The 57,671-nt window shown below is 56.3% G+C and carries 55 protein-coding genes (1 of these 55 running past the window's edge); 26 read left to right on the top strand and 29 right to left on the bottom strand.

Translation table 11 applies throughout. The features are described 5' to 3' along the window. From A1355_RS07015 to A1355_RS07000, 4 genes are all read left to right on the top strand, one after another. Positions 1-599 carry the 3' portion of a DUF1624 domain-containing protein gene (locus tag A1355_RS07015; RefSeq protein ID WP_064026386.1) on the top strand. Its footprint begins 553 nt before the window's first position, so only the last 599 of its 1,152 coding nucleotides appear in the window; its start codon lies off the left edge, out of view; the stop codon is at positions 597-599. Positions 600-766: 167 nt separating this feature from the next. Next, complete coding sequence (locus A1355_RS07010; RefSeq protein WP_231883589.1) at positions 767-1,576, top strand: sulfite exporter TauE/SafE family protein; 810 nt, start codon at positions 767-769, stop codon at positions 1,574-1,576. Positions 1,577-1,703: 127 nt separating this feature from the next. Then, positions 1,704-3,005, top strand: a complete 1,302-nt coding sequence (locus A1355_RS07005; protein ID WP_064026384.1) for an NAD(P)/FAD-dependent oxidoreductase — start codon at positions 1,704-1,706, stop codon at positions 3,003-3,005. 21 nt (positions 3,006-3,026) lie between these two features. Continuing rightward, the gene (locus tag A1355_RS07000; protein WP_064026382.1) at positions 3,027-3,548 is read left to right on the top strand and encodes a YcxB family protein; all 522 of its coding nucleotides are present in this window, start codon (positions 3,027-3,029) and stop codon (positions 3,546-3,548) included. A 55-nt stretch (positions 3,549-3,603) separates the two neighbouring features. Here A1355_RS07000 and A1355_RS06995 read toward each other — a convergent pair whose 3' ends face one another. From A1355_RS06995 to A1355_RS06985, 3 genes are read right to left on the bottom strand one after another with little or no spacing between them, the layout of a single operon-like run. Next, complete coding sequence (locus A1355_RS06995) at positions 3,604-5,238, bottom strand: sensor domain-containing diguanylate cyclase (protein ID WP_064026380.1); 1,635 nt, start codon at positions 5,236-5,238, stop codon at positions 3,604-3,606. Positions 5,239-5,257: 19 nt separating this feature from the next. Further along, complete coding sequence (locus tag A1355_RS25645; RefSeq protein WP_197471738.1) at positions 5,258-5,776, bottom strand: hypothetical protein; 519 nt, start codon at positions 5,774-5,776, stop codon at positions 5,258-5,260. A gap of 20 nt (positions 5,777-5,796) precedes the next feature. Then, the gene (locus A1355_RS06985) at positions 5,797-7,071 is read right to left on the bottom strand and encodes a hypothetical protein (protein ID WP_157197780.1); all 1,275 of its coding nucleotides are present in this window, start codon (positions 7,069-7,071) and stop codon (positions 5,797-5,799) included. A 606-nt stretch (positions 7,072-7,677) separates the two neighbouring features. On the opposite strand from A1355_RS06985, the gene scpA reads away from it, so the two are divergent. Then, the gene (scpA, locus tag A1355_RS06980; protein WP_064026376.1) at positions 7,678-9,843 is read left to right on the top strand and encodes a methylmalonyl-CoA mutase; all 2,166 of its coding nucleotides are present in this window, start codon (positions 7,678-7,680) and stop codon (positions 9,841-9,843) included. Positions 9,844-9,858: 15 nt separating this feature from the next. Next, on the top strand, positions 9,859-10,869 hold the full coding sequence (gene meaB, locus A1355_RS06975; protein WP_064026374.1) for a methylmalonyl Co-A mutase-associated GTPase MeaB: 1,011 nt from the start codon (positions 9,859-9,861) through the stop codon (positions 10,867-10,869). A 246-nt stretch (positions 10,870-11,115) separates the two neighbouring features. Here meaB and A1355_RS06970 read toward each other — a convergent pair whose 3' ends face one another. Continuing rightward, on the bottom strand, positions 11,116-12,177 hold the full coding sequence (locus tag A1355_RS06970) for a helix-turn-helix domain-containing protein (RefSeq protein WP_064026372.1): 1,062 nt from the start codon (positions 12,175-12,177) through the stop codon (positions 11,116-11,118). Between the two features lie 134 nt (positions 12,178-12,311). Then, complete coding sequence (locus A1355_RS25080) at positions 12,312-12,479, bottom strand: hypothetical protein (RefSeq protein ID WP_157197779.1); 168 nt, start codon at positions 12,477-12,479, stop codon at positions 12,312-12,314. A gap of 447 nt (positions 12,480-12,926) precedes the next feature. Here A1355_RS25080 and A1355_RS06965 point away from each other — a divergent pair, with 447 nt between their 5' ends. Further along, positions 12,927-13,586, top strand: coding sequence for a hypothetical protein (locus A1355_RS06965; RefSeq protein WP_064026370.1), 660 nt, complete (start codon positions 12,927-12,929; stop codon positions 13,584-13,586). Between the two features lie 58 nt (positions 13,587-13,644). Here the strand turns inward: A1355_RS06965 and A1355_RS06960 are convergent, their stop codons facing one another. From A1355_RS06960 to A1355_RS06935, 6 genes are all read right to left on the bottom strand, one after another. Continuing rightward, complete coding sequence (locus A1355_RS06960; protein WP_064026368.1) at positions 13,645-14,091, bottom strand: hypothetical protein; 447 nt, start codon at positions 14,089-14,091, stop codon at positions 13,645-13,647. Positions 14,092-14,320: 229 nt separating this feature from the next. Beyond that, entirely contained in the window at positions 14,321-14,668 is a 348-nt protein-coding gene (locus tag A1355_RS06955) for an antibiotic biosynthesis monooxygenase family protein (protein WP_064026367.1), read from the bottom strand. Between the two features lie 57 nt (positions 14,669-14,725). Continuing rightward, positions 14,726-16,690 (bottom strand): serine/threonine protein kinase, encoded by a 1,965-nt coding sequence (locus A1355_RS06950; protein ID WP_064026365.1) that lies wholly within the window; start codon positions 16,688-16,690, stop codon positions 14,726-14,728. Between the two features lie 72 nt (positions 16,691-16,762). Continuing rightward, the gene (locus A1355_RS06945; RefSeq protein WP_064026363.1) at positions 16,763-17,050 is read right to left on the bottom strand and encodes a SelT/SelW/SelH family protein; all 288 of its coding nucleotides are present in this window, start codon (positions 17,048-17,050) and stop codon (positions 16,763-16,765) included. Positions 17,051-17,056: 6 nt separating this feature from the next. Beyond that, entirely contained in the window at positions 17,057-18,406 is a 1,350-nt protein-coding gene (gene mpl, locus A1355_RS06940) for a UDP-N-acetylmuramate:L-alanyl-gamma-D-glutamyl-meso-diaminopimelate ligase (protein WP_064026507.1), read from the bottom strand. 27 nt (positions 18,407-18,433) lie between these two features. Next, positions 18,434-18,940, bottom strand: coding sequence for an ankyrin repeat domain-containing protein (locus A1355_RS06935; RefSeq protein WP_064026505.1), 507 nt, complete (start codon positions 18,938-18,940; stop codon positions 18,434-18,436). 72 nt (positions 18,941-19,012) lie between these two features. Between A1355_RS06935 and apaG the strand changes: the two genes are divergently transcribed. The 5 genes from apaG (at position 19,013) to trpD (ending at position 23,129) form a co-directional block, all read left to right on the top strand. After that, positions 19,013-19,390, top strand: coding sequence for a Co2+/Mg2+ efflux protein ApaG (apaG, locus tag A1355_RS06930; RefSeq protein WP_064026361.1), 378 nt, complete (start codon positions 19,013-19,015; stop codon positions 19,388-19,390). Continuing rightward, positions 19,390-20,217 (top strand): symmetrical bis(5'-nucleosyl)-tetraphosphatase, encoded by an 828-nt coding sequence (locus A1355_RS06925; protein WP_064026358.1) that lies wholly within the window; start codon positions 19,390-19,392, stop codon positions 20,215-20,217. Before apaG ends, A1355_RS06925 begins: the two co-directional genes overlap by 1 nt. 86 nt (positions 20,218-20,303) lie before the next feature. Further along, positions 20,304-20,630, top strand: coding sequence for a periplasmic heavy metal sensor (locus A1355_RS06920; protein WP_064026356.1), 327 nt, complete (start codon positions 20,304-20,306; stop codon positions 20,628-20,630). An 81-nt stretch (positions 20,631-20,711) separates the two neighbouring features. Next, entirely contained in the window at positions 20,712-22,016 is a 1,305-nt protein-coding gene (locus tag A1355_RS06915; protein ID WP_269454747.1) for an NAD(P)/FAD-dependent oxidoreductase, read from the top strand. A gap of 96 nt (positions 22,017-22,112) precedes the next feature. Further along, positions 22,113-23,129: an anthranilate phosphoribosyltransferase gene (gene trpD / locus A1355_RS06910; protein ID WP_064026354.1), complete on the top strand. Its 1,017-nt coding sequence runs from the start codon at positions 22,113-22,115 to the stop codon at positions 23,127-23,129. 110 nt (positions 23,130-23,239) lie between these two features. On the opposite strand, the gene A1355_RS06905 is transcribed toward trpD, so the two are convergent. Then, on the bottom strand, positions 23,240-24,319 hold the full coding sequence (locus A1355_RS06905; RefSeq protein WP_064026352.1) for a choice-of-anchor L domain-containing protein: 1,080 nt from the start codon (positions 24,317-24,319) through the stop codon (positions 23,240-23,242). Between the two features lie 524 nt (positions 24,320-24,843). Here A1355_RS06905 and A1355_RS06900 point away from each other — a divergent pair. The 4 genes from A1355_RS06900 to A1355_RS06885 all read left to right on the top strand — a co-directional run bounded on the left by A1355_RS06900 (position 24,844) and on the right by A1355_RS06885 (position 29,909). Beyond that, the gene (locus A1355_RS06900) at positions 24,844-26,955 is read left to right on the top strand and encodes an acyltransferase family protein (RefSeq protein ID WP_064026350.1); all 2,112 of its coding nucleotides are present in this window, start codon (positions 24,844-24,846) and stop codon (positions 26,953-26,955) included. Between the two features lie 278 nt (positions 26,956-27,233). Continuing rightward, on the top strand, positions 27,234-27,860 hold the full coding sequence (locus tag A1355_RS06895) for an LON peptidase substrate-binding domain-containing protein (RefSeq protein ID WP_064026348.1): 627 nt from the start codon (positions 27,234-27,236) through the stop codon (positions 27,858-27,860). A 289-nt stretch (positions 27,861-28,149) separates the two neighbouring features. Beyond that, positions 28,150-28,554, top strand: coding sequence for a FixH family protein (locus A1355_RS06890; protein WP_064026345.1), 405 nt, complete (start codon positions 28,150-28,152; stop codon positions 28,552-28,554). After that, complete coding sequence (locus A1355_RS06885; RefSeq protein ID WP_082885406.1) at positions 28,551-29,909, top strand: cytochrome-c peroxidase; 1,359 nt, start codon at positions 28,551-28,553, stop codon at positions 29,907-29,909. The genes A1355_RS06890 and A1355_RS06885 overlap by 4 nt, the downstream gene beginning before the upstream one ends. 246 nt (positions 29,910-30,155) lie before the next feature. Here the strand turns inward: A1355_RS06885 and A1355_RS06880 are convergent, their stop codons facing one another. The 9 genes from A1355_RS06880 to A1355_RS06845 all read right to left on the bottom strand — a co-directional run bounded on the left by A1355_RS06880 (position 30,156) and on the right by A1355_RS06845 (position 39,196). Then, positions 30,156-30,428, bottom strand: a complete 273-nt coding sequence (locus A1355_RS06880; protein WP_064026342.1) for a hypothetical protein — start codon at positions 30,426-30,428, stop codon at positions 30,156-30,158. 120 nt (positions 30,429-30,548) lie between these two features. Further along, positions 30,549-31,058 (bottom strand): formaldehyde-activating enzyme, encoded by a 510-nt coding sequence (fae, locus tag A1355_RS06875; protein WP_064026339.1) that lies wholly within the window; start codon positions 31,056-31,058, stop codon positions 30,549-30,551. Between the two features lie 28 nt (positions 31,059-31,086). Next, positions 31,087-32,388 carry a c-type cytochrome gene (locus A1355_RS06870; protein WP_064026337.1) on the bottom strand — a complete coding sequence of 434 codons (1,302 nt, stop codon included), beginning with the start codon at positions 32,386-32,388 and terminating at the stop codon, positions 31,087-31,089. 14 nt (positions 32,389-32,402) lie between these two features. Next, on the bottom strand, positions 32,403-33,839 hold the full coding sequence (locus A1355_RS06865; protein ID WP_064026335.1) for a cytochrome c: 1,437 nt from the start codon (positions 33,837-33,839) through the stop codon (positions 32,403-32,405). 386 nt (positions 33,840-34,225) lie between these two features. Beyond that, positions 34,226-34,300 (bottom strand): pyrroloquinoline quinone precursor peptide PqqA, encoded by a 75-nt coding sequence (pqqA, locus tag A1355_RS24420; protein WP_082885416.1) that lies wholly within the window; start codon positions 34,298-34,300, stop codon positions 34,226-34,228. A gap of 81 nt (positions 34,301-34,381) precedes the next feature. Next, positions 34,382-34,861, bottom strand: a complete 480-nt coding sequence (locus A1355_RS06860) for a c-type cytochrome (RefSeq protein WP_082885405.1) — start codon at positions 34,859-34,861, stop codon at positions 34,382-34,384. Positions 34,862-34,880: 19 nt separating this feature from the next. Next, complete coding sequence (locus A1355_RS06855) at positions 34,881-35,741, bottom strand: substrate-binding domain-containing protein (protein WP_064026498.1); 861 nt, start codon at positions 35,739-35,741, stop codon at positions 34,881-34,883. Between the two features lie 29 nt (positions 35,742-35,770). Further along, the gene (locus tag A1355_RS06850) at positions 35,771-37,567 is read right to left on the bottom strand and encodes a PQQ-dependent dehydrogenase, methanol/ethanol family (protein ID WP_064026331.1); all 1,797 of its coding nucleotides are present in this window, start codon (positions 37,565-37,567) and stop codon (positions 35,771-35,773) included. An 837-nt stretch (positions 37,568-38,404) separates the two neighbouring features. Further along, positions 38,405-39,196: an RMD1 family protein gene (locus A1355_RS06845; RefSeq protein WP_064026495.1), complete on the bottom strand. Its 792-nt coding sequence runs from the start codon at positions 39,194-39,196 to the stop codon at positions 38,405-38,407. A 105-nt stretch (positions 39,197-39,301) separates the two neighbouring features. Between A1355_RS06845 and aroG the strand changes: the two genes are divergently transcribed. The 6 genes from aroG to A1355_RS06815 all read left to right on the top strand — a co-directional run bounded on the left by aroG (position 39,302) and on the right by A1355_RS06815 (position 44,874). Beyond that, positions 39,302-40,381 carry a 3-deoxy-7-phosphoheptulonate synthase AroG gene (gene aroG / locus A1355_RS06840; RefSeq protein WP_064026329.1) on the top strand — a complete coding sequence of 360 codons (1,080 nt, stop codon included), beginning with the start codon at positions 39,302-39,304 and terminating at the stop codon, positions 40,379-40,381. 3 nt (positions 40,382-40,384) lie between these two features. Then, a complete protein-coding gene (thiS, locus tag A1355_RS06835; protein WP_064026327.1) occupies positions 40,385-41,362 on the top strand; it encodes a sulfur carrier protein ThiS in 978 nt (325 codons plus the stop codon). Between the two features lie 1,056 nt (positions 41,363-42,418). Further along, entirely contained in the window at positions 42,419-42,757 is a 339-nt protein-coding gene (locus A1355_RS06830; RefSeq protein WP_064026325.1) for an elongation factor Tu, read from the top strand. Between the two features lie 53 nt (positions 42,758-42,810). Beyond that, entirely contained in the window at positions 42,811-43,338 is a 528-nt protein-coding gene (locus tag A1355_RS06825; RefSeq protein ID WP_064026323.1) for a hypothetical protein, read from the top strand. Between the two features lie 72 nt (positions 43,339-43,410). Beyond that, a complete protein-coding gene (locus A1355_RS06820) occupies positions 43,411-44,112 on the top strand; it encodes an RES family NAD+ phosphorylase (protein ID WP_064026321.1) in 702 nt (233 codons plus the stop codon). Positions 44,113-44,673: 561 nt separating this feature from the next. Then, on the top strand, positions 44,674-44,874 hold the full coding sequence (locus tag A1355_RS06815; RefSeq protein ID WP_064026320.1) for a (2Fe-2S)-binding protein: 201 nt from the start codon (positions 44,674-44,676) through the stop codon (positions 44,872-44,874). A gap of 18 nt (positions 44,875-44,892) precedes the next feature. Here the strand turns inward: A1355_RS06815 and A1355_RS06810 are convergent, their stop codons facing one another. From A1355_RS06810 to metH, 3 genes are all read right to left on the bottom strand, one after another. Further along, the gene (locus tag A1355_RS06810) at positions 44,893-45,123 is read right to left on the bottom strand and encodes a glutaredoxin family protein (protein WP_064026318.1); all 231 of its coding nucleotides are present in this window, start codon (positions 45,121-45,123) and stop codon (positions 44,893-44,895) included. Further along, positions 45,123-45,611 (bottom strand): TIGR00645 family protein, encoded by a 489-nt coding sequence (locus A1355_RS06805; protein WP_064026493.1) that lies wholly within the window; start codon positions 45,609-45,611, stop codon positions 45,123-45,125. The genes A1355_RS06810 and A1355_RS06805 overlap by 1 nt, the downstream gene beginning before the upstream one ends. 80 nt (positions 45,612-45,691) lie before the next feature. Then, positions 45,692-49,366 carry a methionine synthase gene (gene metH / locus A1355_RS06800; RefSeq protein WP_064026316.1) on the bottom strand — a complete coding sequence of 1,225 codons (3,675 nt, stop codon included), beginning with the start codon at positions 49,364-49,366 and terminating at the stop codon, positions 45,692-45,694. Between the two features lie 80 nt (positions 49,367-49,446). Here metH and A1355_RS06795 point away from each other — a divergent pair, with 80 nt between their 5' ends. Beyond that, complete coding sequence (locus A1355_RS06795) at positions 49,447-49,635, top strand: DUF2970 domain-containing protein (protein ID WP_064026314.1); 189 nt, start codon at positions 49,447-49,449, stop codon at positions 49,633-49,635. A gap of 60 nt (positions 49,636-49,695) precedes the next feature. Here A1355_RS06795 and A1355_RS06790 read toward each other — a convergent pair whose 3' ends face one another. Next, positions 49,696-50,115 (bottom strand): hypothetical protein, encoded by a 420-nt coding sequence (locus A1355_RS06790; RefSeq protein WP_064026312.1) that lies wholly within the window; start codon positions 50,113-50,115, stop codon positions 49,696-49,698. Between the two features lie 209 nt (positions 50,116-50,324). Here A1355_RS06790 and A1355_RS26395 point away from each other — a divergent pair, with 209 nt between their 5' ends. The 3 genes from A1355_RS26395 (at position 50,325) to A1355_RS25640 (ending at position 52,743) form a co-directional block, all read left to right on the top strand. Continuing rightward, on the top strand, positions 50,325-50,453 hold the full coding sequence (locus A1355_RS26395; protein ID WP_255189959.1) for a hypothetical protein: 129 nt from the start codon (positions 50,325-50,327) through the stop codon (positions 50,451-50,453). 142 nt (positions 50,454-50,595) lie between these two features. After that, positions 50,596-52,500 (top strand): DCC1-like thiol-disulfide oxidoreductase family protein, encoded by a 1,905-nt coding sequence (locus A1355_RS06785; protein WP_064026309.1) that lies wholly within the window; start codon positions 50,596-50,598, stop codon positions 52,498-52,500. A gap of 105 nt (positions 52,501-52,605) precedes the next feature. Continuing rightward, entirely contained in the window at positions 52,606-52,743 is a 138-nt protein-coding gene (locus A1355_RS25640) for a hypothetical protein (RefSeq protein WP_168030184.1), read from the top strand. A 378-nt stretch (positions 52,744-53,121) separates the two neighbouring features. Here A1355_RS25640 and A1355_RS06775 read toward each other — a convergent pair whose 3' ends face one another. Genes A1355_RS06775 through glyQ form a run of 4 tightly spaced genes read right to left on the bottom strand, consistent with a single transcriptional unit; the run spans position 53,122 to position 57,365 of the window. Beyond that, positions 53,122-53,832: a lysophospholipid acyltransferase family protein gene (locus A1355_RS06775; RefSeq protein ID WP_313729304.1), complete on the bottom strand. Its 711-nt coding sequence runs from the start codon at positions 53,830-53,832 to the stop codon at positions 53,122-53,124. 13 nt (positions 53,833-53,845) lie between these two features. Continuing rightward, positions 53,846-54,388 (bottom strand): D-glycero-beta-D-manno-heptose 1,7-bisphosphate 7-phosphatase, encoded by a 543-nt coding sequence (gene gmhB, locus A1355_RS06770; protein WP_064026303.1) that lies wholly within the window; start codon positions 54,386-54,388, stop codon positions 53,846-53,848. Then, positions 54,385-56,451, bottom strand: a complete 2,067-nt coding sequence (glyS, locus tag A1355_RS06765) for a glycine--tRNA ligase subunit beta (protein WP_157197776.1) — start codon at positions 56,449-56,451, stop codon at positions 54,385-54,387. Before glyS ends, gmhB begins: the two co-directional genes overlap by 4 nt. Then, complete coding sequence (gene glyQ / locus A1355_RS06760) at positions 56,451-57,365, bottom strand: glycine--tRNA ligase subunit alpha (protein ID WP_064026492.1); 915 nt, start codon at positions 57,363-57,365, stop codon at positions 56,451-56,453. The genes glyS and glyQ overlap by 1 nt, the downstream gene beginning before the upstream one ends. Positions 57,366-57,671 lie beyond the last annotated feature (306 nt).

Here is a 57,671-nt window from a genome sequence, read left to right as displayed (position 1 = left end):
ATCCCTATTATCCGCTGATACCGTGGATCGGCGTGATGGCGCTGGGTTACGGTTTCGGCCGGCTGATCGGTCGGCCGGGCTGGCAAAGCGGTCGGCGGCTGGCCGGATTGGGCACCGCGCTGATTCTGGGATTTGTCGCGCTGCGCTACAGCAATCTTTATGGCGATCCCAAACCCTGGCAAAGCTACCCGGACCCGGCATTCACGCTGCTGTCGTTTATCAATTGCCATAAATACCCGCCGTCCTTGCTGTACTTGCTGATGACCTTGGGTCCGGCCTTGCTGTTCCTGGCAGCCAGCAGCGGTCGGCTGTTGCCGATTTTGCCGGTGTTCGGTAAGACCCCGCTGTTTTACTATTTGATCCATCTTTACCTGATACACGGTTTGGCGGTGCTAATCGCCTATTGGACCGACGGTCCGGTCGCTGCCATCGCCGGCGGCGGCATTTGGCGGAAAGACTTGCCGGTGGACTACGGCTACGGGTTGCCCGGCGTTTACGCGATTTGGCTGCTGGTGTTGCTGATGCTGTATCCGGTCTGCCGCTGGTTCGAAGCCTTCAAGGCGGCGCGTCCGGATTGGCGGTGGCTGCGCTATTTGTAGCGCGCTGCGAAGGCTAAGTCGCCTCGACGACCACCGCCGTCAAGTCATGCACTTCAAAGCGTTTGGTGGCCGCGCGCGACACAGCGGTCACCCGTGGCGCCAAACGAAAGATCGGCCAAGGCTACCTAATTTTTACAACAACCGGCTCTACCGAAAGAGGAACATTCGTGCTGGAACTAGACTGGATTGCTGCCTACCTGGGTCTGGGCGTTGCGGTCGGCTTCTTTGCCGGCTTGCTGGGTATCGGCGGCGGCGGCATTATGGTGCCGGTGTTGACCACTTTGTTCGCAATGCAAAACTTCGGCGCGGCTCACTTGGTACACATGGCGCTGGCAACTTCGATGGCGGCCATCATCGTGACGTCGATCGCCAGCCTGCGCGCCCATCATCGGCATGGGGCGGTGATCTGGCCGGTGGTATGGACGCTCTCGCCCGGCATTATCGCCGGCACCTTCGCGGCGGCGTTCGTTGCCGCGTTGATTCCAAACCGACCGTTAGCCCTGTTTTTCGTGGTGTTCATGGCTTATGTGTCGCTGCAAATGGTGCTCAACGTCCGCCCCAAGCCCAGTCGACAGCTACCCGGTGCCATGGGTTTGAGCCTGGTTGGCCTGTTGATCGGCGCGGTGTCGGCGCTGGTGGCGATCGGCGGCGGCTCTTTGACCGTGCCGTTTCTAAGCTGGTGCAACGTGCGCATCCAGAATGCGATCGGCACCTCGGCGGCGGTCGGCCTGCCGCTGTCGCTGGCCGGCACTTTGGGCTACATGGCCAGCGGTTGGCGGGTCGAAGGCCTGCCGGCCCATAGTTTCGGCTACATCTATTTGCCGGCGGTGGCGGCGATTGCGCTAGTCAGCGTGGTGACCGCGCCATTGGGCGCCAGACTGGCCCATCGCCTGCCGGTACCTGCCTTGAAAAAACTGTTCGCGCTGTTGTTGTTGCTGCTGTCCGCCAAGATGCTGCACACCGTTTACGGCGCCTGAAACCCGGCCGGGAAAATCGGCGGGCGGCCGAGCGCGATTGGTTATAATGCCGGACAACGGAATGCACTATAAAGTGGAGGGATTTCATCCATGCCGCGCCGCGGCTATTGACTGGGGAAGAATATAAATGGCTGATGAACTACATAAAATCCTGATCGTCGGCGGCGGTGCCGCCGGTCTGGAGCTGGCGACCGAACTCGGGAAAAAACTCGGCAAGTCCGGCCGGGCGGAGATCACGCTACTGGATGCCGCCTCGACTCACATCTGGAAGCCGTTGCTGCACGAAGTCGCCTCCGGCACCTTGGCCGAAGCCGAGGAAATCGAATACATGGCTCAGGCCCACCGCAACCATTTCCGTTTCCTGTTCGGCCGCATGGAAGGCTTGGACCGCGCCGCCAAGGAAATCATCGTCGCACCGATCAACAACAAACAAGGCGCCGAACTGATTCCGGCCCGCCGCTTCAAATACGACAGCTTGGTGATGGCGGTAGGTAGCGTCAGCAACACCTTCGGCATCAAGGGCGTCGACCAGCACTGCATGTTTATCGACACCACTACCCAAGCCTATCGCTTTCAGCGCCAGCTGGTCGAAACCTATTACATCCAGTCTTACGCCAACCAAAGCAGGCAACGCGACAAGCCGTTGTCCATCGTCATCGTCGGCGCCGGTGCCACCGGCGTGGAGTTGTCCGCCGAATTGCACGAGGTCACTAAACTGCTGGCGACTTACGGCCTGGAAGGCTCGATAGAAGTCAACATCACCATCATCGAAGCCGCCACCCAATTGCTGCCAGCCTTGCCGCCGCGTTTGTCGCAAGCCACCCAAGACCAATTGCTCAAGTTGGGCATCCAGTTGAAGCTGGGCCGCAAAGTCACCGAAGTCACCGAGACCGAAGTGCATACCTACGACGGCGAGGTGTTCGACGCCGATCTGAAAGTCTGGGCCGCCGGTATCAAGGCGCCGGACTGGATGAAAAGTCTGGACGGTTTGGAAACCAACCACATCAACCAGCTGGTGGTGGATCAAACCCTGCAAACCAGCGATCCCGACGTATTCGCGATCGGCGACTGCGCCGCCTGCGCCTGGGCCGACCATGCCGGTAACGTGCCGCCGCGCGCTCAGGCCGCCCATCAAATGGCCTCGGCCGTTGCCAAGACCATCGTCAACCGTCTGAACGGCAAGGCGCCGGTTAAATTCGTTTACCACGATTACGGCTCGCTGGTGTCGCTAGGTAAATTCAGCACGGTCGGTTCGTTGATGGGCAGCCTGATGGGTACGGTCAGCGTCGGCGGTTTCATCGCCTATGTGGTGTATTTGTCGCTGTACAAAATGCACCAAGTGGCGATTCACGGCTATTTCCGCACCGCGATGCTAACCCTGTCCAACCTGTTCCGGCGCAGTACCCACGCCAAAATCAAGATGCACTAATCCACCCGACGAGCGAGCGCAATGTTAGAAATCGAATACGAATTCCGCGAGGAAGACCTGGTTCACTTCAACGAACTCAGGCTGAAAAGCGATCCGGAAATGCAAAAGAAAATCCGCAACAACCGCCTGTTCGCCCCCGGCGTGATGATGGCGATCGGTTTGTTTTACTACGTGTACTACGTGGATATGATGACCACCGCCTACATCACGATCTTGGCGCTGGGTTGGGCGTTTGCGTCGCCTTTCATCATGAAAATCGACATGCGCCGCCAATTCTTCAATAAATACACCGAGGCCGAGAAAAAAGCCATGTTCGGCATCCACCATCTGACGGCGGAGCCGGAGTTCTTGCGGGAAACCTCGCCGGGCGGCAAGCATAAAACGCTGTGGAAAGACATGCTGCGCGTCGAGCGCCATAAGGATTACGTCTACATTTACGTCGATTTCGACGCCGCCATCGTCATTCCTCGCGCAACCGTCAAAAAGGGCGATCTCAAGGTGTTCGCCAAGCAGGTGGAAGGCTTGATCGAGCGCGCGAGCTGAGCTTTCGCCTGCCCGATAGGCTTTTGCCGCGACTTCGCCCAGCCAACCGCTTGTCTCAAGACGTCAATTGGTCTCTCCGCATCGGCGATGGAACGCTGATGCAAAAGTCGTTTTTGCCGGCGAGCTTGACCTGATACATCGCTTTGTCGGCATGATCGATCAACTGGGCAATCGACAAATGGGCGTGCTCCGGTCCGCTGGCGCAGATGCCTATGCTAACGCCGATATTCGCGTTTCGGCCCTGATTCAACGGGATGTCTTGCAGCAGTAAGCGGATTGTTTTTTGTGCTATCCGGCTTAAGTCGGCTTGGTTGATCGCCGGTTTGCAGATTAAAGCGGCCAGAAATTCGTCTCCGCCCAGCCTAACCAGAATATCGTTTGCCCGAAAACAAGCCAATAAGCGTTCGGCTACCGCTATCAGAACGGTATCGCCGGCTTCGTGGCCGTAGTTATCGTTGATCGGTTTGAAATTATCCAAGTCCATCAGGAAAATCGCGAAGCCGCAGGCTTCTTGCAGGGCCAGATCGCGCATCAGATTGAGGCGGGTTTCCAGTCCATTGCGATTGAACAGCTTGGTCAATGGGTCGCGCTCCGCCTTAAAACGCGTTTGCAGTTCTTCAATCTTTCGTTCCGTGATATCGATTACGATCATTTGCACGAAAGCGCTGCCTTCGAATTCCGACGTTTCGCTCACCCTGGCTTTTGAAAACAGGCATTGAGCCCAACGCGGTCCATCTAGGTCGTCTGTAGTCGCCAATTCGAATTCGCCGTTCGTCAACTCGCCGGCGGTTAGCGTGTCGAATACGATACGATTAATTTGGCGGGCATCCTTGAAAAATTGCTCTACGCGGGCCGGACCTTCGGGCGCCGCGTCCAGACGCAACACCTCACGGCAAACCGGGTTGTGCAAAATGACATCGCCATGTTCGTTCAGCACGCAGATACCCACGCTGGCATTCTCGAACAGCAGTCGAAAACGTTGTTCAAGCTTTTCGAGCTGCTCGCGCAACTCACGTTCGGAATGAATACGGAAATGCGAAATATCCAACAGGAAATTGATGTCGGCGATCAAGTGGCCAATTTCGTCCTTTCGGTGGCTAAGCGGACAGTGCAAGCGTTTCGTGCCGCTTGGGTCGATACGGTTCAGTGTGGATGCCACCGTTTTGATGGTGCGCACGAAGATTTGCTGGATAGCCAGCATGATGATCAGCGCCACGATCAACGTGTACGACGACAGGAGTAGCGCCTGATTTCGAGCGATCAGCTTGGCATTGCGCTCGATAATGTCGTGTTTGGGGAAAATTTGCAGCACACCGACTTTCTCGCCCGGACTGAATGGAGAATCCAGGTCGAGCGCTAACGGCGCTTCGCCGAGAGCATCATTCAGCGGTTTATGGTCATTGGTCGAATGCCAACCGCTTTGACTTTTCAGCAAGACGCCGGCTACGACTTCGTTATTCATTAAACCGCCGATAACGTCGTCCGCAATCTCTTGGTTATCCAGGTAAGCCGCGATCTGCGCGCTTTTTTCGACGGTTTTGGCTAATTCCATGATTCTGGCGTAAGCCTTATTGCGCTCTTGCCGCAACGTATCGGTATAGGACACCGCCGAGCCGACCCCCGCGACCAACAGCGCAAAAAAACTGATGACCAGCGTAATCCGTACCGAAAGTTTCTTAAAGGTGATCATGAGTTAGGCGAGTGAGTCGTCAGTCGGCCGGTTTTAGACGATATACGACTTTGCAACAGCCGTCATAGTCCCGGCCGTCGACATAACCGATGGCATCGGCGTTTTCCTTGACCGCCGACAACACCGCGGCCGGACTGGGCAGCATTTTCGGCGGCGTGGCGTTGCCGGTGAACAGTAATCTAGCCCAATAGGCATTGACTTGGGGAACGGATTTGCCGACCAATTGTTGATAAAAATGCGCGCGGGTCGGGGAGTCCTGCGCCAGATCGATCGTAAACACGGCTTTGCCGCTGTGGAAATTCTGCTGGCGTCCCATGAAGAAGTCGATCACTTGGTTGCGGCTAAACTCCATGGCCTGATTGGTTTGATTGACCACCACCAAAACCTCCTCGCCGCAACATGCGGGTTGCCCGTGTAGCGTCGCCAACGGAATCAGAAAAATATAGGGATTCAAGAAACGGCGCTTGCCGGCCGGCAGCGCTTCCGAAGGGCTGACCCGCCTTGCATCGCTACGATTGGTGCCTCGGAAACGTCTCATGTTCAAACGGCCCGCCATCATTAAAAAGACCAATTCATGCTGAGCGAAAACAAATCGACATCTAAATCCGGCGTCGAAATCTCACGGCTGCCGTTCAGCCAAAGACTGGAAGAGTTAGCGGCGACATGACTGTGGTCCCATTGAATCTTCGCGGCCAAATTGGGCGCGAAATCCCAGCGGGCACCCAAACTGATGGTCTCCTGATTGATTCTATACTCTTGCATGGCTATCGAAGTCGCGGCATACAGTTGGTCTTGCAACGGACCCGAGATTTCCGGCGGTACGACCGTTTTTGACTCGCCGCTTGGTCTGGCGATGCTGAACAAGAGATAGGGTGTAATGTCGCCGATATGTCGGCCAATACTGAAGTAACCGCTGAATTGGCTTTGTATTTCGGGCACGCCGGAATCGAGATAACCAAACTCGCTTTGAATGCTCCATTCGTTGGCGTTATAGGCGGCGCCTATTGAGTAAAAGCCAATGCCTTTTCCAACCTTGTTGAGTTGGGCGGCGTAATCGGCCGCATTGCTCCAGACTGTTCTCAGTCCTGGGGCGCTGAGCCCTTGGAGCAGCTGCGAGATTCCGACGAAGTTTTTATCGAAAATGGTATAGGTGGCGCCGAGGGACAACTGCCAGTCCTCGTCTTCGTAACTGAATTTGCCACCGAATATCGGCGAAAGCGCCAAGGTGTTTTTTGAAACGGTATCGAGCTGAAAGATCGGAAACGAATGCGAGTAACTACCGGCAAACGCTTTCGCTTGAAAAAAACCCTGTGCCAGCGGTACGCGCCAAGCCAGGTCCACGCCATCAAAGTTTTGGTTAATCAAGGAGCCGTAAAATTCCGTCGGCGGCCTTTCCCACAAATAGGCGTAACCGACATTGCGGTAATCGGATAGCAGATAAACATCTAGCCCCAGGCGTCCCGCGCGCACGGTGAAGTTGCGGCTGGGTTGCCAGCGCAGCAAGCCCCAAAATAAGTTTTCGTTCAATGAGTTGTACGATCTGTCCTTAATTAGGAACTGCACCATTGCATCCCATTCGTCGGTAAATTTGGCGCTGGCCTGAATACCGAGTTGGGTGCTAGATCTCCACGACCAATGACCGTCGAAGGTGTTCGGTTGATCGGTCGATGTTTGTAAATACAGGATGTCGCTGCTGTCGTAAACAACGCCTAAGGTACCAAAACTGCTCAGGCGTAATTTTCCATCCTCCGTGGAAAAAAAGTCCGCACGAACGGTTCGCACGCTCAATAGAATCGGCAGACTACACACAAACAATGAAATTATCCGCTTCACGACGCACTCCGAATGCCTAGGGCAATGGCGTTAAGTTAACAAAATCAAATCATGTCGCATTTCATAAGTTATTGAAAAATATTTGAATAAAACATTACAGAGGCGTCAGTGCCAGTGCCGGAACTGTCGGAAACCGATGGATCACTGGATTAGCGCATTGAGATTACGAAGCCTACCGTCAACCGTCAAATCGACTCTTACGGTATACATTGTCAACGTCCGCACGGTATTCAGAGCGTTTGGAAGGCGATTTCAGCACAACCGAGTCGTTTGCAGACTCAACAAGTGTAGACGTTGCGCGTTGATGATGGAATGAAACCGGATAGGCAGCTTATTGTTGTGCGGCGTCTTCAATGAATAGGCCCAAAACAACCTCTCGACCTGTCTTGCTTCAACCGCATTGGGTCGCGATCAAGAGCGCCGGTCTTGCGAGCGGGGTCGATCAGTCAGGGCTTTCGGAATTCGGATTAGCATGGCCCGTCCAACTTAGCTTCTTGTATTTTTCCGGACTATCTTTAACCGAATATAATCGATAAAGTGGCGCCGGTTCGACGCGAGCGTCAGGCCGACCGGGCATGCAATCACCTCTTGGAAGTAGTAAAGCAGATGAAAAATTATCCCGAAGTAAAGATTCCTTCCCTGGATGCCTGGGCCAAGGCGGCCGCGAAATCCGCGCCGGGTGGCGCGGTCGAGAACCTGACCTGGACAACGCCGGAGGGGCTCGCGGTCAAGCCGCTCTATACCAAGGCCGATACCGAAAACCTGCCGTTCGCCGATACCCTGCCGGGATTCGAACCGTTTTTGCGCGGCCCGCAAGCGACGATGTACGCGGCGCGGCCCTGGACCATCCGCCAATACGCCGGCTTTTCGACCGCCGAGGAATCCAACGACTTCTATCGTAAGGCTTTGGCCGCGGGCGGCCAGGGTATCTCGGTGGCCTTCGACCTGGCTACCCATCGCGGTTACGACTCCGACCATCCGCGGGTGACCGGCGATGTCGGTAAGGCCGGTGTGGCGATCGACTCGGTGGAAGACATGAAGATTCTGTTCGACGGTATTCCGCTCGACAAAGTCTCGGTGTCGATGACGATGAACGGTGCGGTGTTGCCGGTGCTGGCCGGCTACGTGGTCGCCGCCGAGGAGCAGGGCGTGTCGATGGCACAATTGTCAGGGACCATCCAGAACGACATCCTCAAGGAGTTCATGGTCCGCAATACCTATATCTACCCGCCGACGCCGTCGATGAAGATTATCGCCGACATCATCGCCTACACGGCCAAGCACATGCCCAAGTTCAACTCGATCTCGATCTCGGGGTACCACATGCAGGAGGCCGGCGCGACCCAAGCCTTGGAACTGGCGTTTACCTTGGCCGACGGCCTTGAGTATGTAAAAACCGCGATGGCCTCGGGCATGGATGTGGACGATTTCGCCGGCCGGCTGAGTTTCTTTTTCGCGATCGGCATGAACTTCTATCTGGAAGTGGCAAAGCTGCGCGCCGCGCGCCTGCTGTGGTGGCGGATCATGAAGTCCTTCAACCCGAGCAATCCGAAATCGATGATGCTGCGCACTCACAGCCAAACCTCGGGCTGGTCGCTGGCCGAGCAAGACCCCTATAACAATGTGGTGCGAACCACGATAGAGGCGATGGCGGCGGTGTTCGGCGGCACCCAGTCGCTGCATACCAACGCGCTCGACGAGGCCATCGCCCTACCCACTGAATTCTCGGCGCGGATCGCCCGCAACACGCAGTTGATCATCCAGGAAGAGACCCACATCACCAAGGTTATCGATCCCTGGGCCGGCTCGTACATGATGGAATCGCTGACCCAGGACATTGCAGACAAGGCTTGGGCCATCATCGAAGAAGTTCAGGCGATGGGTGGCATGACCAAGGCGGTCGAGACGGGCTGGGCCAAGCTGCAAATCGAAAAATGTGCCACCCAAAAGCAAGCCAATATCGATTCGGGTCGAGACGTGATTGTCGGCGTTAACAAATACAAACTACCTCAGCAAGACGCCATCGATATTCTGAATGTCGATAACCACGCGGTCCGCGACGCGCAGGTGGCGCGTCTGGCCGAGATTCGCGCCAGCCGCGATGACGGAGCGGTTCAGGCGGCTCTCGACGCCCTCGGCGACTGCGCGAAAAGCGGCGAAGGCAATCTGCTCGACCTGGCCATCAAGGCTATTCGCCTGCGTGCCACGGTCGGCGAAATCTCCGAAGCGCTCGAACAGGTCTGGGGCCGCCATCGCGCCAGCAATCAGGTCGTGACCGGCGTGTACGGCGCGGCCTTCGAGGCCGATCAGGAGTGGACGCAACTTAAGGAACAAGTCAACGATTTTGCGGCCGCCGAAGGTCGCCGGCCGCGCATCATGATCGCCAAATTAGGCCAGGACGGTCACGACCGCGGCGCTAAGGTCGTCGCGACCGCCTTCGCCGATCTGGGCTTCGACGTCGATATCGCGCCGCTGTTTCAGACGCCGGAAGAAGTCGCCCGCCAAGCCATCGAAAACGACGTGCACGCGATCGGCGTATCGACGCTGGCGGCCGGCCATAAAACGTTGGTGCCGGCGCTGATCGACATTTTGGCCGGGCAGGGCGCCGGCGATGTCATCGTCTTCGTCGGCGGCGTGATTCCGGCCCAGGACTACGAGTTTTTGTTCGCCGCCGGCGCCAAGGGCGTGTTCGGACCCGGCACGCCGATTCCGCAATGCGCGCGGGATGTGTTGAACGCCATCCAAGCGGCGCAAGCGCCGACGGCATCCTGATCCGGGGCCAACAGCATGCCGGTTCTACCGAATTTCCAACTCAACCGCGAAGACCAAGCGCTGGTCGGTGCCGTGCTCGCCGGTCAGCGCCGCGCCTTGGCCAAGACGATTACCCTGATCGAGTCGACCCGTAGCGACCATCGCCAGCGGGCAGGGACCCTGTTGCATGCCCTGCTGCCGAACAGCGGCAACTCGATTCGGCTCGGCATTTCCGGCACGCCGGGCGTCGGTAAATCCACGTTTATCGAGGCACTCGGCTTGCACCTGATCGAACAGGGGCATCGGGTCGCGGTGCTGGCGGTCGATCCGTCATCCTCGTGCTCCGGCGGTTCCATTCTCGGCGACAAAACCCGGATGGAATTATTGTCCGCACGCGACGAAGCCTTCATTCGCCCATCGCCTTCATCCGGGTCGCTGGGCGGCGTCGCCGCTTCGACGCGAGAAGCCATGCTGGTTTGCGAAGCGGCGGGCTTCGATGTGATCATCGTCGAAACCGTTGGTGTTGGTCAGAGCGAGACAGCGGTCGCGGGCATGACCGATGCGTTCTGCCTATTACAGCAACCTAACGCGGGCGACGATCTGCAGGCGATGAAAAAAGGTATCGTCGAACTGGCCGACATTTTCGTCGTCAACAAGGCCGATCTCGATCCCGTGGCAGCCGACCTGACCGCAGGCCAAATCACGGGGGCGCTGACACTGCTGCGGCCAAGCGCCGCGCGCTGGCAGCCGCCGGTACTGAAAGTCAGTGCGGCTCTGGGTGAAGGTATCGGCAATTTCTGGCAACAACTCGGCCTCTTTCGCCAGACCGTCGGCGAAACCGGCGAATTGGCCGCTAAACGCAGGCATCAGTCGTTATCCTGGATGTGGGCGCTGATCGAGTCCGGCCTCCAGGAACGCTTTCGAGAAAACCCCGGCGTCCGGGCCGCCATGCCGGATTTAAGCGCCGCCGTCGAAAACGGCAGCGTATCGCCTACGCTGGCTGCGCACCGTTTGCTCGAACTGATGGGCGATACTACCGGGATTTAGCCCGAACGCTGGGCGACAATAAGGCAAAAGGGGCATGCCGGTTAGCCGATAGCAGGCATTAAAATAGCGCACATACTACCTGCCCAAGGTTTGCATCATACGACTGACCGCATTTTCGGCTCGAGGTGTGCTGAGCAGATGAACATCGTTAGTCATCAACGCCCAGGCAGAAATATCGACCTCAGTTTTTCGACGCCAATTGGTGCATCCTTACGCTGCGGGAACTGCGAATAAATCTGCGGTAACTTAGCTGGATGGCTTGCCGTCGGTTAGCGGGTGCAAGGAGGATTTCTCGGTGTTACCGGCTTCGGTTGTTTGGGAGTCAAGGTTGTTTTGAAGCGCGCGCCGCGCCCGAAAGGCGCCCGGCGGCTCTTGGAATTGCTGACGGAATTGGCGATAAAAGTAAGACAAATCGTTAAACCCGGATTGGAAGGCGATCGCCGCGATATCAAGGTGGCGGAACTTGGGGTCGGCCAGCAGCCGGCATGCCCGGGCAATTCTGAGTCGATTAAGAATCTGAGTAACACTTTCTCCGGTTTCATTCAGCAGATCGAACAAATATCTCCGGGATATTCTCAATTCGCCGGCGATTTGCGCCGCATTCAGCCCTGGCTCACTAAAGTGCTTTTCCAGATATCGAATGACGGCCGCTTGCCGGGCCGCCCGCACCCCTCCGGAATGGGACTCCTTAACCACCTCGTCGTTACAAAGAAAAGCGATGAGATCGACAATATGATTCCCCACTAGTTCGCCTAGGCTAGGATCTTGAGCGACGCCCCCCCGGTCTAGCATTTGCAGGTAATTTCTTAACAACTCTATGCCCTCCGAGTTGCAAAGAGGAGTCATAACCAGGCGTTCGGCTTTCGGTACCCGTTTGGTCAATTCTGATCTGGAAATGCGCAAGCTCAAGAGTTCCTGGTATCCCTCGGGCGAGTCTGGTCCGAACCCGCCGTCGAGAACTTTGGTCGAATCAACTAAGCCGGCGGTACTTCGATTGATCAACATTCGCCGCTGTCCTTGCATAACCTCCCAGATACCGGCTACGCATACCGATAGGCCTAAGTAATCGTCTAACCCGTCTCCGGTAATGAGTTCACGAGTACGGCGAAAACGTACCGCGGTACTAGTATGCGCCGCCAAGTTCACGTGGCCGAAGGAATGAAACCGTGTTTGGTTGAAAAAAGGCCGCGAATCGGCGTGTTCGACATCGAATCCAGCAATTTTTCTGGCAAACATTTCGCGCCAAATGTCGACCCGGTCTTTATCCGGGAAATCAGTGCTGGAAAAGATGAATGCAGCGTTAGTCATAGGCCCAAATTCATTTTACTTTTCGATGGATGCGATCGATGGCCTGAAACGAACATCGAACGCCAGGGAAATAAAGAGGTCGGAGAAAAATAAAATATCATCCAGCTACTTGTCCGACTTATCTTTTTGCCCATCTACTGGTCGTCCCGATTTTTTTTGCCGTTAACAGGCTGTTGAAATTTAAAAAACTGCTCCACTTTTGTCCCAAAAAACGCATTTTCCGCAAAATAAAATTTTGTAAGTCCCTGATTATTTGTCGCAGCTAAATGACTTTTAGCGACAAATTGGAAGATTTTTTCCACCGAGTTTCTTTTTCAACAACCTGTTAGACGCAAGCTAAGTTAGTCCCCGCCAAGCAACATGTCGAGTGAAGAAATACCTTGAGGTCGTCTAGGAGAAACGGGCTCCGCTTCCTGATGGCGACTCAAGCTTCAATTCGTCATGGCGAGCGTATCGGGTCGATTTGAACGAGTGTTTTCGCTGAATGAATTCGAAGCAGTGATCGGTGTCGCGGAGAACGAACCGCGAGTTGGACCGCGTTAAAATTTTTTTAGGGGCATTGAACCTTAGCGTTGCTCCGGGGATATACCAACGAGCGGCACCGGTGCTCCGACCACCCCCTATTCGGTAGCTGCGCCATGCCGCTCGGTTATACGGTCTATATTCCTTGTAAACCGCAATCGCACCCGGAGGGAACTTAGTTTCCCGCCGGGTGCTTCCATCGGATATCAGCAACAGAGGATAGGTGTATGAGAATCAACACAGCGAAACATTGGGTATTCGTCGCGATCATCGCCGCCGCGCAGCCGGCGCAAGCCGTCGCGGTCAGCGACGCGATCGGCGATTATGTCGCCGGATACAACGGCAGTACGGCGGGCGACTTGGATGTGGTGTCGGCGTCGGTCAGTTACGATCAGGCCACCGCGACTTTCCGTTTGGATAGTACGTTCAATGCCGACATCGGTTCGTCGCCGAGCGGTTTTTATATTTGGGGCTTCAATCGCGGCGGTGGTACCGCGCTTTTCGAATCTAACGGTCTGAAGAATATTTTGTTCGATTCGGTCGTGCGCTTGAACAACGACGGCACCGGCTTGGTAACCTTGATCGCGCCGTCGTTCAGCACGACGAACCTCGCTCCGGGCTCGGTGACGATCACCGGTAATCATATGGTTGCCGAGATTGCATCGGGTCTGTTGCCGTCGACCGGTTTCGCGCCGGAAAGTTTTACCTGGAACCTGTGGCCGCGCGACGGCGCGGTTTCCGCCGGCTTCACCCAGATTTCCGATTTTGCCCCGGACACCTTCAACGTCGGGGTGCAGGTCGTACCCCTGCCAAACGCGGCTTGGTTGTTCGGTTCGATGCTGGGCTCGCTGGGGTTGCGCCGCAACCGCCGGGCGTCTGGACGGTAAATTCGCCGGGCTCTTGGCTCTTGCAATCGGGCCGGAACGGCCCGATTGCAAGGCTTTGCTAGCTGTCGTCCTGAATGATCGAAATCAACAGTTCGTTGAAGGTATGGATTGGGGAACCGGTTCCCACGGTATCCACGACGGTCGCCAACAGCCGGTTCACCGCGCCGAGCAGCTTTTCCAGGATTTTATGGCCGCCGACCAGTTCGATGCCGTAGAGCATGAACTCCTCGGTGAAATGATTGATGACTTTCAGCTTCAAATGCAGCGGACTGCCGAGCAAACCGTGCGTCAACAAGGCGTTGGTGTCGGCGCGTTGAATCGCGTCTTTCAATGCGTAAAAGTGAGGGTCCAGTTCGCGCCACGCCCGTTTGTAATCGTCGCGGAATTTGGGCAAAAAATACTGGTCCGCGCCGATCAAGTCGCCGAGCAGCTTTTGTAAGGTCTCGACGAAGTGGAGTAGATTTTTCCTGTCGTCGTCGCTCACGCCGAATTCGAGTTTTTCCATGCCGTATCCAATGCCAGGGGTTCCGCGCGGCGCGCGCCAAGGCGCTGGCCCGCAAAAGTTCACCGCCCGGCGCGGTTTCGGGCTGTTATTGCTTGGATAATAGCAGAAACCCGCCGGCGCGGCGGTTCGCGCTGTGCGACGCCGACGATTTACCGTTAACAGATTTCGCTGACGATCGGCATTTGCGTTCTCGGCCCCGGATGCCGGACCGAACCGCCGTCGCTACGGGTCAGGGTGTGACTTCGTAGTTGGAATACGGTTGCGACTTCAGTCTGTCTTCCAACACGGTCAGTTTCATCACCGGCTCGGCCAGTTCGTAGCAAGTCTCTACGCTGTCCTTCAACATCGCATAGCCTTCCGGATCGGCGACCGGCCGTTGCGATTGCCAGGCCTCGCGCCAAGCCGCTTCGTCCGGCCATTGCGCGTAGGCTACCCAACTGCCGTCGGCATCGCGGTGCAACCGCGACCCGAGACTGCCGTACATTTGATAGACGGCGTCGGTCACCTTCAGCCAGCCCTCGCGAAATTTCGCTTCGTATCCCGGTTTCACCCGCCAACGATATACGGCAACAAACATGGCTATTCTCCTATCCAGTGTGTACGCGCCGGCCCGAGGCCGACCTTCGAAAATGTGTTACCAAGCTTCCAGCACCACCACTTTCCATTCCCGGTTCGCTACCGGATTTAGACTGACCCAAGAGGCGATGCGCCGGCCGCTATACGCCGCCGAATTTTCATAATACCCCACCCCGCCCCGTTGCCCGGCAATTTCTTCGGCCAATTGGCGCAGCTCAGGGAGTTGGGCATACCGTTCCTCCCGAAACAGATTTAGCCCGATTTCGTTTGTTTCGGTATCGAACAAAATCAACCCGTCATCCTGGATGATCCAAATGGTTCGGCGGCTGTCTTGCAACTCCGCTTGCAGCAAGCCGCCTAGAAATTCGGCGGCCTTGATACGGCCGGAGACGAAGCCGATCGTCGCATTGCCGGCCTTGACCGGCGCGACCAGCGTGACAGCCTGATAACCTTCCGGTGCCGCATGCACCTGGCTCAGCACCGGCTCGCCGCTTTGCAAGGCCATTCGGTTATGTTCCAGCTGAGAAGTGTCGGCGCCGATCGCGTGCCGGTAGCGGGCCGGCGCCACGGCCAGGAGGGTGCCTGGCGCCCGGGTGGCGGCGGCACTTTCCAGACGCGGCAGCTCCGTGGTCAGTTTTTCCAGGCGCGGCGTGGCGCCGACCAGGTCGGCATCGGTCCGAAATTGAGTCGCGGCCTGAACTAAGCCGTTCAGCAAATTTGCGAATTCGCCGCCGATACTATAGGCAATCCGGCTGGCGACGGTTAGATTGGTGTTGGAAATGCGGGTTACGTCGGCCAGCGCCTGCTCGGCGCGTTGAAACTGTTGCTTGGCCTGTTCGCCCTCGGCGACCGCCAGATTGTGGGCTTGCTTGGCTTCGATACCGAATCTCAATGCCAAGCCGGCGCCGATCACGATAGACGCCATGACCGCAGCTGTTGCCAGCAACAACACCTTGTTGCGGGCAATAAAACGCTTCAGCAGTTCGGCGCGGGTATAGGCGTAGGCATTGACGAGACGCCCGTCGCGAAACGCCCGCAATTCGTCGGCGAACGCGCCGGCATCCTTGAACCGCTTGGCCTTGTCCTTGGCCAACGCGTGATCGCAGATCGCCACCAGTTCGACCGGAGCCGCCAACTTCGGATTCCGCGCGGTCGGCATGGCCTGGTCGGAAGCCAACTCGGCTAGAATCCGGTCCATGCCGCCTTGTAGAGGAGGCCGGCCGTTCAGCAAATAAAATAGCATGCAGCCCAGCGCGAACACGTCGGTGCGGGCATCGATACCGCCGAAACGCGGATCGGCTTGCTCCGGCGCCATGTAAGCCGGTGTGCCCAAGATGTCGCCGAGCCGGGTCAGGTCTTCGTCGTCATCAGCGTTCGAGCGGCCGGCGCGCGGTAACGGCGCCGCCGCCGACTCCGTCTCGCTTTCGACCTTGGCCAAGCCCCAGTCCAGCACGATGGTCTCGCCGAATTGACCCAGCACCACGTTGCCGGGCTTCAAATCGCGGTGGACCACGCCTTTGGAATGCGCGTAAGCCATCGCCTCGCAAACGTCGATCAGGCGGTCCAATAGGGCCAAACGCTTGGACAGCGCATGTTCGGGCAACGGATCGGCGTTGCACTCCTTCAGCGCCTGGGCCAAGGTGTCGCCGCGTACCAGTCGCATGACGTAGTAAGGCGCGCCGCTGGGCTTAACGCCCAAGTCGTAGACCGGCACGATGCCGGGATGCTCCAGCCGGCCGGTGATGCGTGCCTCGCGCAGAAAGCGGGTGCTGAGTTCGCGGTCTTCGTTGGCGGCCTGGTCCAGCATTTCCTTGATCGCGACTTCCCGGCCGATACGCTCGTCGAAACCGAGCAGCACCTGGCCGACGCCGCCGGCACCGACCGCACCGCGCAACGAATAGCCGCCGCCGTAAGCCTCGTCGTTCGCGCGAGTGTCGGGCAACGGACGCGGGTAAGGCCGCGGTTTCAGCACCGTTAAATCGTCTTGCGGGAGAAGGCGGGTCAGGTCGTCGTCGGGCGTCATCGGCTAACCGTGGGAACAAACAGTTGCGCCAAGTATAGGTCGCTATTTGCGGTGGGGCCGGCCGCGCGCGGATTAGGTCGGCGGCGGCTTGCGGTCGGCGTGGCCCAGATCGCGCTCCGGGGCGATTTGATCGCGGACGCGTTGCTTAAGCTCGGTGATGTCCGGGAAGCGACCCTCGGCCTTGCGCGACCAGACCAGTACGCCGTCGGCATAGACCTCGAAAATGCCGCCGGTGCCGGGCTGCAAGGCCAGCTCGGCCAGATCGCCGTCGAAAGTGCTCAGCAGTTCCTGCGCCATCCAGGCCGCGCGCAGCAGCCAACGGCATTGGGTGCAGTAACGGATTTCGACGCGGTGGCTCATCGCAGCTTACAAAATCTCGCGCAAGCGTTGGTAGATGCCGCCGAAACTGCCGTTGCTCATCAACAAGACGTGGCAAACGCCGCCGGCTTCGGCGCGGATGGTTTCGATGATGGCATCCAGGCTGTTGCAAATCTCGATGTTGTTGGCGTATCTCAGCAATTGGCTTAAATCCCAGCCCAGTCCGTCCGGCTGAAAGATGATGGCCTGGTCAGCCTGGCTTAGCGATTCGGCCAGCGACTGGGTATGTACGCCCAGGCGCATCGTATTGGAGCGGGGTTCGACGATGGCGAGGATTTTTTCGTTGCCGACCTGTTTGCGCAGGCCGTCCAGCGTGGTTTGAATCGCGGTCGGGTGGTGGGCGAAATCGTCGTAGACGGTGATGCCGGCTTTCTTGACAATGACTTCCATCCGCCGCTTGACGTTTTGGAATTGGGCTAGCGCAGCAATTGCGTCGGCCGGCAGCACGCCGACGTGACGGGCGGCGGCGATGGCCGACAAGGCGTTGTAGACGTTGTGTCGGCCGGTCAGCGGCCATTCGACGACGCCTTGGGCTTGGCCTTCGAAATGCACCGCAAAGCGGCTGCCGTCTTTGCTTAGCAATTCGGCTTGCCACGGCGCCGGGGCGTCGATCGCGGTCAGTTGCACCGGGGTCCAACAGCCCATGTCCAGTACTTCGGAGACGTGTTTCTCGCAGTCGGGCGCGATAATCAAGCCTTGGCCGGGGATGGTTCTGACCAAATGGTGGAACTGTTTTTTGATCGCGTCCAGATTTTCGAAGATGTCGGCGTGGTCGTATTCCAGGTTGTTCAGAATCGCGGTGCGAGGCCGGTAGTGGACGAACTTGGAGCGTTTATCGAAGAACGCGCAATCGTATTCGTCGGCTTCGATGACAAAGAAATCCGATTCGCCCAGCCGTGCCGAGATGCCGAAATTCAGCGGAATGCCGCCGATCAAAAAGCCGGGCTTGAAGCCGTTGAATTCCAGGATCCAGCTCAACATGCTGGTGGTGGTGGTTTTGCCGTGGGTGCCGGCCACCGCCAACACCCATTTGTGTTGCAACACGTGTTCGGCTAGCCATTGCGGACCGGAGATGTAGGGCAGGCCCAGGTTCAACACTGCTTCGACTTCCGGATTGCCGCGCGACATCGCGTTGCCGATGACGACCAGATCCGGTTTGATGTCCAGATTTTCGGCCTTATACCCGTTCATCAAGCGAATGCCTTGTTGTTCGAGCTGGGTGCTCATCGGCGGATAGACGTTTTGGTCCGAGCCGCTGACGGTGTAACCGAGTTCGCGGGCGATCAGGGCCAGACCGCCCATGAAAGTGCCGCAGATGCCGAGGATGTGAATATGCAAAGGTTTGTCGTTGGTCATGTGGCTGGTTTATTTGCCTGCTTCCTTGGGGGCCTCGCCTTCGGGCTTGGCTTCGGTTTCGGATTTGGTTTCTGTGCCTTTGGCGCCTGCCGCTTCCAGCAACTTGACGATGGTCTCGCGGCCCAGTTTCTTGGCTTTGTCGAGGATTTTGACATTCTGGCCGTCGGCGGCATTGACGTTGGCGCCGGCCGCGATCAACACGCCGACTACGTCGGCGCTGCCGAACATCACCGCGTCGCCGAGCGCGGTGGCGCCGGTTTTATCGGCGGCATTCACGTCGGCGCCATAGGCCAACAGCGCTTTGACCACTCGCAGATTGCCGTTGAAACTGGCCGCCATCAGCGCGGTTCTGTCCTGTTCGATCTTGGCGTTGACATCCTCGCCTTGAGCCAGCAAAGCCTCGACTCGCTCCGGCTTGCCGGCCGCCGCCGCCGCGAACAGCTCCTTGCCGCCCTCGGCGCCGGCGGTAACTGAAATCGTCAGCAGCGCCAGCGCCGCGAATCGGGTCGTGAACATTCGGATTGCTTGCTTGCGTTTGCTTATCAGTTGGGTTGAAATAACCGGCATAACGATTTACATCATCTATCAATGAGCGAAAAAAACAAAGTTTTAGTTGAGGCCCAGCCTTACTACATCGAGGCGCAATCTTCGCCCGAAGACAACCGCTATGTGTTCGCCTATACCGTGACGATTACCAACGTCGGTTCCAGCGCCGCCAAGTTGCTGACCCGGCATTGGCTGATTACCGACGCCAACGGCAAGGTGCAGGAAGTCAACGGCGAAGGCGTGGTCGGCGAGCATCCGCATTTGAACCCCGGCGATTCGTTCCGCTACACCAGCGCGGCGATGATCGAAACCCCGGTCGGCGTAATGCAGGGCAAATATCAGATGCAGGCCGACAACGGCGAAAGCTTCAACGCGAACATACCTAAGTTTACCTTGTCGATTCCCCGCACTCTGCATTAATGGCGACCTACGCGATAGGCGATATTCAAGGGTGTTACGACGACTTGCGCCGCCTACTGGACCGGGTAGACTTCGATCCGGGTAAGGATACGCTGTGGTTGGCCGGCGATCTGGTGAATCGGGGGCCGAAGTCGCTGGAAACCTTGCGCTTCGTCAGGAGTTTGGGCGACGCGGCAATCTGCGTGCTCGGCAACCACGATCTGCATCTGATCGCCACCGTGGTGGCGCTGGGCAAGTCTAGCAAGAAAGACACGCTGGGCGCCATTCTGCGAGCCGCCGACTGCGACGAATTGATAGCTTGGCTGCGCCATCGTAAATTATTCCATTACGACGATGATTATTGCATGCTGCATGCCGGTCTGCCGCCGCAGTGGGATTTCGAACTGACCCGGCAAATGGCGCTGGAAACCGAACAGGCCATGCAGAGTCCGGACTACGAGCGCTTCTTTCGGTCCATGTACGGCAACAAGCCGGCGGTCTGGCAGGACGATCTCAGCCACACCGAGAAACTGCGGTTTGCGATCAATTGTTTCAGCCGACTCCGTTATTGCAGCGCCGACGGCGTGTTGGATTTCACGCAGAAAGGTCCGCTCGGCAGCCAGCCCGAGCATTTGCTCCCGTGGTTCGCGGTGCCCGGCCGGCGCAGTCTGGGGATGCGGATCATCTTCGGCCATTGGTCCACACTGGGGTATTACGAGGGCTATAACTGCTACGGCATCGATACCGGTTGTCTGTGGGGCGGCCAATTGACCGCGCTGGAATTGTCCGACCCGCCGCGCCGCCATCAAGTCGAATGCCAAGCCGCCAGCGATCCGCTGGCCGTTTGAAAACCTGAACTTTACCGGTGTTTGCTTATCCATTGTGACGCCGCCCTGAAGGCGCGCATTCATTCAACCCTCCGAGAGTACATCCGATGATTAAACCGCTACTGATGCTGGCCGCGCTGATTTTGCCGCTGACCGCGACTGCCTACCCCAGCGAAAACGATTACGGTCAGCCGACCGACCACAAGCTCGAGCACTTGAGCAAAATGCTGCAACTGACGCCCGAGCAAAAAACCAAGCTGGAAGCCATTTTCACCGAGCAACACGCCAAATTCCGGGCGATACACGAAGAGTCGCACGCCCGCATCAAGGAAGTGCTGACCCCGGAACAGATGCAGAAAATGGACGAGATGCGCAAGGAGCATATGGAAAAACGCCAGGAAAAGCGTGGTGCGCTCAAACCCAACCAACCTTGATCGGTTCGGTTCCGCGCATGATAGGTCAGCCGCATAGGTCAGCCGCCATGCTAACTCGCATACTTCTGGGCTTGGCGGCCGGTGCCAATATCCGGCCCTGGACGCTTAGGCCGGCACCGGTCGGGACAAGTCTTGGCGGCGAACGGATCGCCGGCCATGGATAGCTCGCCCACCGTCGCCATCGTCGGCGCCGGTCCGGCCGGTTTGATGGCCGCCGAAGTGCTGGCTCAAGCCGGTGCCGCTGTTACCGTTTACGACGCGATGCCGTCGGCCGGGCGCAAATTCCTGATGGCCGGCAAAGGTGGCTTGAACATCACCCATGTCGAAGGTTTTGAAAGTTTTTTATCGCGCTACGGTGCACGGAGCCACGCTCTGGCCGGGTTTATACACGATTTCTCGCCGGAGATTTTGCGCCATTGGGCGGCCGAATTAGGCATTGCGACTTTCGTCGGCAGTTCCGGCCGGGTGTTTCCCAACGAAATGAAAGCGGCGCCGCTACTGCGCGCCTGGCTGCATCGGCTGCGCGGCAGCGGTGTCAAATTCCGGATGCGCCATCGCTGGCTGGGTTGGACCGACCAGCGGCTGCGCTTTGCGAGTCCGGACGGCGAAAAACTGATCGAAACCGATGCACTGGTCTTGGCCTTGGGCGGTGCCAGTTGGCCGCAGTTGGGTTCCGACGGCGCCTGGACTCAGCCCCTGGCCGAGCGCGGCGTGACCATCTCGCCGTGGCAACCCGCCAACTGCGGCTTCGAAACCGGTTGGAGCGATTATTTCCGCGAACGCTTTGCCGGCGAGCCGCTGAAATCGGTGGCCTTGACGTTTGTCGGAAACGACGGCCTGGAATGCCGGCGGCTTGGCGAAATGATGATAGCGGATTACGGTTTGGAAGGCGGCTTGATCTATACGCTGTCTGCGCCGATTCGCCAGCAGATCGCCGCCAACGCCGCCGCCGTCGTCCATTTGGATTTACTGCCCGGCTTAACGGTCGAGGAAGCCGGCCAGCGTGCCGGGCAAGCGCGCGGCAAAATGAGTTTGAGCAATCATCTGCGCAAACGCTTGGGTCTCGGCGGCGTAAAAATGGCGCTGCTCCGCGAAGTCTTGAGCGCCGCCGAAATCAACGATCCGCACCGCCTCGCTATCGCGGCAAAAGCCTTGCCTATCCGCCTGAGCGTGGCCCGACCGCTGGCCGAGGCGATCAGCAGCGCCGGCGGCATAGACTTTGCCGAACTTGACCAAGGCTTGATGCTGCGGCGTTTGCCGGGGGTGTTCGCGGCCGGCGAAATGTTGGACTGGGAGGCGCCGACCGGCGGCTATCTGCTGACCGCTTGCCTGGCGACCGGCCGCGCCGCCGGGCTGGGCGCGGCTACCTGGCTGCAAGCACGTTGACATTTGCGGCGCGTCGCGGTTTGTTATCATAACCGTCTACCTTAACCGGCCGCCCGGGACTGCCGTTCCGAAGCGCCCCAACCCACGACGCTTGCCATGCAAATTCAGGCCACGCTGCAAAAACTGCTGGATAAACACGACCTCGACGGCGAGGAAATGCGCGCGGCGATGCGCGCGATGATGAACGGCAAGTTGACCGACGCCCAAATCGCCGGTTTTTTGATCGCGCTGCGTTGCAAAGGTGAAACCATAGACGAAATTGCCGCGGCGGTCGGCGTGCTGCGGGAGTTGGTGCACAAGGTGCCGGTGACGGGCAAACACGTCATCGATACCTGCGGCACCGGCGGCGACGGCGCCAATACCTTCAACATCTCTACGACGGCGGCTTTCGTGGTCGCGGCGGCCGGCGGTAAGGTCGCCAAACACGGTAACCGTTCGGTGTCCAGCTGCTGCGGCAGCGCCGATTTGTTGGAAGCCGCCGGCGTCAATCTGGACCTGCCGGCCGAGCAAGTCGGCCGATGCGTCGAAGACATCGGCGTCGGCTTCCTGTTTGCCGCGAAGCACCATAGCGCGGTGCGCCACACGGTCGGGCCGCGCAAGGAAATGGGCGTGCGCACGCTGTTCAACCTGATCGGTCCGTTGTCGAATCCGGCCAATGCGCCGCACCAGCTGATCGGTGTATTCGACAAACAATGGCTGGTGCCGGTGGCCGAGGTATTGAAACGCCTGGGCAGCCGCCACGTGCTGGTCGTGCATGCCCACGACGGCCTGGATGAAATCAGTATCGCCGCGCCGACCGATGTCGCCGAACTGCACAACGGCGCGATCGGCACTTACACAATTACCCCTGAATATTTCGGCCTGCGCCGCGCACCGCTCGACAGTCTGGCCATCACCTGTGCCGAGGACAGCCTGACCATCGTCAAGGCCGTGCTGAATAATCGTCCCGGCCCGGCGCTGGACATCGTCGCGCTGAACGCAGGCGCCGCGATTTACGCCGCCGACCTGACCGACTCGCTGGAAGCCGGCGTCCGCCGGGCCTATGCGGTGCTGGCGGACGGTAGCGCGTTAGCCAAGTTCGAGGCCTTGGTAGGGTATTCCAAAGTCGGTTAAAGCATTGATTTTTTTCTAATCATTCGAGTAGCCACTCGGCGAGCGGCTGTTAGCTTGAAAGAGGGATTGAATCCGGGCCGTTTGGTTCGCCGGCCACGCTCAAGCCTTCCCTAGCGTCTACGTCGCAATCCGCCCACCAGCGCTAATCCCGATACGAACAACCCCAACGATGCCGGCAGCGGCACGGCGGTCGGCACGTTGGCTTGGAATACGCCGGGCACCGTGGCGGAGCGCAGGCCGGATAGGAACACCGCGCTATCCCAAAGCGGATCGTTGGAATCGGCAATGACGGCTTCCAGACTATGATTGGCCAGGGCTGGGTTCAGTAAGGCATTGACGGTCAAAACCGCCGTATAACCGTCGAACTCGAACGGAACCGAGCTGGCGCCGGCGTTGGGCGTCAGAAAGCCGTTGTCGTTTTGTACGGTGTCGGTGCACGGATAAACGCCATTGCTGCTGCAATTGTCCAGCACCACGAAGTTCGAGGCATCGAAGTGTGCGTAATTGACGCCGTCCACGACCAACGCAAAGCCGTCGCGGAAAATGCCGGTCCATTCCGGGTATTCCTCGGAGGCAAACACGAACTGGGTCGTGATGCCGTTGGCGCTCGACGCTGACGGATCCAGGGTAAAGTCGAACTTCAGCGAATTGGCGTCGTAGGTCATTTGCTTGCTGAGCTTGGAAACTTCGTAGCTCGCGCCGGTTCCGGTCACGCCGGTTGCCCCGCTGGACGTGTTGGAATGGGCAAAGTTAGCCATGCCGGTGGTCAGGACGATGCCGTCGGCGTTCACCACGCTGCTGAATTCGCTGGCGGCATAGACCCGCGCCTGGTCGCCCTTGCCGATGTAACTCACGTTTTGCGCGACGATGCCGCTGTTGGGCACCCGCCAGGCATTCAACAATTGATTGCCGGTCACGGTATCAAGCGGAGTCTGCACCGGCGGCGGAGTGACTTTTATCGTCTCCAGTTCGGTTTCGGTGATTTCCGGTGTGTCGGCATCGTTTTGCTTTTCCGCGCCGTATTGCAGCACGTAAAGGTCCGAAGCGGAGGGATTGTCGTCCACGGTGCCGCTGTTACCTCCGCCTCCGTTCCCGCCATTTCCACCACCGCCGTTACCGCCGCCGGCAGCCCAGGTTGCGTTCGTAGCCGCCAGTAAAACCATTAGTACAGCCAAATTCACGATTTTCATATTCGATCTTTCTTTTTCAGGGTTAAAGGTCATTCGTTTCCCAGCTCGGCGATCCGATCGGGGCCGGTTAGATTGGAAATCCCTTCCGCGCCGTTCGGTCTCGCTAACATGTGTTAATGCGAACTGGCGCGTAAGAAGTTCAATCGGATAAATTTTCGGTGCGAAATGAGGTTAAGAATTGGGCTGCGCGATAACGACGCAGTTTGAAAGGCCGAAGCCCGCGTAAGTCGTAACGGACGCGGGCAATACCGGGTTCACGCGCCGACGTGAGGTATCAACCGGTTTCGATAGCCGCGACTGTCCTAAATCCAAGGCTTATCGGGGCCGGGGCGGCCGATTGACGACGGCGCCGTGAAGCAATATGATCGCCGCCAGAGTTGTCATTCTGTTGTCTTGATTCCGGGCGAACCGCGATGGCGCCAGATTCAGCGACTCGCCACACATGCGTTCTGCTTTACTCCATCAGTCACCTATAGTGCGGGCAAGAAGTCGAACTTATGCCACTTTAGCGTGCCGGGAGCTTCATGACCTTTACCCAGTCCCACGTTTTAAACCCTAGTCTGTCTCATCCGAAATATCGCCCCGATATCGATGGCTTGCGAGCCATCGCCGTGCTGTCGGTCGTTGCGTTCCATGCCTTTCCGAACGGTTTAAAAGGCGGCTTCATCGGCGTCGATATCTTTTTTGTGATTTCCGGCTATTTAATTTCCACGATCGTTTTTCAGAACCTGGAAAAGGGTACGTTCAGTTTCAGCGAGTTTTACATTCGCCGGATCAAACGTATTTTTCCGGCGTTGATTCTGGTATTGGCGGCAAGCTTTACGTTCGGCTGGTTCGCGCTGTTTGCCGACGAGTACAAACAGTTGGGCAAGCATATCGCCGCCGGTGCCGGCTTCGTGTCGAATCTGGTGTTGTGGAATGAGGCCGGTTATTTCGACAGCTCCGCCGAAACCAAGCCCCTGCTGCATTTGTGGAGCTTAGGTATCGAGGAACAGTTTTATATTGTCTGGCCGTTGTTGCTGTGGCTGGCGTGGCGGAAAAATTTCAATTTGTTTACGGTGACGGTGATCGTCGCTATTGCCTCGTTTTATTTGAATGTTCGCGGCGTATTGAACGATTCGGTCGCCACGTTTTACTCGCCGCAAACTCGGTTTTGGGAGCTACAGTGCGGCAGTTTGTTGGCGTGGATGGCCTTGTACCGCAAGCACGCCTTCGCATCGGCCCGGCATAAGCTGGACGGTTGGCTGGTGGCCGTCGTCTATCGGGAGGGCCAGCCGGTGGATGGCAGAACCCTGGCGAACGTGTTGTCTTTCCTCGGTATCGCGCTGTTGATTTACGGGTTCAGCGTCATCGACAAGGACTCCGACTTTCCCGGCAAATGGGCGATATTGCCGATGCTCGGCGCGGTATTGATCATTTCGGCCGGACCGAATGCTTGGGTCAATCGGAAGTTGTTATCCAACCGGCTAGCGGTTTGGGTCGGTCTCATCAGCTTTCCGCTATACCTGTGGCATTGGCCGCTGCTGTCCTTCGCTCACATCATTCAAACCGACGAGCCCAGTGCCAATATCCGAATCGCCGCGGTGCTGTTGACGGTGGTGTTGGCGTGGTTGACGTATGCCTTGGTCGAGAAACCGATACGCTTGGGTAAGCACAGCGGCGCCAAGACCTTGACCTTATTGCTGCTGATGTTGGGTATCGGAAACGTCGGCTACCAGTTATATCTGAAAAACGGCCTGGAGTTTCGGGATGCCGACGCGCTCAGTAAAACCCAGATGTTCGCCGATGTGAACGGCACCGTGCTGTTCAATACGCCGGAAGATTGGGTAGACGATCGATGCCGCGCCGAATTGGGAGCCAGTTACAATTACTTGATCTGTCGATTTACCAGCGCCACGCCGAAAACCTTGGTGGTAGGCGACAGCCACGCCGCGCAGTTTGTCTACGATTCCATTTCTCATGGCGCCGACGATCTGGCGCTGGTGGCGGTGAACGGCTGTCTGCCGTTTATCGATTTGGTTACGATCAATCCGACCGAGCAGTACGAGGAAAAGTCGACGCGTTGCAAGGTCATCATGCCCATCGTGCTGAAACTGTTGCGGGATTTTCCGTCGATACAGCGGATTGCGTTTGCGACCCGAGGCGCGATGTATATCGAAGGCTCCGGTTACGGCAATACCGAAACCAAAAATGTTTATCGGATTATCAACGGTCCCGACGATGTATTGGTGGAAAATTATCACAAGTTTATCGACGGTTATTTGGATTCGATTAATCCGATCCTAAAACTCGGAAAAGAAGTGGTGTTTATCGAAGACGTGCCGGAAATTGGCGTCAAGGCCAAAAATTGCGTTGACGAGCGGCCGTTTCATATCAGCTCGAAAGATCGCCCGGAATGCAGCGTATCCAGAACGTCGTTCGACAAACGTAATGCCAATTATCGGAAGGCGGTGGATTCCATCGTTAACTCAACCCAGCATCAGGTTAAGGTATTCTCGGCCTATCAATATTTGTGCAACGATATTTCTTGCGGCGGCATGCACGAGGATATGTCTTACTTTTACGACGACGATCATCTTTCGATGCGCGGCAGCCATTTTATTTTTGGAAAGTTCGCCGAATGGCTGGACCGGTAAACCGGCCAAGCATTCCGAAGTTCGAGTCCGCTTCCGGGCATGCCGGCGCCGAAGGCGTATTGTGCTGTCTGAGAAGTCCTCTAATCCACTTGTAAACCGCGACTGATTCCGTTCAGCTGTGTGGAATGGGATATTTGGGACGCGCGGAAGATTAACGTAATCAATTCAAGGGCGACGATCACCTTAGTTTTATCAAAATCGCTAAAAATAGTTTTCGCTATTTTTAATGGCTTAGCACACGAACTGAATAGCGATAACCAACCATTAGGATTGATAACATGCAATCACTGCAAACCGGCGACCAAGCCCTATTTCCCCTGAATATCCCCTTATTCCCAAAATGCACTTTACAACTGCAAATATTCGAACAGCGCTATATCAAGATGATATCTGCTTGTTTACGAAGTGGATCGAGTTTTACCGTATGCTTGCTGCGCGAGGGTTTTGAAAAACAGGAAGTGCTTGTTAATGCCGATTCACCCGCAAAGAACGAGTCAATTTTTTATTCAATCGGTACCAGCGCTAAAATCATCGACTTTGGCCAAATGCCCAATGGCTTGCTGTCTATCTCTTTACGGGGCGAGCAACGCCAAAGTCTGGATGAAATTCATCAACAAGCCGATGGACTGTGGCTTGCCAAAACGGGCAATTTAGAGGAAGTAAACGTTTGCAACGGGGAAGTTCTACCTATTTGGGCGGCCGTTTTGAAAAGTTTGATCCAAAGTGGCGTTGTCAGTTGTTCCGAGGCGGAACTTTACGACCACCCGGAACTAGCGATGAATTATTTTGCCATGTACGCACCTCTGCCATCGCATTTGAAGCAATCTTTATTGGAAATAGATGACTTACAAATTCGCTGGCAACGTTTGCAAGAATTTACCGCGCAAAGCTTAATTAAGGTTTAGATGTAATGATTTAGCCTGGATAACACGTGGCCTTAATCCAAGTTTCGCCTTTTAAAACGAGAGAGTGAGGGGAATATATTTAAATAATCCGCTATCCCTCATTTTCAAAGAGGGGGCAGATCGCTGAGCAGTGACAAAATCCGTTTGATTGCAAGCTGGCACGGAAATTTCTAAGTAGTCCGGACACTCGCGGAAACCGCCGGATCGAGCGCGTTGGACGAGTGCCATTGTTTAGAAATCGAACATAGACATTGTTCATCTGCCTGCAATTAGAACACTTGCGCCACTAATGGATAACTTGAGATACCTGCGTATCGCGTTGGGCATGGTCTTGGCCCTAAGCATTTCCCCCTCTTCGGCGACCGACGCCCACCTCAGCGACAAAGGCCTGTACCGGGTGAGTTGGCAAAGCTTGGCCCCGGAAGTGACGACCGATTTGATACACGAGTGGCTATTGCATGTGGAGACCGCTGACCGGCGTCCGGCGGATAACCTGATCATCACCGTTTCCGCCCACATGCCGGGACATGCGCACGGCCTGCCGACTCAACCCAGGGCGACTGCGTACCTCGGCAACGGCGACTACCGAATCGCCGGCATGAAATTTCAAATGAGCGGCGTTTGGTGGGTACGCTTCGATTTTTGGCGGAAAAACCGGCGCGACTGGGTGATCTTCGAGGTCCCGGTCAAATGAGCGCCCCGTTCAAACCCGAGCTCGGCCCAGCGATCGGCCGGGACGATAAGCCCGGTGCCGTAGACATTCCTAGAAACGAACCGCTTACCCGGCAACGGCAGACTTGTTCGGCCAAGCGCTTGGCGGGCGGTTGGACTCTGCTCCTGGTGTTGAGCGCGACCAATGCCGGGGCGATCGATTCCGGACTATGGTCCGATAGCGAACTGACCGCGCTGCGCTCGCTAGCGCTGTCCAGCCTGCCGCCGTTGCCGGCCGATCCGTCCAACCGTTTCGCCGACGACCCGGCGGCCGCGGCGTTGGGGCGGCGCTGGTTTTTCGACCAAGGGCTCAGTTCGAACGGCAAAGTCGCTTGCGCCAGTTGTCACGATCCGGACCGGGATTTCCAGGACGGCCGAGACCTGGCGAAAGGCGTCGGCCGAACCAACCGTCGCGCGATGCCGCTAACGGGCATGGCTTACAGCCCGTGGCTGTTTTGGGACGGTCGCAAGGACAGCCAATGGGCGCAGGCGCTCGGTCCGCTGGAAAACCCCAACGAACACAATCTGACCCGCGGCGGTTGCGCCAAATGGGTGTTGGCGCATTACCGGTCCGAATATCGCGCTGTGTTCGGAGAGCCGCCCGATCTGTCGGCGCTGCCGGATAACGCCGGTCCGCTGGGCGACAAGCGAGCTCGGCGTGCTTGGATCGGGCTTGACGATTCGGCGCGCGACGCAGTCAATCGGGTTTTTGCTAATGTCGGCAAAGCCATCGCGGCTTTCGAGCGGCGCATCGCGTGGAACGAAAGCCGGTTCGACGCCTATGTGCGGGCCTTGGGGGAACAGGCTCCGGCCACGCCGGAAAACTCGTTGAGCTCGGAAGAGATCGCCGGACTGAAACTGTTCATCGGCAAGGCCCATTGTGTCGAATGTCATCGCGGGCCATTGTTCACCGATCTGGATTTTCACAATACCGGCGTGCCGGCCCGCCCCGGCTTGCCCAAGGATTTGGGCCGCTTGACCGGCGCGGAACAGGTCGTCGCCGACGAATTCAATTGCCTCGGCGGTTACAGCGATGCCAGTCCGGAACAATGCCGAGAGTTGAACTTCATCAACAAGGGTGAGCGACGCCTGTTGCGGGCCTATAAGCCGCCCAGTTTGCGTAACGTCGCGCAGCGTCCGCCCTATATGCATGCCGGACAATTCGCCAGCCTGGAAGCGGTGATCGGCCACTATAACCGGGCGCCCGCCGCCCCGGCGGGGCGCAGCGAGATCAAACCCTTACATCTGAAACCCGCCGAAATGCGCCAACTGGCCGCCTTTCTAAACACCTTGAGCGGCACCATCGATAGCCCGGCCGACGCGCGGTCGCTTGACTAGTCTCGATAGGCAAGCAGCGCCCGGAGGCTTGCCTTGAACCGGCGCGCCCGCATCCAAGCGCTTCGTGGAAACCACACCGATTCCGCCCAGGAGTGCTCGCGGGCTTAGGCTGGCGGTTGTTCCGGCTTACACGGACGCGCAAAATCCCGTACCCGCCGACGAGCCGGCGGGCGCATCCATTCGGGAAGACGACCGAAGGCGCCGGAGGTTTTGGATGAAACCCCGCGCCCGTGCTACGGCCTCGCTTTAATTACGCTTGGGACAGTTTTCGCAACGCGTTTCCCAGCCGGTTTGCAAGGCCAGATCCATTTTGGCTTCCAGTCGCGCCAAATGCCGGTTCAGCGCGCGAATTTCCTGATGCAGGGATTGGTTGTTTTCGTGTATGTGCTGGAAGTGGGTCTGAAAATATTTCGGTAGCGGAAATAGCTCGATAAAATCGGATTCCGGTTTAGCGGGCCGTTTGCTTTTCTTAGGGGCCTGAATATTTTGGGATTGCGATACAGTCGTCAATTGCGTCATTGGATAACTCCTTTTCAGTCAATGCGTTTGCCTCGGCGAACGCTGGATAAATCCATCCGGGATCTCTCGGGTGTGCATCCTTGCCCGTTGCCGATGCCGGACCCGCCGGCGCCGACAGATTCATTTCGCGGCGTAGGGGTGCTTGGCACCGGCCTTGGCCGCAATCACTTCGGCCGCGCCGGGTCGGTGGGAAACCGCCAGTTCGATAGCCAATTTGGTTGCTTGGTAGTTGTAGCGTTCGATTTTGTTGTCGTCCTCGGCGGCCCAATGGATGAACACGCCGACCGAGATGAACAAATCGTCGGCTTGCTCGAGCGGGATCGTGCCGTTTTCAACCGAATCGGCCACGGCCATTGCCACGCCGCGCTGGGCCGGACCGAACATTTGCACGGCTTGGCGAGCGCCCTTGATCGTGACTTTGTTGAACAGAATCGTCGCCGGCTTGACCATCAAATTCGGCGCGACGACGGCCAACAGCGTCGAAAAGCCCTCCTTGTTGTTGGTCAATGCCAGTGCGAACGCGGTTTCGGCGGCGGAGCCGCGCGGCCCCAGGATCAGGTCGATATGAGCAATCTCGTTGCCGTCGCCGACTAAGGCTTCCCCGACGCAAAGATGAGTGATTATCGTCATGACGGTTTGTCTCGTGAGAGGTTAAAACTTAGCGCAACATGTAGTCGGCGATGGCCTGCAGTTCGGTTTCGCTCAGATGCGGAAAACCGGGCATTTGCATGCTGTTCTCGCGCTTCTTGCCGGGATTTTGGGTCCAGCGGATCAGGCCCTTGGCGTCTCCGGCGTAAATTCGGCGGATTTCCCCCATGTCCGGGCCGACCGTCGGCAGATTAATATGGTGGCAAGCCGCGCAATTGCGCTGAAACGCTTGTTCGCCGGGATCGACCGGTTCGTTTTGTTGCGCCAACGCGGCCGATTCCGCCTCTTGCCTGGCGTCGGCCGCCGCGGCCATATAGTTGGCGGTTTTCTGGGCGATCGCGAGTTTATGGTCTTTCAACGCGTGTTCTCGATACTGGTGGCGGGCCACGGCCATTGCCAAGATCGTGCAGGCGAAGAGAACTATGATTCTGCTGAAATGCCTGTCCAGCGAGTTGTCTGGGTTCACCAGATTGCCCCACATCCAGTACAGCGCCGGAACACCGAAACCGCCGCCGGCGAACAACAACAAGGTGACGCCCCAGCTCATGCCCTGGGCCGGAAGACTGACGAAGACCACCAACCCGGACAATATCTGAAAGATGGTCGCGCCAAACGCAAAGGCGTAGAAAAAGCGGCGTACCGATTGCAGCAACGGTTGGCTGAGTTTGACCTCGGCTTGAAATGCCGGCCGGCCGCTCCACCACACGAAAAACAGCGCGCTGAATAAAATCGCCGCCGAAACGAAGTGCAAGTATCGCTGCAACACGTTCGGCAACAACATGGCCGAGAAAAAGCCTTTCACCTCCGGCCAATATTCCGGAAACAACATCAGATTGACGTTGGTCATGTAGATCAGCGGAATAAACAGGAACAGTGCCGATTCCAGCGCGGCGATGCCGATATGCAATTCCGGAATGTTGACGAAGCGATCCCACCAAAACTTATGCGCGTAGGCCAGCAGAAAGGCGACCGCCACCAGTGGGATTACGGCCATCCAAGCGCCGCCGATCAAGGCGCTGGACGCGTAAAACTGCGGCGCGTACAGCGTGTTGATGATCAACAGCGGAGCGACGCCCATCACCACCGCCAGACTTTTGTTGACGGTGACCGTCTGGGCGATTTTATAGGCCAATCGCTCGTATTCGATCTGCTTCAGACCCTTGATCTGGCAGAACAGGCTGAACAGCGATCCACCCAGCATCATATGCACGAACACAATATGCACGATGAACGAGACGATCAACAAGACTTCGAGCAATTCCTCCGGCGCCGGCAGCGGAAGCGGGATGTCGCGAGGTACTGGAACATTCATGTCGGGTTTCCTGATTATGGATGAGTAAGATCGGGGATACTGCCGTAGTGCGTCGAAGCGGCCACGTGATCGGGCTTGGGAATGCCGGTGACCTGAACGCCTTCATACGACTGGGCGCGGTTTTGCAGCGAAGCCAAATAAACCGCCAGCGCGGTCAGTTCTTCCTGGTTGCCTGGGAACGGCGGCATGAAATAGCGGGCGCCGTGCATGTTTTCCAGATAGGCCGCAATCACGTCGGCGTTCCAGCGCTGGTCGCCGTACATCCGGACCAATTGGGCGCGAATGCCGTTGACGCCCTTGACGGTGTGGCAACGGGTACAGGTCAGTTGAAACACTTCGCGGCCGGCGATGGTTTGGTTGTCGGAGCGTATGTCGCGCACGCCGGCGTAAACCGCGTGCTTCAAAATTCCGTCGCGCCGCAGCAAGGGGTAATCGGCGACCCGTATGCCGTTGGCGTACATGTAGTTACCGATGATGAAAGGCTTGCGGATGAACTCGCGGACCCGCTCGAATTGTCCCAGCATCACGCACAACACCAGCGCCGCCGCCACATACTGACCGCCGTGCAAACGGCCGGGACGGCGCAGGCTATCCGCCAGCACCCAGCCGACGAACAGCAGGCCGGCGATCAGCACCCATTTGAAATTGGCGAGCCAGTCGGTATAGGCCTGGGTGGTGATCGCGACCGGGATATTGGCCAGCATGTGCGCCGGCACCACGCTGGAATACCACCATGCGGCTATCGCCAGCAGACCGGTCCACAATGCGGTCCAAACGCATATCGTGCGCGCCAAGCCCTCTCGAAAAGCCATGTCGTGGTCGGTAAACCAATAGCCGAACGCCATCATCGTCATGCCGCCCATGACCATGGCCAACGAGGTTCTAAAGGCCAATTGCGGCAAGTACATCGGATTGAACAGGCCGGCCCACAAGGACTGCCGTTCGTGCCAGTCGCCGGGGTCCATCATGAATCCGAGTATCGCGACGATGATGGCCATCGTAATCCACGAAAACGCCGCCAACATCACGCCAAAGCGCATATGGCGGCGTTTGGCTAGCGCCGATTCGGTCGAGTTCGGCCAGCTCAGGAAATACAGCATGATCAGCGAGACTTCGCTAACGAATACGATCCATTCGACGAACCAGCCCCAGAAAAACACCCGAATCAAACTACCGATGGCCGCCGGATTGACCAAGGCCGCCGAAAACCAGATGCCGACGCCGGTCAACGCGCCGACCGTGGTTGTCACGATGAACACCACTTTCAACAAGCGGTAGGCCAACGTGTCCCAGCGCGGATCGCCGTGACGAATACCGGTGTATTCCAGCAGAACCACGATAGGCAGGGCGCCGATCGCGAAGGCGTGATTAATCAGTACGTGCAGTATCGCATCGACCGCGATCAACAGGCGGTTACCGATGAAATCGATATGAAATATTGGAAAATCCATGTAGGTCCCTAAGCAAAAGTCAGATTTGCCTCAGCCCAAGGCAAATGCCGTGCCTGTTTTGCCTAACGAGCCTGCCGCGCCGCGCACTGCAAGGCTTGGCGTTGGCAACAAAAATTTCGCCCGGCAAAATGGATCGCCATTTGTAGCGAATCGGCTCGGCGAAATAGTGTAGAAACTGGACAGGTATGCAGAAATTAAACGGACAATAACTGCCCGATCCGTCGGGGAATCGCGGCGGTGGGCAAGGCCGGCCGAGTTCGGTATAACGCCGGTTTGCCCGGAAACCGGATTCGGGTATCGTGGCCGCCCCAAAATTCGGTTGGCGGGATTCGAAAAGTCGAGCCGCCGGTTTGTGGGCCGACAGCTCGGGCTCGCTTAGAAAGCGTCTAACGGTTGTAAATGTACATCGTGACTTCGAAGCCGAAGCGCAAGTCTTGATAACGTGGTGTTTCCCATTTCATGTCGATGATCTCCTAATGAGTTTGCTTGTTAAATACTCGGTGCGACGCCGAACCGGCCGATTTGGTCGGTTCGGCGTTCGTCTATCGGCTGGGATGCGCTTCCCACCAGTTGACGAAGGTCGGCTCCGATCCGGTTCCCAACAAGCGCAGATAGGCCGTCAGGTTGGCGAGATCGTTGGGGCACAAGTTGTTTTTGAACGACGGCATGCCCTCGCCTTCGCCTTGCGTTACCGCCTCGGCGGTTTCGTCGGCTTCCCCAACCAAGCTCGGGCCCATCGCGCCGCCGTGACCACCCATGCCGTGGCAGCTATAGCAATTCATCCGCATGAAGGCCCGACGACCTTCGCCGGCGGCGTCCTGAGTCGGCGTGACGCATTGCGGCGGGGTGGTCAATTTCGGATCGGCCGCCACGGTGGTTCCGCCACCGGTGCCGGTCCGGCTGGAAGCCGTTTCCGAATAGCTGCCGCCCGTCTTGGGTCGATCCGCTCGCGCGGCGCCGATGCCGCCGACGATGAGCATCAAGCCCAAGGCGGCGCAACTGAGTGTCTGTAAAACTCGCATGATTGATTTACCTCTTATATCAATGGTTAGCGGCCACGCTATCCGTCGCGGATGGCGTTGAGCCGACGATAGGTTGGATGATCGGTACGCGGTAAGCCGCTAGAATCGCTTGGATCTCCGGCCGCTTTCTGGTCAGGCTGGCCGCTAAACGATCGGCCAGGGCCTGGTCGTCTTTGCGGACTCCCAGCGCGATGTCGAACGCAAACGGCATTTCCGGACTAGCGGAATCGGCCGGTACCGGCGCGACCTGGATTGCGTTGCCGTAAGGCTTGGCGAAATAACCGGCAATCGGCCCCCAAACCACGGCCAGATCGATCTCGCCGTTGGCGACGGCGCTCACGATTTCGCCCTGCGGGTTTGCCTGGCTCTCCTCGCCCCACATCGAATAGCCGACGATGTTTTCGACGATGCCTCGGCTAGCCAGCGCGTGCGCCGGCGGCGAATTGGCACCGTCGTTGCCGATCGCATGCAGACCGATTTTCAGATCGCGCAAGCGCGGATCGTCGAACGACGAGATGTCCAAATGCCGGCCGGCAGGCGTCACGAAGGCGTAACCCGAGCGATAATACGGCGGGGTGGCGCGCACCCGTTCGTAACCGTGGGGCACGCCCATCACGACATCGCAATGACCGGCACCCAAGGTTTCCCGTATGAAACCCTGGCGTTGCTTTTGCCAGTAAAAGCTCAGCTTGGCCTGCAGATCGTCGGCTAACAACGCGGCGATCTTGTTTTCGAACCCCTCTTGATTGCGATTGGAAAACGGCAGATTGTCCGGGTCCGCGCACACCCGCAGCTCGGTTTCGGCCGAGGCTGGCGCGGCTAGACTGAATAGCGCCGTCAACAAAGCGATCGCGGCATTGCGACTGGAAGGTGGGTGCATGGCAGCTTTCTCCGTACCGATGAAGGACATCAGGGCAGTTTGTAAACGTGAACCCAACCGCCGTTACCGGTGGGGTGTTCGCCGCCGGAGTTGGCCGCGCACTTGTCGTCGCTGAATACCGCGATACGTTGCTTGCCGTCCGCGCCGGCAAAACTGATCGGGTTGCCGACCGTATTGCATTGCAGTGCGGTGTTAAACAACGGTGCGCCGGTCTTGGCGTCGACGGCTTTCAACGCGGGCGCCTTGGTCGAGTAAAACACCACGCCGCCGGCCGTCGTCAACGTCCCCGCGTAGATCCAGGCTTGCTCCTTGACGCCCCAAAGCTTCTCGCCCTTGGTGGCGTCCCAGGCGATCAGCTCGCTGGCGTAACTGGTGTCCGACGCCGGCCCGATGCTGTAATCGGTCCCCATATAGGGTGCGCCGGAGATGAATTCGGCCTTCAATGCCTCTAAATTGCTGCACAGATTGAAGGTCGGCGCGTAGAACAATCCGGTTTTCGGCGAAAACGAAGCCGGTTCCCAACCCTTGCCGCCGAGCACCGACGGACAGATCTTCTCGGTCAGCACGCCTTGGTGGACGCGCATATCTTCGTTGACGTCCGGCAGGCCGGTCGCGGTATCCACTTCGTTGGCCCAGTTGACTTCATCCACGAATTGCGGCGCCAGCAGCACTTCGCCGGTGGCCCGGTCAAAGGTGTAGGCAAAACCGTTCTTGTTGAAATGCACCAGCAATTTGTCATGGCGAACGCCGCCGACCGTCACGGTTTGATTGACCGCGATGGCCTCGCTGGCGGCGTCGTAGTCCCAACTGTCGTGTGGGGTAAACTGGTAGGCCCAGACCGCTTCGCCGGTATCCGGTTTTCTGGCGAAAACCGATGCGCCCCATTTATTGGCGCACTTTTGCGGGTCCTTGGCATACGCGGTTTGGTCGCAGCGCATATCGGCGTTCCACACGCCCGGCTGGCTGGTGCCGTAGAACAGCAAGTCCAGCTCGGGATCGTAGGTCAAATAACCCCAGGCGGCGCTACCGCCCAATAGATAGGCGCGCTGGTTGGGCCAACTGGTCGCGCCCTGGTCGACTTGACCCTTGTAATAGACCGAATTGTCGCGGAAGTTTTGGCCGATCAGCACGTCCTTGTCGGGACCCGTGTTATAGGCGCGCCATAAGGCTTTGCCGGTTTTCAGATCGAGCGCCTGAATCCAGCCGCGCACGCCCATCTCGCCGCTGGAAGACGCCGTAATCACCTTGCCTTTGGCAATGATGGGCGCGACGGTCATCGTCACGCCGGTATGCGGATCGGCCAAACGATTGCGCCAGACTTCCTTGCCGGTGACCGCGTCGACCGCCACGGTGGTGTTATCGAGCAGGTTGAAGACGATTTTACCGTCGGCATAGGCCGCGCCGCGATTGATGCCGCCGCAGCAATTGGCGCCCTTGGCGTATTCGCTGATGTTTGGGGCGTAGGCCCATTTGGGTTTGCCGGTGGTGAGATCGTACGCGATCAATTTGTTGGGAAACGGTGTGACGACGTACAGCGTTTTACCGACCACCAATGGTTCGCCCATGTGGCTGCCGTGAGTGCCGGTTTTAAAGGCAAATTCTTCTTTTAATTTCGCGGCGTTGGCAGGGGTAATGTCGGTCAGCTCGCTATAGCGTATGCCTTCCGGCGTACCGCCGGCGGTGGTCCACTCGGCGCCGGCGCCGGTTTGCGCCGACGCGGTTTGCGCGGCCAACAGTCCGGCCCCAAACAGCAGGGCGGTGATCGGCGTCGTTCGCCGATTTCGGCTGAGCTTTGAATTACGACAAAGCGGGTTGTCAGTGGTCATTGAATGGCCTCCTTCTAATGGTTTAACGGTCGAAAAGGCAATAACGAAATCAGCGGAAAATCGCGAGAAATGAATATCGAAATTCGTTTCGATAACTGATGACGTCGAGTCCCTTCGAATTTGTGAGAAAACAAACCTAGTGTTTAGGCGTGAATGCGCCGATATCGGAAAACGATCGGGCATATTCAGAATATCGAGCTGGAATGAATGTTTTGTTAATGCGGGATTAAATCCAAATTAAAACCGGGATTTTTTCCTATTGACAGGGTTGGCTTGAATGCTTGCGCGGGCTAAAAACTCTATATAGCTGATTTATATTGGTTATTTCTATTTGGCTGGCGGCGGATTGGTGGCTCGGCACGAATTGGGCTTTGCCGGGAATTGAAAGGCTGCGGAATTTTAATTTGAGTGGTTCGGTGTCGAATAACTTCGAAAATACTCCGCCCCATTATCCCATTTAATTAATTCTGGTTCAGGCTTGGCACAGTAAGCCGGTAGAATAAATTCAAGCTTAAAACTCTATTAGAATTTTATTAAAACCGCTTGGTCGGCAATCGGCAAATTGTGCCGGCGATCTATCGTTACCAATATCAATCCAAGGCAATCTCGGTTTAACGGGGCCGTTACCGCGCGGCGTTTGCCGCCCCATAAAACCCAAGCCAATTAATGGCAGCAAGAGCGAGGACTTGAGAAAACGCAGCCGAATGTTGGTGCGCTAGTCAGGAGACGAGCGTAGCGCTTTAGTCGAATAGTGAGAGATAGTTCAGTGCTGGATGCGGACCCGCTTTACTCGGCGGCGGCGTGCGTACCGAGTGGAGGAGGCCGGGAAATCCTCGTTTAAAGCAGCCTGTCCACGATCGACATTACAATCTCGACCGCGATCAGCCAGATGATGATCCATTCCAGCGCCGAGGAATGCTGGTGCTTTTGTTCGTCGGCCAGCATCTCCAGCAGTTCGTGTATCGTTTCCAGTTTTTTCGACAGCACTTCGGTGCGCGGCGCGACTTCCAGATAATTGGCGGCCATCGAATACATGCTCTGATATTCCGGGTGTTCCCAGAAGAATTCCGGGGTATCGAGCAAATCGTAGTTCAGGATGATGTCGCTCTTGGTCAGGAACAACTGGCCGCGGATCATTGCCATCGCCTGGCGGTTGAGCTTGATTTTGCCTTCGCGAGCCAGCGATCGAGGCAGGTGAGCGGTCGCGCGGATTGTGTCGATGGCGTGGCCTTCGAAGGCCGCCAGTTTGATCGACTGGGCCATCGCGTGCGACAAAGCCAGCAAGACCAGGAAGTCGCTGGATTGCAATTCGATATGATCGTGTTGAAAACGATCCTGCTCACAGTCGGTTTCGTAGCTGAAATTGTCCTCCGGCGGTTCGTCGGCCGGCGTCGTCGCGTATTCGAGCAACAACTCCTGTAAACCGTGGCGCTCGTCCAGCGGGACGTTCCAGTAAACCACGACGCCGTAGGAAAATACCACCGCGCAACCGGTTTTGTAATCCACGATCAGCGCGTTCCGAAATACTTGAGTGCGCCGGGTGTCGAGCAGTTTTTCGCGCAGATCGGCAAAACGGAACGATTGCGCCAGGCAGACGGTCATGCAGCGCTTAACGATACGATTTTCCATGGTCAGGTCGATTTCCGTTACAGGCTTAGCATTACTTTGTATCACAGGCGGCGCAAAGGTTAAAATAGCGGTTTTCGACCATTCATCGAGCCTACGGCCACGCTTATGCCTACCCACTATAACACCGACGATTTAAGAATTTGCGACACCAAGGATGTCGTAGCGCCGATTCAGGTTCATGAAGAGATCCCGATGACCGAATTCGCCGCCGCCAATATTCTGAAGACCCGCGCGGCGATTCACGACATTTTGTACGGCAACGACGACCGGCTGTTGGTCGTCATCGGCCCTTGTTCGATTCACGATCCGGAAGCGGCGGTGGAATACGCCCGGCGTCTGAAACTGGAAATCGAGCGCCTGGAGCGAGACCTGGTGATCGTGATGCGGGTCTATTTCGAAAAGCCGCGCACCACGGTGGGCTGGAAGGGTTTGATCAACGATCCGGATTTGAACAGCAGCTTCAACATCAACAAAGGCTTGCGGATGGCGCGCAAAGTGTTGTCCGACGTCAACAATCTGGGCGTGCCGGCCGCGACCGAATACCTGGACTTGATTACGCCGCAGTACGTGTCCGACCTGATCTCCTGGGGCGCGATCGGCGCCCGCACCACCGAAAGTCAGGTACACCGGGAGCTGGCTTCCGGGTTGTCTTGCCCGGTCGGCTTCAAGAACGCCACCGACGGCGGCGTCAAAATTGCGATCGACGCGATCAACGCGGCCATGAGTCCGCACCACTTCCTGTCGCTGACCAAGGAAGGCCGTTCGGCGATTTTTTCGACGCGCGGTAACGAAGACGCCCACATCATTCTGCGCGGCGGCAATAATCGTCCCAACTATGACGAAGTCAGCGTCCAGCAAGTCGCCGAAGGTCTGGAAGACGCCGGCCTGCGCCCCAATATCATGATCGATTTCAGCCACGCCAACTGCCAGAAGAAATACGAACGGCAAATGTTGGTGGCGCAGGACGTGGCCGGCCAAATCCGCCAGGGCGATCGCCGCATCGTCGGCATCATGGCGGAAAGCCATCTGGTCGAAGGCCGTCAGGATGTCGAAGACGGCAAGGCGTTGGTCTTCGGCCAAAGCATTACCGACCCCTGCCTGGGTTGGGACGATACCGTCAAATTACTTAACGATTTGGCCGGCGCCGTCGAACGCCGCCGCGCCGCGACTACATCGAAGGTTTAACGCATGAAAATACAAGTCAACGGCGACAGCCGCGAAGTGGCCGACAATACCTCGGTCGCCGACGTCATCGCCGATTTGGGTCTGACCGGCAAACGCATTGCCGTCGAATTGAATCTGGAAATCCTGCCGTTTACCCAGCACGGCCAACATGCACTGAAGGACGGCGACCGCCTGGAAATCGTTCACGCCATCGGCGGCGGCCAGGACGATTATTTCACGCTGGCCGGCAAGCAATACCGCTCTCGGCTGTTGGTCGGCACCGGCAAATACCGGGATCTGGACGAAACCCGCGATGCGATTGCCGCCAGCGGCGCCGAAATCGTCACCGTGGCGATTCGCCGTACCAACATCGGCCAAAATCCGGGCGAACCGAATCTGCTGGACGTGATTTCGCCGGACAAATACACGATATTGCCCAACACCGCCGGCTGCTATACCGCCGACGACGCGGTGCGCACCTGCCGTCTGGCCCGAGAGTTGTTGGGCGGTCACAAGTTGGTCAAGCTGGAAGTGCTGGCCGACCAATTGACCCTGTTTCCGGATGTCGCCGAAACCTTCGTCGCCGCCGAATTGCTGGTCAAGGACGGTTTCGACGTGATGGTGTACACCAACGACGACCCGATCGCCGCCAAGCGCCTGGAAGACATCGGCTGCGTCGCGGTGATGCCGTTGGCCGCGCCGATCGGTTCCGGCCTGGGCATCCGCAATCCCTACAATATCCTGACCATCGTTGAAAACGCCAAGGTGCCAATTTTGGTCGATGCCGGCGTCGGCACCGCTTCCGATGCGGCCATCGCGATGGAATTGGGTTGCGACGGCGTATTAATGAACACCGCGATCGCCGCCGCGAAAAACCCGGTGCTGATGGCCTCGGCGATGAAAAAAGGCATCGAGGCCGGCCGCGAAGCCTTCCTGGCCGGCCGCATGCCGCGCAAGCGTTTCGCCTCGGCTTCGTCGCCGATCGACGGCTTGTTTTTATAAGCCGGCGCGGGCGACCTCGATCCATCACCCTAAAAAGAGCAGTTTGGCGATGAAAAATCCCGTTCGTCCTGAGTTTGTCGAAGGGCGTGCGGGATTTTTCATTCACCCGTTTGGCGAGTGTATTGCGAGCCGTACATCATGCTTCGACAGGGCTCTCATGAGCGCAGCCGAAGGACTCAGCACGAACGGCCCGCAATACACGCAAACTACCCTTTTTAGGATCACGCGGTAAAAGCGGCGATTTGCAAAGTCGGCTTGAACTGAAAACCGCCGAATTTCAATTTTCCTGCCCTTTCTGCCGAGCCGGTTTAGCCCGAACCGGCCGCCGGCAACCCATCGGACCGCGAAATACTCGCCCCGCCTACGCCAATCTCGCCCCCCGGCAAGGCCGGCCCGAGGTCATCGGCCTTTCCGTGTCGTGTTTCCAAGCTTCAGTGACGTCCTTCCAACGTTCCGCGACGTGCTTCCAGGCTTCCGTGACGTCCTTCCAACGTTCCGTGACGTCCTTCCAACCTTCCGTGTCGTGTTTCTACTGCTCCGTGAAACCCGAATCGCCGGAAGCCTTGCCAGCCGTGGCCTACAGCGGTTTTCCCCCAACGTTGGAAACACGCGTAAAAACCGTTCCGGGACGGCCTTCCCGGCCGGGTTACCGCCAGCCGCTTTGAAACGCGCGCGGATTCGTTGACCAGGTAGCTAACGTAACCTGAGCGGCTAATGCCATAGCCGATGCGCACGCTGCTTGAGCGTTGGATAAGGTAACCTATACACCGGATACAGCACGGTAAGGCCGCTAGTGTGCTCACGCGGATATTTTTCGATGCGCTATGATTCAGCACACTGCGGTACGGAATTTTAGCGGGTGGCTTGCGATCCGTTGCGGACTATCGGTTGATCTGATTCAATGACGGCAGTTTGGTCGTTGCTAGTCATTATTTCATCGTCGAATGATATATAGAAAGGAAGATAGTATTCTAATCAATAAATTATCGTGCCGAAGATCGTTTTTCTGTAGATATACGGAAACTATTTAATTCCTTGTTATGCATCTGATACGCGATGAGAATCCCGCACGATATTGAGGTCGAAATTTACTTCCTTAAGCCCGAAGAAGGAGGGCGAAGTACTCCCGCCTTTAACGACTATCGACCTCAGTTTTATTATGAGGGGCACGATTGGGATGCTAGGCATGTTTACCCTGATGTCAATCAAGTCAATCCTGGTGATACCGTCGGGGCCTATTTGGGTTTCCTCAGCCCTGCAGAACATTGGGGGAAACTTTATCCCAACATGAAGTTTGAAATTAGAGAAGGCGCACGTATCGTCGGCCGAGGGAATATTACCCAAATTCTTGAACTTGAAGTGTCAGCAAATCGTGCGAAGAAAACAAATGCATAACCCTGCGCTCAAAGGGACGCTCCGCTTCGCTACGCGCCCCTTAGCTCCACGTTATGCGTACTAATAGACAAGAAGATTTCTTAGAGGAGTGCCGCAGTTTGTCGCTGACAGCGCGTCTTCTCCTTGCGCTAATGATCTTCGAACGTTTCTGTGTACAGAAAGGTATCGTACATACTGAGATTGAGCAGTTCGTAGAGTACCTATGGCAATGGCCAGCGATAAATGGGCCGGACGAATTCAACCCTTGGGAAAACTCACGACCCCATTTGGTGAATTACGGGCTTGGTGATGAAATTCACAAGGAAGTTCTCTCTAATCTCGAAGCAAAAGGAGTTTCCGAACAGAGTTTCCGCGATATTGTGTCTGGTGTTGTGGAAATCCTATGGGGAAACTTTTGGGGCGCCCCGGACGACGATGGTTCCTTTCGTATGCTTCGGCAAGTAGTCGAGGCCGCAAAAGTTGATCCACTGCCGTCGATAACACCATTTAAATTCTCTAGGTTTTTAGACAACTCTGGCTGGGGGCAAAGACCAACTGTGTCTGATTATACTTTCTGGAAAGCCTGTCGTGGGTACGCATAACACGGCGCTCAAAGGGACGCTCCGCTTCGCTGCGCGCCCCTTAGCTCAGTGTTGGGTTGCAGTGTGACAGAAATGATCGGAAGTGTCGAAGCTACGATTGCGACAGCGTTGAACGGAATACGTCAGAAGGACTGGACAAGGCTTGTCCTATCTTCAGCTTCGGACGGCCGATGGCGCGAGTTGATCTGGTGGCATAACAAATACTATCGAGTGAACGGCTCTAATGATGGTCGCAGGATTCAAGTACCAAGAAAGGGAGCTCCGGAGATTCCTTACGAACGGGAACTTTTTTATCCTAGCCCACACTCGCGTTTTTCCTTAGGCGCAGAAGCCAACGTTGCGTATTTCTCGAATGACTTCGCAATCAACTGCTGCGAAACGATTGAGCAGTTCTCCGAGAATCCAGAACTGTCCCTCGAAGACTTTCTGCAGTACGGAGGCGGCAATCCTACCCCCGGCTGGCATGGCTACCCGCTCAACTTCCATTTAGCGTTACATGCTGTGGTGCTTGACCTTTCTTCGAATCGTTCCTTGTTCTTTAGCTTCGTGAGCGCCGATGCAGGGGAGGCGATCTGGACCGTCGTCGCGAATCGAGATGAGAGTAAGCGGCATACTCAGCAACTAGCAATCGCGGCCGCGTCGGCGGGCTTTGATGGGATCGTCTATTCATCGGTTCGTGCGCCCGTCGACGCAGTAATACCGGATACCAATCTAGTTGTGTTCAACAAAACGGCGATTGAGTCCGGGCCACCGCCCACCCACGAGGGCATATAACCAGCCGACCAACCCATCATTCGAGCGGACCTGCGCGAAAAGCCGCGCAGGCCGCTCACTTCTACGTGTGTGCCGGGCATGGCGCGTTACTATGTCGGTGAAAAGGCCGTAAGGTGCAATCGTAGGGCGTCAATAGGCGTAGCCGTATTGCGCCGCATGTTGGCCTTAAACCATTCGGCGCATTACGCTACCGCTAATGCGCCCTACGCGGGGTTCCGCCCAGGATATTCTCCGCGTTAGCGGCTTCGTCCAACTCAAAGCTCCAGCTGACTTCGCTATCGCTAAGCCCGGTGGGCACGGTTTTTGTGCCCACGTGGGTTGCAATGGTGGGCAAATTTGCCCGCCCTACATCTGATAAAAGCACTTAACCGGACATCAAAAATTAAAGGGCCGTCCGCTTTTGGCCGAGAGAGCGAGCAAAACTCCCCACCAACTTTTGCAAACACCCCAAAACCTCACAGCGGCGGTAGCCGCGATTCGGTAATATAGGAGGCGGTCGCGCTTGACGGCCAACAAACCTCGCTTGCCGTATATCAACATCATTGCCTCGGAACATTCAGCATGAGCCTAGACCAGGACGACGTCCTTTGTTTTTGTAGCGGTACCACTCGCCGCCAGATCGAACAATTGATTGCAGACGGCATAAGCGATCCCGAGCGAGTGTCTCGCATCACCGGTGCGGCGTCCGGTTGCGGCGGTTGCGAGTACGAATTCGAGCAGTTGTTTAAAGCCGAAGCTCGCCGGGCGGCCGGCGGCGCATAAGCTGGGTCGCGGAGGCGGTTAGCGTTCGGCCAAGAACGCGGCGACCTGCTCGGCGTCGAACGGCCAGTTCAGTTCCGTGCCGTCGGCCGGGTCGCGCAGTACCGGAATCCGTAGCGCATAACGTTGATAGACTGCGTCGTCGTTCAGTATTTCTTGTTTTACAAAGTGCGCGCCGGCCTGCACCAACAGCGTTTCGGCGTCCTCGCACAAATGACAGCCGTCGCTGCCGTACAAAATCAATTCCGCCATCAGTGCTTGGAAATCTTGTCCAGGTAGCCCATGAAGAAGGCCGACACCACCAGCGTCAGGTGAATGATCACGTACCACTGCAATTTGTCGGTTTCGGTGGCGTGCAGATTCATGAAAATTTTCAGCAGATGGATCGACGAAATCGCCACGATGGACGAGGTGACCTTGGTTTTCAACGAGCCATAGTCGTGGGTGCCTAGCCACTCCAGCTTTTCGGTATCGGACTCGATGTCCATCCGCGACACGAAGTTTTCATAGCCGCTGAACATCACGATCACGGTCAGACTGCCGACCAAGGCCAGGTCGATGAAGGTCAACAATTTCAGGATGATTTCGGTATCCGGCAAGTCCATGACGTGCGGGATGAAATGCCAAAGCTCCTGAAAGAACTTGACGGCCAACACAGCCAGAATCAGCGTCATACCGAAATAAATCGGCGCCATGATCCAGCGGCTGGCGTACATGGTGCGTTCCAGGAAATGTTCGATGCGTTTTGGGGTGCTCATAGTCGTCTTGGGTCGCCGAGTTAAAGACCGAAAATCAGAGCCGGTCTCTAACTCAGCCAAGCTTAGTGGTTTAAATGTGCCGCCAGCCAACGTTCGGCCACTTCAACGTTGATGCCTTTGCGCCGCGCATAATCTTCCAGTTGGTCGCGATCGATTTTGCCGACATTGAAATACTGCGACTGCGGATGCGAGAAATACCAACCGCTGACCGCCGCGGTTGGGTACATCGCGAAGTTTTCGGTCAGTGCTATCGTGGTATTTTCGGTGACGTTCAGCAATTCGAACAATTTGGCCTTTTCGGTGTGATCGGGGCAAGCCGGATAGCCGGGCGCCGGACGGATGCCCTGATAGGCTTCTTCGATCAGGGCATGGTTGTCGTACTTTTCATCTTCGGCATACCCCCAGTAATCGCGGCGTACGGTTTGATGCATGTATTCCGCAAAGGCTTCGGCCAAACGGTCGGCCAAGGCTTTCAGCATGATGGAGCTGTAGTCGTCGTGATCTTTTTCGAATTCAGCCAACTTAGTTTCGATGCCGATACCTGAGGTAACCGCAAAGCCGCCCAGATAATCGGCAATGCCGCTGCCGACCGGCGCGATGAAATCGGACAAACAGTAATTGGGCCGACCCGGCGCCTTGACATTTTGCTGCCGCAAATGATGCAACACTTCCCGTTGCTCTTTACGGCTGTCGTCGGTATACAGCACGATGTCGTCACCGTCGCTATTGGCGGGAAAGAAACCGATCACGGCTTTGGCGGTCAGCCATTGCTCGCTGACCAGCTGTTGCAGCATTTTTTGCGCATCTTCGAACAACTTGGTGGCTTCCACGCCAACCACGTGGTCATTGAGGATGGCCGGATAGCTGCCGGACAACTCCCAAGTCTGGAAGAATGGCGACCAGTCGATGTAGCCAACCAATGTTTCCAGCGGCAAATCAGTGACGACCTTGGTACCCAAAAATTTAGGCTTAACCGGCTGGTGGTCGGCGTAATCGAATCGATTTTTCCGTGCACCCGCCAAATCGTGCTGTGGATTCTTGGCTTGCCGGCCTTTATGGCGTTCGCGCACCAAGGCATATTCTTCGCGGGTTTTTTCGACGAATTCGGCTCGCAAGTCTTCGCTTAACAGCGCACTAACGACGCCGACACCGCGCGAAGCATCGGTGACATAAATGGTCGGCGCGGCTTGGTAATTGGGTTCGATTTTGACAGCCGTGTGGGCGCGCGACGTGGTGGCGCCGCCTATCATCAATGGGATCGTAAACCCTTGGCGTTGCATTTCCTTGGCGACGTGTACCATTTCGTCCAGCGACGGCGTGATTAGGCCGCTGAGGCCGATGACATCGACTTTTTCATCACGCGCGGTTTTCAAAATGGTTTCAGCGGGAACCATCACGCCCAAGTCGATAACCTCGTAGTTATTGCATTGCAGCACCACGGCGACGATGTTTTTGCCAATATCGTGTACGTCGCCCTTTACCGTGGCCATCAGCACCTTGCCGTTGGTTTGCCGTTCGCTGCCATCGACTTCCGCATCCATAAACGGCATCAGATAGGCTACGGCTTTTTTCATGACCCGCGCCGATTTGACCACTTGCGGCAGGAACATCTTACCCTCGCCGAACAAGTCGCCGACGACGTTCATGCCGTCCATCAACGGCCCTTCGATGACATGCAGCGGTTTTTCGGCTTCCAGCCTTGCCGCTTCGGTATCTTCTTCGATGTAATCGGCAATACCTTTCACCAACGCATGTTCCAAACGCTTGCTGACTGGCCATTCGCGCCATTCCAGGGTTTCTACCTTAGCTGCCTGGCCACTGCCGCGATATTTTTCGGCAATTTCGAGTAGTTTTTCAGTGCCTTCAGGCGTGCGATTCAGGATAACGTCTTCGACGGCGTTACGCAGTTCTTCCGGAATATCGGCGTAAATAGCCAACTGTCCAGCGTTGACGATACCCATGTCCATACCGGCATGCACCGCGTGATAGAGGAACACCGCGTGTATCGCTTCCCGCACCGGGTTGTTACCGCGAAAGGAAAACGAGACATTAGAAACGCCGCCGGAAACCAAAGCATGCGGCAGGGTTTGTTTGATGATGCGGGTAGCTTCGATAAAGTCCACACCATAGTTGTTGTGCTCTTCGATGCCAGTGGCGACCGCGAAGATATTCGGGTCGAAGATGATGTCTTCTGGCGGGAAGCCGATTTGTTCAGTCAAAATCTTATACGCGCGGCTACAGATTTCCACCTTGCGCGCCATCGTATCGGCTTGGCCTTGTTCGTCAAACGCCATCACAATCACGGCGGCCCCGTAACGGCGCACCAGTTTGGCATGCTTGATAAATGCTTCTTCGCCTTCCTTGATCGAAATCGAGTTGACGATACCCTTGCCCTGAATACATTTGAGACCGGCTTCCAGAATCTCCCATTTTGACGAATCCAGCATGATCGGTACTTTAGCGATGTCCGGCTCGGCAGCTAGCAAATTCAAAAAGCGCACCATCGCCGCTTTCGAATCCAGCATGCCTTCGTCCATGTTGATGTCGATAATTTGCGCGCCGTTTTCGACCTGCTGTTTGGCAACCTCCAAGGCTTCTTCGTAGCGTTCTTCAATAATCATTTTTTTGAAGATCGCCGAGCCGGTGACGTTGGTACGCTCGCCGACGTTAACGAATAAAGTTTCCGGCCCGATGCTCATCGCTTCCAGTCCGGCCAGGTGGCAGCGCTTTTCCAACTCGGGAATCTTACGCGGCGGATATTTGCTTAACGCGGCTACAATGGCGCGGATGGTATCCGGCGAGGTGCCGCAGCATCCACCAATAATGTTCAAATAGCCACTGGCGGCCCAGTCGGCCAATTCGGCGGCCATCATTTCCGGCGTTTCGTCGTACTCGCCGAATTCGTTGGGCAGGCCGGCGTTAGGGTGCGCGGAAACGTAGGTATCGGCGATATTGGAAAGTTCTTCGATGTACTGGCGCAGTTCCTGGGCGCCCAATGCGCAGTTGAAGCCGATAGAGATAGGCTGCACGTGTTTCAGCGAATACCAGAATGCGGCGGCGGTTTGTCCGGACAGGGTGCGGCCGGAGGCGTCGGTAATGGTGCCGGAGATCATTACCGGCAATTTGTAGCCGAGTTTGTCGAAGGTTTGTTCGACCGCGAAAATCGCGGCCTTGGCATTCAGCGTATCGAATACGGTTTCGATCAGGATGATGTCGGCACCGCCATCGATCAGACCTTCAGTCGCTTCGCTGTAAGCAGAGACCAGATCGTCGAAGGTAATATTGCGGAAGCCGGGATCGTTGACGTCGGGCGACATCGACGAGGTGCGGTTGGTCGGGCCCAATACACCGGCGACGAAACGCGGCTTGTCCGGCGTGAGCGCGCTGGCCTCCAAGGCGGCTTGCTTGGCAACCCGCGCGGATGCGACGTTGATCTCGTAAGCCAGGTCTTCCATCCGGTAATCGGCCATCGCGATTCGGGTGGAATTGAAGGTATTGGTTTCCAGTATATCGGTGCCGGCGTCCAAATACGCCTTATGTATCGCCTTGATGATGTCGGGCTGGGTGATCGACAGTAAATCGTTGTTGCCCTTCAGGTCGACCGGCCAATCGGCAAAACGCGCGCCACGATAATCCTTTTCGCTCAGCTTGTAGCTCTGTATCATGGTGCCCATTGCACCGTCCAGAAACAGTATCCGTTGTGACAAGAGCTCGTGTAATGGTTGTGTTCTGTTCATCGATCCGAAGAATAAGAGTGGTTACCGACTCGGAGTGGGCGATGCCATCAAGGAATCCGTTTTAAACACCGAGGGGAAAAATGTCGAAACCCAGCATGTTACATGTTATCAAAAGCGTGCTCGCCGCCGGAATCGGCGTACAAAGCAACAAGAACCGGGAAATTGATTTCAAGCACGGTTCGCTACCGGCTTATATCATCGTGGGACTAATTGCGACGGTACTGTTTGTTTTCGCCATCGTGACGGTGGTCTCGCTAGTCACGGGATGATCAGTACCGTTGGGACGGCGCGTAAGCCCAAATTCAGGCTTTAGGGCTTACGCGCGGCGATTAATTGCTGGAGGTTTTAAAGCTGTCTTTAATGCTAATGAGCATTTCCTTGATACCGCTAAACAGGTTGGCCGGTGTCGGCGCTTCCTTCAAAATGACTAGCGTGCGGATGGCGGCCACGGCTAGAACGCCGGCAACCGACGGGAATAATTCGCACAAGCTGTTGACGAAGAAGCCGCCGGGGTTTTCCTGGGTTCTTCTGTCGCTGACGCTCGCTAAATCGCGATCGTAGCTGTCGCCTATATCCTTGCCGCCCAATGCGTCGATGATTTCAATGCAAAAGATCTGGGCAACGAATTCGACCGCGAAAAACACCACCACGCATGCGGCTACCCACATGAGCACATTGCTCTTTTTGGCTTTCATCATGGTCTGGTAGACCCAGATCGCCGTTAAAACCATTACTATGCCGCCTATCATGATTTCTCCCCTATGACTATTGTTATTGTTATGAAATTAACACGCGCCCATACTACTCATATTCTCTCTGGATGGCAATTGCACCGCGATCTTTAACAATCACCCACCAATTGCTTGACTTTGCAAGCAGCTAAAGTAACATATGATGCTCGACCGCCAACGAACTGGCACATTTTATAACAATTAACTTATTTAGGTAGGAGGCACCCATGGGAGCGATCTTAGACTTAACAGAAATGCTGAAAGAACCTTCAGGCATGATCGGCGCGGTAGTGATTATCGCTGCCGGATATTTTTTCGTAAAATGGGTGTTTGCCGAACCTAAAGACGAAGAATAAGACAGTTCGGTTACGAACAAGCTTTTCTGGAAAAGGCGGCTACGGATTGATCCGTAGCCGCCTTTTTTTTGCCAAAAATTCGGGAGGAAGGTTGCAATACCTTATAATTCCTGATCTTTTTCTTTCGCCGTTTCGATCAAACATGTATAGAGCCCTTGTTTCCAAATTCGCAACGCTTTACTCAAAGCGAGTTCCAGCCACGGGCGTGGGGCTGTTTCGCATGTTGTTCGGTCTGGTCACGCTTCAGGAAGTGTGCTTTCTGATCTATTTCAACCATTTGATCTTCGACCCCATCCCGTTTCTCGATGTCGAATTTCCGATGATCGTATTCGCCCTCTGGCTCTGGGCCGTTGTCGCGCTGTGTTTGGCGGTGGGCTACCGCTGCCAAGCCGCCAGCGTCGCCAACTATCTGTTATGGCTAATTTTCGTCAACTTCACGCCGATGCAGCGTGATTTCGACGGCGGCTTCGATTTGTTCATGATAGGCGGCAATTTTTTCTTGATGTTTATGCCGATGGATAGGGCGTTTGCTATTGATGCGCTCATCCGTAAATTGCGGGCGCCGTTTGCTATTTACGACCGCACACGAGTGGAGCAAGTGTCAGCGTTAGTCTATATTCTGCCGGTTTCGATCTGTCTAGGTCTGCTCTATTTTGATTCCGCCATCCATAAAATGTTTGCCGAGCACTGGCGGAACGGGTTGGGTGCCTGGTTGCCTTCCTCAATGCCCTATTATATTTCGGCCGTCGATCTGGCTTGGTTGCTGAATATCGAAAGCCTGCAAAAATTTATAGGCTACACCATCATCGTCTTCCAATTCAGCTTCCCGTTTTTTTACTTTTTAAGACGATTGCGGCCGCTGTACTTTTTGATCGGCGTCGCGCTGCATCTGGGGATCAGCTTGTCGTTCAATATTTATCCGTTCGGTATGGGGATGTTGATTTTCTACGCCTTAGTCATGCCGTTTTCCTGGTATCGGCGCATCGGTACTTGGCTGAGAGGCAAGACCAAACTGACGGTGTTCTACGACCGGCAATGCCCTCTGTGCAATCGCACGGTGTTGACGCTCGCTCATTTCGACGTTTTACGCCGTGTCGAATTCAAGCCAGCCCAAGTGCATGCGATCGAATATCCCGCGTTGGCCGAATTGGACGAACAACAATTGCTAACCGATCTCTATGCGGTGGATGGCGAGGGGCGTGTGTATGCCGGCGTCGATACCTATGCGCAAATCCTGATCGCAATGGCCTATCCTGCCCCAATCGGTTGGCTGATGAATCTCCCGCTATTGCACGGTTGGTTATATCGACGCTATCGTGCGATCGCCGACAGTCGTGCCCGTCTGGCCTGCGACGTGAGCTGCGTTACAGAGATGGCGCCGGACTTAGCGTTTTCCTGGTATGAGCGAGTCTTCGAGCCGGAGCATGCGACGCCGGCGCATAGCCGAATTCACAAGATTGCCAAAGTCGTAGTGGTGCTGTTGTTTTTTCAGTTCAACAGCAGCGTCCATTACGGTTTGCTATATCGCTTGCATGTCGATACGCGGCAAACGATGCTGGCTGGCATGTTGACCGACGCGAGCAACGGGATTTTAATGCTCTCGCATACCTTTCTAGGAATTACTCCTCACGCGCTTTACTTGCACGACCACTTCGAAGGCTACGATCGCATTCTCGGCATCACTTATCTGAACGCCGATGGCGAAGAGTTCTGGTTACCGTTTGTGAATCGGCAAGGACGCTTACTGGCGCCCAATTGGGGGCGGGTGCATTCGATGTGGGCTAACATCGCCGTGACCCCGAATATCGACGAAGTCAGGCTCAAGAAATTCATCATGAAGGTCACCGCTTTTTGGGGAAAAAAGTCCGGACTGGATTTGGGAAACACCCAATTCATCATCAAAATGAAGCGAACCCGTGCACCGTCTTCTTGGGAAAAAGATCTAAGAAATAATAACTTATCTGGAGATTGGGAGGCGATAGGTTCGGCGGCCTGGTCCGGTAAGGAAATCAAGATTAGCCTGCCAAAAGACATCGATTCGCTATGAATATAAGGGGTGTTGCAAGCCGAGAATGATCATGCTATAAAATCCTGGTGCTCGAGATTTGTGCACGAGAACTATAAAAACCTACATTTTTATTCGGAGGATGTTATGAAAAAAGTTTTGTCTCTTCTTGCGATGGCGATGATGATTGTTAGCTTGAGCGGCTGCATGGACGACCCGGACCAAGGTAATCCAAAACCAAAAAACTACGGTACTCCTGCCCAACAAGGTTCAGGCGTCAACTGATCGTAGTTAGGGATTTAGCAAAATCCTTTTATAAGGCCCGCTTTATGCGGGCCTTATTTGTTCTGAAACCGTTCTCTAAAGATATTTTGTTTGCGAAAATCGGCTTTAGTCTGTATAAGTTTCGCCGTGCTTAATTCTTTTTTGATTTCGTACACGAAAAAATATAAAAAACATTCATTTGGAGGATATTGTGAAAAAAGTACTGTCTTTGTTGGCGATCACCCTGATGCTGGTTGGCCTGAGTGGTTGCATGGACGATCCGGACGCATCCAAACAAAAAGTTTCAAGCTCTACTTCCGTACAGCTCTAAAGCTTAACGGCAAGGCCCGCTGTCGGCGGGCCTTGTTTATGGTTTTTTCCTAATATCCTCTTCAAAAATCAAGCGCTCTCGGCGGAAATCTCCGTCATGGCATTCCCAATCCATTCTTCCGCAGCGGCGTTAATCTCTTTAGCGGTTTTGCCGGTGACTTCGATAGTCGGCCCTATCTTGACTTTAATTACGCCGGGATATTTCAAAAAACTGTTGCGCGGCCAAAATTCACCGGCATTGTGAGCCAGCGGTATTACCGGAAAACCGGATTTTTGCGCCAACATCGCGCCTCCGGCGTTGAATTTTTTGGAGTCGCCTGGCGCGACACGAGTGCCTTCCGGAAACACCAACACAAACAGACCTTCCTTGAGGCGCGCAGTGCCTTGTTCCAACAACATTTTCAGTGCCTCTTTTTGCGCGCTTCGATCGATCGCAATTGGTTTTAGCGTTGCCAAGCCCCAGCCGCCGAACGGGATGCGTAATAACGACTCTTTCAAGACAGCGGTTTGCGGCGAGATAAACTGACGTAGCGCGATAGTCTCCCAGGCCGATTGATGCTTGCTCAGGATCACCGCCGCGCGATCCTTGGGAACGTTTTCTAATCCCTCCACCTGGCAACTCAAACCGCAACAAAGCTTAAGCATAAACATCAGGTAGTTTATCCAGATATCGGCGATTCGATACCGCAGCTCGAAAGACAACGGTATTGCCGCCAGTATTAGTACGCCGACAATCGGGGTGGAAAACAAGATGTAAATAAAGAATAGGGTGGAGCCCAAATAGACTCGGAAATCAGCTTTGCGTGACGATGAAGTTGGCTGCGTCATATAGAGTGTCGAAGATAGGACAGTAAAGTTCTGGATGATCTTGCATGGTTTTCAGGCCCTTGCCGGTCTTGACCAGGATAGGCTTGGCGCCGGCCGTTTCGGCGGCTTGCAGGTCGCGGAACGAGTCGCCGACCGCGTAGATTTTGCTCAAGTCGGCGCGGTAGTCGGCGGCGAAGCGGCGAAATAGCCCGTCCTTGGGTTTACGGCAATCGCAGGCATCGTCGGGCCCGTGCGGGCAGAAATAGATTGTTTCGATCTCGCCGCCCGCGTCGATTACCAACTGTTTCATCTTGGCGTGTATCGCCTCCAGCGTTGCGAGATCGAACAGGCCGCGCGCCACGCCGGATTGATTGCTGATCACCACGACTTTAAAACCATGGTGGCTCAATAAGGCGATGGCATCCAGGCTACCGGGTAGTGGTTGCCATTCTTCCGGCGACTTGACGAAGGTATCCGAGTCGACATTGATGGTGCCGTCTCGATCCAGGATGACATAACGGTCCGTCACGCTTGCAGCTTGGAAATGTCGGCGATCCGCAAGAACTGGTTGGACAATTTGGCCAGCAAGGCTAGGCGACTGTTGCGCAATGCTATGTCGTCGGTGTTGACCATGACGTGATCGAAAAACGCGTCGACCGTATCGCGTAGCTGCGCCAAGCGGCTCAGCGCTAGCGGATAATTGCGCTCGGCAAGCAGTGGCAGAATCGCGGTTTCCGATTCCTCGGCGGCAACCAGTAGATTTTTTTCCTGTGCTTCGGCCAGATTACCGATGGTTTCCGAAACCGGCTGTTCGGACTTCTTCAAGATATTGATGATGCGCTTATTGGCGGCGGCCAGACTTTCGGCTTCCGGCAAGGCGCGGAAGGACTGTACCGCTTTAATCCGCAACCAGAAATCGAACGGACGGGTCGGGTTAACCGCGAATACCGCTTCGAATTCGTCGTTGCTGAAACCTTGATCCAAGCAATAGCCTTTCAGACGATCGAAGATGAAGCCAGTCACCTTGTTTCGGGTTTCGGCCTTGTCGAATGTATGACTGAATTGCGCCAGGGCCGCATCCAGCAATTCGACGACATCCAAATCCAGGCCGTTTTCGATCAAGGTGCGCAAGATGCCCAAGGTGGCGCGGCGCAGGGCATAAGGGTCTTTGTCGCCGGTTGGTATCAGTCCGGCGCTGAAAATGCCGGCCAGGGTGTCGATTTTTTCCGCCACCGCCAACGCGACGCTGATAGTCGCTTGCGGAATCTCGCCACCGGATTGTTTCGGGAAATATTGTTCTTCCTGGGCGTTAGCGACCGCTAAGTCCTCGCCGTCCGCCGCCGCGTAATAACGGCCCATCGTGCCTTGCAGGTTGGTAAATTCGCTCACCATATTGGTCAGCAAATCGGTTTTCGCCAGCAAGGCCGCGCGTTTCGCCAACGCGACATCGGCGCCGAGTTTTTCGGCGATCAAGCCGGCCAGATGGGCGATGCGCTCGGTCTTGTCGAGCAAGGTGCCCAAGTCTTTTTGAAAGACGATGGTTTTCAGGCTGTCGACGCGATCGGCCAAGGATTGCTTGCGGTCTTGTTTCCAGAAGAATTCGGCATCGACCAAGCGCGGCAACACCACGCGTTCATTGCCGGCGCGTATCGCCGCCGGATTGGAGCTTTCGATGTTGGCAAAGGTGATGAAGTGCGCCAGCAAGCCGCCGTTTTCATTCTTGGCTGGGAAGTACTTCTGGTTGGACTGCATCGTCGTGATCAATACTTCCTGCGGCAATTCCAGGAAGCGGGCATCGAAATTGCCGACTACCGGCACCGGCCACTCGTTCAAGGCCGCGACCTCTTCCAGCAAATCGGCCTCGATATGCGCGATGCCGCCCAGTTCGGTCGCCGCCCGCTGGGCGCCGGTTTCGATTTGCCGCATGCGCTGTTCGAAATCGACCGTCACTTTCGCCGCCAACAGTTTGTCCACGTATTCATTGGGATGGCTTAGCTCGATCGGCGCTGGTGCATGCATGCGGTGGCCGAAGCTATGACGACCGGTCTTCAAGCCCAGGATCTCAGCCTCGATAATGTCGTCGCCGAATAGCAGCACCGCATTGTGCACCGGTCGCACGAACTCGTGGTCGTAATTGCCCCAGCGCATGCGCTTGGCGATCGGCAGTTGCGCCAGGCTTTTGCGGATGATGTCGGGGATAAGCTGGGAGGTCGCTTGACCTTTGACAGCCTGTTTGAAAATCAGCCAGGAACCTTTATCGGTTTCCAGTTTTTCCAGTTGCTCGAAGCCGGCGCCGCAACTGGACGCAAAGCCCAGTGCCGCCTTACTTGGTGCGCCATCCGGACCGTAGGCCGCTTGCAAGGCTGGGCCGCGCTTTTCGACCACCTTATCCGCCTGCTGGCTGTCCAGGTTACGGATGATCACGGCCAAACGGCGTGGTGTCGCGTAGGCCTTGGCCTCGCTAAAATTCAAGCCGGCGTCATTCAAGCCGGCGACCATGCCGTCCAGCAAAGACTGGCTGAGTTTCTTCAAGGATTTTGGAGGCAGTTCTTCGCCACCCAGCTCGAATAACAAATCATTGGTGCTCATGATTACGCTCCCTGTCTGGCCAGAATGGGGAAACCCAACGCTTCGCGGCGGGCGTAGTAGGCTTCGGCGACCGACTTGGCCAGATTGCGCACGCGCAAGATGTAGCGTTGGCGTTCGGTGACCGAGATGGCGTGGCGCGCATCGAGCAAGTTAAATGAGTGCGAGGCTTTCAAGACCATTTCGTAGGCGGGCAGGGGCAGGTTTTGTTCGAGCAGTTTTTGGCATTCCGCTTCGAAGGTATCAAAGCATTGGAACAGAAAATCGACGTTGGCGTGTTCGAAGTTGAACGCCGACATTTCCACTTCGTTTTGGTGAAAGACGTCGCCGTAAGTCACTACGCCTTGCGGGCCGCGGGTCCAGACCAGATCGAACACCGATTCCACGCCTTGCAGATACATGGCAATACGTTCCAGGCCATAGGTGATCTCGCCGCTGACCGGCTTGCATTCTAGGCCGCCGACTTGCTGGAAATAGGTAAACTGCGTGACTTCCATGCCGTTCAGCCAGACCTCCCAACCCAGCCCCCAGGCGCCCAGGGTCGGCGACTCCCAGTTATCCTCGACGAAGCGGATGTCGTGCTCCAGCAAATCCAGGCCTAGATGGCGCAGAGAACCCAGATACAATTCCTGGATGTTGTCCGGCGACGGCTTCATGATGACCTGGAACTGATAGTAATGTTGCAGGCGGTTGGGATTTTCGCCGTAGCGGCCGTCGGTGGGGCGGCGCGAAGGTTGGACGTAAGCCGCGTTCCAAGGCTCCGGGCCTATGGCGCGTAAAAATGTCGCGGGATGGAAGGTACCGGCGCCGACCTCCTGATCCAGGGGTTGTAATAACACGCAACCCTGCTCCGACCAGTATTGTTGCAAGGTCAGAATCAGGCCTTGAAAAGTAGAGACATCAGTGTTGGTCGTCGTCACGTCGCAAGCCATTTTAAGGGATTAAAAAATATTGCGATTATACTCCAAAAGCCCCCTCGAACGCGGCGGATGGCAACCGACCAGCGCTGATGGTTACTCGGAAAATTCGGTTACACTGGCCGATTCGAATTAGGAGACGACACTATGCGGATCGATTTGGCCCGTGCGGCCGACATCGCGGTCCTAAGCGATTTATTGACTGAGCTCTTCGATCAAGAAGCCGAATTTTGCCCGGATTCGACGGCGCAACAGCGAGGGTTGGCGGCCATCATAGGTGATCCGACGATCGGCGAAATCCTGGTGGCG

Source organism: Methylomonas koyamae, assembly GCF_001644025.1.
Classification (GTDB): Bacteria; Pseudomonadota; Gammaproteobacteria; order Methylococcales; family Methylomonadaceae; genus Methylomonas; species Methylomonas koyamae_A.
The sequence above is the reverse complement of the archived record's forward strand: the minus strand, read 5'-3'. Positions and strand labels throughout refer to the sequence as shown.

Excerpts from the sequence above, each read along its gene's own strand:
- meaB (WP_064026374.1), top strand. The coding sequence starts at position 9,859 with ATGCCGGTTCTACCGAATTTCCAACTCAACCGCGAAGACCAAGCGCTG.
- A1355_RS06960 (WP_064026368.1), bottom strand. The coding sequence starts at position 14,091 with ATGGAAAAACTCGAATTCGGCGTGAGCGACGACGACAGGAAAAATCTA.
- scpA (WP_064026376.1), top strand. The coding sequence starts at position 7,678 with ATGAAAAATTATCCCGAAGTAAAGATTCCTTCCCTGGATGCCTGGGCC.
- aroG (WP_064026329.1), top strand. The coding sequence starts at position 39,302 with ATGCCTACCCACTATAACACCGACGATTTAAGAATTTGCGACACCAAG.
- trpD (WP_064026354.1), top strand. The coding sequence starts at position 22,113 with ATGCAAATTCAGGCCACGCTGCAAAAACTGCTGGATAAACACGACCTC.
- A1355_RS06865 (WP_064026335.1), bottom strand. The coding sequence starts at position 33,839 with ATGGATTTTCCAATATTTCATATCGATTTCATCGGTAACCGCCTGTTG.
- A1355_RS06815 (WP_064026320.1), top strand. The coding sequence starts at position 44,674 with ATGAGCCTAGACCAGGACGACGTCCTTTGTTTTTGTAGCGGTACCACT.
- A1355_RS06795 (WP_064026314.1), top strand. The coding sequence starts at position 49,447 with ATGTCGAAACCCAGCATGTTACATGTTATCAAAAGCGTGCTCGCCGCC.
- A1355_RS06945 (WP_064026363.1), bottom strand. The coding sequence starts at position 17,050 with ATGAGCCACCGCGTCGAAATCCGTTACTGCACCCAATGCCGTTGGCTG.
- A1355_RS06965 (WP_064026370.1), top strand. The coding sequence starts at position 12,927 with ATGAGAATCAACACAGCGAAACATTGGGTATTCGTCGCGATCATCGCC.
- A1355_RS06900 (WP_064026350.1), top strand. The coding sequence starts at position 24,844 with ATGACCTTTACCCAGTCCCACGTTTTAAACCCTAGTCTGTCTCATCCG.
- A1355_RS06850 (WP_064026331.1), bottom strand. The coding sequence starts at position 37,567 with ATGACCACTGACAACCCGCTTTGTCGTAATTCAAAGCTCAGCCGAAAT.
- A1355_RS06955 (WP_064026367.1), bottom strand. The coding sequence starts at position 14,668 with ATGTTTGTTGCCGTATATCGTTGGCGGGTGAAACCGGGATACGAAGCG.
- A1355_RS06790 (WP_064026312.1), bottom strand. The coding sequence starts at position 50,115 with ATGATAGGCGGCATAGTAATGGTTTTAACGGCGATCTGGGTCTACCAG.
- A1355_RS06855 (WP_064026498.1), bottom strand. The coding sequence starts at position 35,741 with ATGCACCCACCTTCCAGTCGCAATGCCGCGATCGCTTTGTTGACGGCG.
- metH (WP_064026316.1), bottom strand. The coding sequence starts at position 49,366 with ATGAACAGAACACAACCATTACACGAGCTCTTGTCACAACGGATACTG.
- A1355_RS06895 (WP_064026348.1), top strand. The coding sequence starts at position 27,234 with ATGCAATCACTGCAAACCGGCGACCAAGCCCTATTTCCCCTGAATATC.
- thiS (WP_064026327.1), top strand. The coding sequence starts at position 40,385 with ATGAAAATACAAGTCAACGGCGACAGCCGCGAAGTGGCCGACAATACC.
- A1355_RS07000 (WP_064026382.1), top strand. The coding sequence starts at position 3,027 with ATGTTAGAAATCGAATACGAATTCCGCGAGGAAGACCTGGTTCACTTC.
- A1355_RS06970 (WP_064026372.1), bottom strand. The coding sequence starts at position 12,177 with ATGACTAACGCTGCATTCATCTTTTCCAGCACTGATTTCCCGGATAAA.
- A1355_RS25645 (WP_197471738.1), bottom strand. The coding sequence starts at position 5,776 with ATGAGACGTTTCCGAGGCACCAATCGTAGCGATGCAAGGCGGGTCAGC.
- A1355_RS06845 (WP_064026495.1), bottom strand. The coding sequence starts at position 39,196 with ATGGAAAATCGTATCGTTAAGCGCTGCATGACCGTCTGCCTGGCGCAA.
- A1355_RS06870 (WP_064026337.1), bottom strand. The coding sequence starts at position 32,388 with ATGAATGTTCCAGTACCTCGCGACATCCCGCTTCCGCTGCCGGCGCCG.
- A1355_RS06785 (WP_064026309.1), top strand. The coding sequence starts at position 50,596 with ATGTATAGAGCCCTTGTTTCCAAATTCGCAACGCTTTACTCAAAGCGA.
- apaG (WP_064026361.1), top strand. The coding sequence starts at position 19,013 with ATGAGCGAAAAAAACAAAGTTTTAGTTGAGGCCCAGCCTTACTACATC.
- A1355_RS26395 (WP_255189959.1), top strand. The coding sequence starts at position 50,325 with ATGGGAGCGATCTTAGACTTAACAGAAATGCTGAAAGAACCTTCAGGC.
- A1355_RS06885 (WP_082885406.1), top strand. The coding sequence starts at position 28,551 with ATGAGCGCCCCGTTCAAACCCGAGCTCGGCCCAGCGATCGGCCGGGAC.
- A1355_RS07005 (WP_064026384.1), top strand. The coding sequence starts at position 1,704 with ATGGCTGATGAACTACATAAAATCCTGATCGTCGGCGGCGGTGCCGCC.
- A1355_RS06820 (WP_064026321.1), top strand. The coding sequence starts at position 43,411 with ATGATCGGAAGTGTCGAAGCTACGATTGCGACAGCGTTGAACGGAATA.
- A1355_RS06950 (WP_064026365.1), bottom strand. The coding sequence starts at position 16,690 with ATGACGCCCGACGACGACCTGACCCGCCTTCTCCCGCAAGACGATTTA.
- A1355_RS06995 (WP_064026380.1), bottom strand. The coding sequence starts at position 5,238 with ATGATCACCTTTAAGAAACTTTCGGTACGGATTACGCTGGTCATCAGT.
- A1355_RS25640 (WP_168030184.1), top strand. The coding sequence starts at position 52,606 with ATGAAAAAAGTTTTGTCTCTTCTTGCGATGGCGATGATGATTGTTAGC.
- fae (WP_064026339.1), bottom strand. The coding sequence starts at position 31,058 with ATGACGATAATCACTCATCTTTGCGTCGGGGAAGCCTTAGTCGGCGAC.
- A1355_RS06830 (WP_064026325.1), top strand. The coding sequence starts at position 42,419 with ATGAGAATCCCGCACGATATTGAGGTCGAAATTTACTTCCTTAAGCCC.
- A1355_RS06935 (WP_064026505.1), bottom strand. The coding sequence starts at position 18,940 with ATGTTCACGACCCGATTCGCGGCGCTGGCGCTGCTGACGATTTCAGTT.
- A1355_RS06860 (WP_082885405.1), bottom strand. The coding sequence starts at position 34,861 with ATGCGAGTTTTACAGACACTCAGTTGCGCCGCCTTGGGCTTGATGCTC.
- A1355_RS06890 (WP_064026345.1), top strand. The coding sequence starts at position 28,150 with ATGGATAACTTGAGATACCTGCGTATCGCGTTGGGCATGGTCTTGGCC.
- A1355_RS06920 (WP_064026356.1), top strand. The coding sequence starts at position 20,304 with ATGATTAAACCGCTACTGATGCTGGCCGCGCTGATTTTGCCGCTGACC.
- A1355_RS06925 (WP_064026358.1), top strand. The coding sequence starts at position 19,390 with ATGGCGACCTACGCGATAGGCGATATTCAAGGGTGTTACGACGACTTG.
- A1355_RS06905 (WP_064026352.1), bottom strand. The coding sequence starts at position 24,319 with ATGAAAATCGTGAATTTGGCTGTACTAATGGTTTTACTGGCGGCTACG.
- A1355_RS06825 (WP_064026323.1), top strand. The coding sequence starts at position 42,811 with ATGCGTACTAATAGACAAGAAGATTTCTTAGAGGAGTGCCGCAGTTTG.
- A1355_RS06810 (WP_064026318.1), bottom strand. The coding sequence starts at position 45,123 with ATGGCGGAATTGATTTTGTACGGCAGCGACGGCTGTCATTTGTGCGAG.
- A1355_RS06880 (WP_064026342.1), bottom strand. The coding sequence starts at position 30,428 with ATGACGCAATTGACGACTGTATCGCAATCCCAAAATATTCAGGCCCCT.